Consider the following 47,717-nt stretch of genomic DNA (forward strand, 5'->3'; position numbering starts at 1 on the left):
ACCGTTTTGTATAAGCAACGAAAGGTTTCAATCGCTGGAATAATGATGTCGGCTCGATCTTTGGAAAGGCCCTCTACTTTTTGTAACTGCTCAAAAGATAAGGAAGTAAGATACTCACTAATTCGAATAATGTCTGATTCATCCATTTGGTATTGATGTAATCCAGCCATTGGGTATTCTTTCTGGTTTTGATCAATTTGTGCAAGGTTTCTTGCACTGCCACCTATTCCAATAATAGGAACGTGTTTATCAACAATCCAGCTGAGGCTCTCGAATCGTTCTAATAAGAACTGACGTAAGTAATTTAAGTTTTCATCTAAGGAACGATCACTTTTTAAATAGGAACGCAAAGTTAATGTTCCAAACGAAAAGCTGTAGGCATGTACTAATTTACGATTCTTAAAATAAGTAATTTCTGTACTACCCCCACCAATATCGATCGTAATTCCTTCGGTTAATGAAGTGGAATTAACGACTGCTAAGTATCCGTAAAAGGCTTCTTCATCGCCTGATAAGATACGCATTTCCCAGTCCAATTCGTTTTTGACTAATTGTTTTAGCTCGCGTTGGTTATTCGCTTGTCGGATCGTTGCCGTAGCTACACAAATGAAGTTTTTTAATGGATATGATGCTAAAATCTCAGAAAAATTGTGTAAGGTCTTCAATAAAATTTCTGTTCCTTCTTCAGTTAAGTTGTTTTCTGAATCGAGATGATTTCGTAGTCGGGCTACTGCTTTCACATTTTCCTTCTCATGAAATCGACCTGTTTTTTCTTGAAGATAAATAACAAGTCGCATCGTATTGGACCCAATGTCAATCACCGCATAATAATTTTTATTCATCGTTACACCTACCTAGAGATCTTAATTTTGTTATCATGAAGCAAAGGTCCGTAAACTCTCCCAAGTAAAAAATGATGTAGTTTCAAAGGGGTACCGAACGCTAGCGCACAGGATGGTTCAAGACACAGTCAATCGTGGAATCCCTGGAAACCTCCACTAATGGAGTTAATGGAGTTACACTTTTTACGAAGTTATTCAGAATCATCAAATCATAAGCGTTGCAACTCCTTGCAGACGTGTTTTCCTGGTTCCATGTAGGAAAAGTCTACACTCTAGTCCTGTTCTCAAAACTTGCCGTCTTGACTTGCTTGCCTCAAATTTTCCGAATTTCTGAACACGTACTATAGGTAGTATACCACCAGTGATGTTTTTTCAATCTTGATCTCTCTTATCATTGACACTAATGTAGCAACGATCGTGAAGGAAAAGATTATATTATCTTATTCCTTAGATTGAAGGTTTAGAAGGGAATAGAACGATATTTTTCTGTTTGGATAAGTAATGCTTGATAAGCTTCGGCTTCTTGTTGATTATTTGTTTTTTTCAATAAATCAATTAATGCTCGAACGACAGAAAGGTTGGTAGGGTTAAGCTCTACTTCCCATTTGAAGCAGTTCATTGCTTGCTCCCATTGTTCAAATTGGAGATATAATTCACCTAACTTTCCCTGTTGATCGGGATCTTCTTGTAATTGCTGCATCGTTTGTAATTTTGCATCAAAAGAGAGTTGTTTATGATAATGGTGGAAGGGTTCAAGCCATTCTATTACCTCGGAAATGGACTTAGACATAAGAAAAGCTTTGATAAACGGTAAAACAATTGCTTCTGTTTCTTTCGTAGAACAGTTTTTTGTTAATTGCACCAGTTGATCTTTTGGATGGTTGAAGTAATGAGCTAACAAGTGTGGATTTGCATCGTGTAACTGGGTGATAAGCAATTGATGATCGAGTTCATCTAATTTAAAAGTATCTTCCAGTACGAATTGAATATAGAAGTCCGCTGTTGCCTTTGTTAGTAACTTATTTGCAAAAACAGGAACCTGGAGTAAAGCTGGGTTTTCTTTGATTAATTCTGTATAACAGTATAACTGCTCTTCGTTCGAGTATTTCTCTAAGCCTTGCTCTACTTCATGCCAATCTTTTTGATCGAAGTTTCGTTTGAGTTGATCATAATGAAGGATAAACGCATCGATAGTACGATCTTCTTCTTGGTAAAGTGAAAGTAAACGATCTCTGTATTCTGGCTTCTGAAAACAAACGCGCTCATAAGCAAACGAGTCCATATTTTGTAACTGATCTAGATTTTGATATTTCTCTTCATAGCGTTGAAAATCAAGATGTGAGCTCATATCTTTACTAAACCGATTATCTGGTCGATGGTTGGATAAAATTTGGATTGTTTGATATGCTTTTGACATTTTTCCATTTCTGCGCAGATCATAATAGGTTTGTTTTAATGTGTCTGTTGTCATTTCTTCCGGTAAGAATTGATCAAAATAGGTGAGGATTAAACTGGATTCTATTGGTGAATATTGTTGGGCTAACTTTTTGTTAAATAGATGGAATCGCACAAGGGGAAATGTCTTATTGCTAATTAATTCATGAAGGACTGGATGATTGTTAGATAGGCAAACTCCTCTAGTAAAGGCTTGTTGAAGATAGGTACCTTGCTGAAGGCTTTGTGAATTTGCACCGTTTATATAATTATCTTTATGAAAAATGAGATAGTAAATTTCATGCTCCGGACTTATGGCTTTAATAATTTTACTTTGGTGAAAAAGACATAACTGTTCGACTTGTAGTGATTTTACTTTTTTTCCTGTTTGAATAGTTAGCTCCACGTAGACCGCCTCCTTAGATTTATGTTAATCATAACATAGTTTTATTTAAATTTTTGTGAAAAATGGAAATATTCTTTTCAAGATAATTGTAATCTGGTATAATTACAAACGACTATTACCTGATACTAAAAATGTTCAGAAAGAAGGTCAAATAATGAGAAAAGAAGATCTAATTGCACCAGAAAGCTATAATATTGCCATGGAAGTAGAGCGATATGCCAATGACCCTGATCGACTTGCACTTGTATGGCAAGATGATCAGCATAACCAAAAAGAAATTACCTATCAAGAACTCATTCACCAAGCAAATCAAATGGGAAATATTTTTCTAGAAAATGGGCTGAAAAAAGGTGATAAGATTTTAGTCATGATGCCTAGAGTGGTGGAAACATATCAAGTTTACTTAGCGGCTTTAAAGACAGGAATCGTAATTATTCCTAGTTCAGAAATGCTGCGTACAAAAGACTTAGAATATCGTATTGAGCATGGGGAAGTAAGTGGTGTTGTTTGTTATCAGTATTTTACGGATCAATTTCAAGAAGTTAAACAGTTGCCAGGTTTAAAAAAGTTTGTAATCGGGGGTAACCAAGCGGACTGGATCAATGTGGATGCAGAGAAGAAACGCGCATCGATTGAATTACCTTTGGTGGAAACGTCAAGTGAAGATCTGGCATTTTTACCATACACATCAGGTACAACGGGTAATCCAAAGGGAGTAATGCATACCCATGGGTGGGGATATGCTCACCTTCGCACAGCTGCAGCAAACTGGTTAAATATTAAAGATGGTGACAAAGTATGGGCAACCGCAGCGCCCGGTTGGCAAAAGTGGGTTTGGAGTCCCTTACTTGCTGTTTTAGGTTCTGGTGCTACCGGATTTATTTATAATGGAAGGTTTGATGCATATACTTATTTGCAACTGCTTCAAGATCAAGAGATTAATGTTTTATGCTGTACACCAACAGAATATCGATTGATGGCAAAAGTTCGAGATTTATCGTGCTATCAATTACCGAAACTTCATAGTGCGGTTTCAGCCGGTGAACCATTAAACGGAGAAGTTATCGATACATTTCTTCACCATTTCAATGTTACTGTACGTGATGGCTATGGGCAGACGGAAAGTACGCTTCTTCTTGGTGTGTTAGAAGGAATGAAAGTTAAACCTGGGTCGATGGGAAAACCAACACCAGGAAATGAGGTAGTTCTAATTGATGAGAATTGTCACGAAGTTCCAGTGGGCACGGTAGGAGATATTGCCATTCCACTTGATACACCGGCTTTGTTTAAGGGTTACTATAAAGAACCAGAACGAACGAAACAGGCAGAACGAGGCAATTATTTTATCACTGGAGATCAAGCGAAACTAGATGAGGACGGTTATTTTTGGTTCGAAGGTAGAAGTGATGATATTATTGTCAGCTCCGGATATACGATCGGTCCATTTGAGGTGGAAGATGCACTCGTTAAACATCCAGCAGTTAAAGAGTGCGCTGTCGTCGCAAGCCCTGATGAGATACGCGGGAATATTGTTAAGGCATTTGTCGTGTTACAAGAAGATGTGGATGAAAATGATGATAATTTAGTGCAAGTCCTACAAGATCATGTCAAACAAACAACAGCACCGTATAAATATCCAAGGAAGATTGAGTTTATTCATACATTGCCAAAAACATCGTCAGGAAAAATTCGTCGTGTAGAATTAAGAGAGCGAGAGCATATATCCATTTAATATAGACTATCCGTTTTGTGAGAGATAACTTCTTACAAGGCGGATTTTTTTATTATATTACTGGAGAAGGGATTCGAATTACAATAAAATCCTAAAGAACGCGAGCAAATCGAAAAAGATGCGAACAAATCATGGAGAATGCGAATAAATCGGAAAAGATGCGAACAAATCATGGAGAATGCGAATAAATCAGAAAAGATGCGAACAAAACGCGGAGAATGCGAATAAATCGGAAAAGATGCGAACAAATCATGGAGAATGCGAATAAATCGGAAAAGATGCGAACAAATCATGGAGAATGCGAATAAATCGGAAAAGATGCGAACAAATCATGGAGAATGCGAATAAATCGGAAAAGATGCGAATAAATCATGGAGAATGCGAATAAATCAGAAAAGATGCGAACAAATCATGGAGAATGCGAATAAATCGGAAAAGATGCGAACAAATCATGGAGAATGCGAATAAATCAGAAAAGATGCGAACAAATCGCGGAGAATGCGAATAAATCGGAAAAGATGCGAACAAATCATGGAGAATGCGAATAAACCGGAAAAGATGCGAACAAATCATGGAGAATGCGAATAAATTGGAAAAGATGCGAACAAATCATGGAGAATGCGAATAAATCGGAAAAGATGCGAACAAATCATGGAGAATGCGAATAAATCAGAAAAGATGCGAACAAATCATGGAGAATGCGAATAAATCAGAAAAGATGCGAACAAAACGCGGAGAATGCGAACAAATCAGAAAAGATGCGAACAAATCATGGAGAATGCGAATAAATCAGAAAAGATGCGAACAAAGTGTGGAGAATGCGAATAAATTGGAAAAGATGCGAACAAATCATGGAGAATGCGAACAAATCTCAAAGAATGCACGCAAATCCGAAATCTCGTACAAACTACTAAGGTTCGAATGTAACAAAAAATCTTACCAAAGCCCTCCCATAAAAGCCTACTCAAATCTCATAGCAAGCCGAAGAGTGAAAAAAGCAAAAAACTTGAAAGTCAGAAAAGGTCAAAGTATAATATGATTAAGGTCAAAGATGGTCAATAAATAAAGGAGGAAACAATAATGAAATGTCAAAAATGTCAAAGCCGTACTGCTACAATAAATGCTACCCTTCGAATGAATCATCATACAGAACAGTTTCACCTCTGTGAAGTTTGCTTCTCTGAATTAAAACAACAAACATTGAATCCTTCAGGCTTTTTTGGCGGCCAAGGATCTGATGGTTTTCAAGAAATGTACTCGAACGAAGCGGGTCAACAATACAAACAAGACTCGACAAAAAGAAAGCAAGGTTTATTAGATCAATTAGGAAAAAATGTGAATGATGCAGCGAAAGCGGGTTTAATTGATCCTGTCATTGGTCGCGATCAAGAAGTTAATCGTGTAATAGAAACATTAAATCGCAGAAACAAAAATAATCCAGTGTTAATTGGAGAACCAGGTGTTGGTAAAACAGCCATTGCAGAAGGTCTCGCTTTAAAGATTACCGACAAAAATGTACCACAAAAATTAATGAATAAAGAAGTTTATTTACTCGATGTTGCTTCCTTAGTTGCAAACACAGGTATTCGCGGACAGTTTGAAGAAAGAATGAAACAACTGGTTCAAGAATTGCAAGAACGAAAAAATATTATCTTATTTGTTGATGAAATTCATTTATTAGTTGGAGCGGGCACAGCTGAAGGCTCACAAATGGATGCCGGAAACATTTTGAAACCAGCACTAGCTCGTGGGGAGCTACAAGTAATTGGAGCAACTACATTAAAAGAATATCGACAAATTGAAAAAGATGCAGCTCTGGAGCGACGTTTCCAACCAGTGATGGTTAAAGAGCCTTCGACAGATGAGGCTATTCAAATTTTAGAGGGAATTAAGGATCGTTATGAGAAGTTCCATCATGTTTCATACACAGATGAGGCTATAAAAGGTGCAGTTCTATTATCTCAACGTTATATTCAAGACCGTTTTTTACCAGACAAAGCGATTGATTTATTAGATCAAGCTGGCTCTCGATTGAATTTAACGCAGAATAATGTGGATCAAGATTCGCTAGAAGAGCAACTAGCAACAATCGCTAAAGAAAAAGAAGCGGCTGCAGAAAAGGAAGATTATGAACGTGCTGCAAACCTTAGACATCAAGAATTAATGCTTGAAAAACAATTAGCAGAACAAGATGAAAAAGTTGATGTAACAGTGACCATTCAAGATATTCAAGCTATTATTGAAGAAAAAACCGGCATTCCTGTACAGAAACTGCAAACGGACGAACAATCAAAAATGCAAGGATTAGCAGAGCGTCTAGCGAAAAAAGTAATTGGACAAGAGCATGCGGTTGAAAAAGTTGCAAAAGCAATTCGTCGTAGCCGAGCAGGATTAAAATCGGCTCATCGTCCGATTGGATCCTTCTTATTCGTTGGTCCAACAGGTGTAGGAAAGACAGAGTTAACCAAGGCATTAGCGGAAGAATTATTTGGAACAAAAGAGTCATTTATTCGTTTAGATATGAGTGAGTATATGGAGAAACATTCCGTTTCGAAAATAATTGGCTCCCCACCAGGATATGTTGGACATGAAGAGGCAGGTCAATTAACGGAGCGGATTCGTCGAAATCCATATAGTATCGTACTTTTAGATGAGATTGAAAAAGCACATCCAGATGTGCAACATATGTTTTTGCAAATCATGGAAGATGGACAGCTAACGGATAGTCATGGTAGAAAAGTTAGTTTTAAAGACGCAGTGATCATTATGACTAGTAACGCTGGAAGTCAGATCAAAACGACCCATGTTGGTTTTACCAAAGACCAAAATGAGGCGATTTCAACACTTGAGATGCTAGCAGATTATTTCAAACCAGAATTTCTAAATCGTTTTGACTCCATTATTACCTTCCATCAGTTACAAAAAGAAGATTTAATCAAAATTGTGGAGCTAATGTTAGAAGAGCTTAGGGGAAACTTAAAACATCAAGGTTACCAACTCTCAGTTACAACAGAAGCAAAACAATTTTTAGCAGAAAAAGGGTACGATCCAACATTTGGTGCAAGGCCATTACGCCGTGTGATCCAAGCGACAGTAGAAGACGGGATCACGGATTTGCTATTGGAAGAAGAAGAACTTGAATTAATTAAAGTAACCGTTGAACAAGATGAAATGATAGTGAAAAAAGGATAAAATATCTGAAAAGCGACACCTTAAGAGGTGTTGCTTATTTTTTGTAAGAAGAAATCGATTGAAAATGATTTGTTATCAAATAAATGTGGTAATGTTTGTAGAACCTAGAACTACAATACTTCGTAAACCGAGAATATATATGGTGATATGCATTATAAACGATAATTTCATGTAGGGATGTCTGACTACAATAAATGATTTAAAGTCAAATCTGCTATACTAAGTAATTAGATAGAAAAGAAAGGGAGGTCATATTGATGTCTGCAGAAACTCAAATTGCATGTCATACTGAATATGATGTATTAAAGAAGGTAATTGTCTCACCACCTACATACATGGAGATTAGCGAGGTTATTAATGAGACACAAAAGGTTTATCAAAGTGAAAATATCAATACAAAGATTGCCGAGGAACAACACGCTGACTTTGTAAAAACGATGCAAGACCATGGGGTAGAAGTTATTGAAATTGAACCGAAACCAAAGCTTAATGAACAGGTTTTCACTCGTGATATCGGTTTTACGATTGGTGATAAAGTTCGAATTGGAAAAATGGCAAGTAAAATTCGACTAGAAGAAATAAAGTATTTTAAAAACCTATTGGAGGAACACAACATCCCTTATCAAGACGAATTGATTGATTCGATTGAGGGTGGAGATGTGATAATAGATCAAAACATTATCTGGGTCGGGATCAGTCTAAGAACAACAAAGCATGCAGTAGCAAAATTACAAGAAATATTACCAGATTATCAAGTGATCGACCTGCCATTAGCCGAAGGGATTTTACATCTGGATTGTACGTTCAACGTAGTTTCTCCTGACTTAGCATTAGTTTATCGAGGTGGTTTATCAGAAACTGATATGGACAAAATTCAAAGCCACTATGAAGTAATTGAGGTAGGAGATGAAGAACAATTCACCTTAGGAACAAATGTGTTATCTATTGGTAATAAAAAATTGATCAGCTTGCCAGAAAATAAATGCGTGAATCAGACGTTAAGAGAAAAAGGGTTTGAAGTGATTGAAGTAGCTTTTAATGAAATTATTAAATCAGGTGGCTCGTTTCGCTGTTGCTCCATGCCAGTTGAAAGAAAATAAAATTCTCTAACTAATGAAAATCCGAACGAAAATTCAAACTTTGCATTCGTTCGGATTTTTGATTATCTCAGAGCAACCTTCCGCTTCAAAACAACAAGAAAGTCAAAGTTGTTTAAGTGAGAGTAACGGACGCTAGCACCCCGAATAGATGAACGAACAATCAGTGGGGAAAATACTTAAAAATCTCACTGATCAGGTTCACTTTATTAAGCTAATTCTTTCTTTTGAAAGGTAAAGAATGATAAAAACAGTAAACCAATACTGAGTACGATCGTCACAAAAGCTGTACCCCATAGCTCACTTGGTATACTCCCGCTCTTATGTAGCTCAAGAATATGACTGCTTAAGCTGTTCGGGAACCAAGTTAAGTGATGGGAGAAGATACTATTGATAATCGACATTCCAATTAAGGTACCCACACTGACTGCTGCAACGAGACCTGGATTTTTTAATAACGTACTATAAAAAATTGTTAGTGAAACAACAAATACAAGCCAAAAACTATAGAAAATCACGGTAAGTAACCAGTCAGTAAACGGAATGGTATCGAATAATAAATTAACATAATACCAACTAACAAGCATTCCAATGATAAAAGCGGTTAGAAATAGTTTGATTTTCGCTAACCATTTTGCTGTGATATAGATCGGGTATTTTACTGGCTTTACTAAGACAAGTTCCGCAATCCCACTTTTTCGTTCTCCAGCAATTGTTCCCATTGTTAGAAGGATGATGATTAACACACCAAACATACTAATTTCCGAAAGACTCATCATCAATACCTCTGGTGCTGGAAGCTCAGGTATTTCAAATACCGCACCTTCTGGTAATCCTCCGACAGAGTCTAGGATAATCGGCATATAGTAAGTAGTCAAAGGGTCCATAATGGAAAGGAAGATAAATACAACAGGAACCCAAATCCAGCTGAAATTACGCCAGTATTCAAGAAATTCTTTTCTCATAATCGTCATAAACTGCTTCATTTGTTTACCACCTCCATGAACATGTCCTCTAGTGTGGTTTTGCTGACAGAAAAATCTGTTAGTGCCCAGTTTTCTTGAGTAACTTTGGTTAAAATGGCTTGTCGTGCTTGCTCAGTATCATCAACAAGACATATAATTCCATCGCGGTTGGCAGTAACTTCACCAATACCAGGTAAGGCTTTTAATGCTTCTAACTGCTCTTCTTCAAATGTTTTGAATGCTAATTCAATTTTGGCAGATTGATATTTATCACGTAAAGAAGCTAAGGAACCTTGTTCCAAAATTTCTCCATGATGCATTACCAAAAGTGCATCACTAATTTCTTCGGCATCAGTTAAAATATGTGTCGAGAAAAGAACCGTTGTATCTTCTTTTAATTCCTCCATTAATGTTAACACTTCTCGCCGGCCAATCGGATCAAGAGAGGATACTGGTTCATCTAACATAATCATTTTTGGCTTATGAATCATTGCTTGAGCAATGCCAAGTCTCTGTTTCATTCCTCCCGAATATTTACCAACTTTTTGGTTTCCTACATTGGCAATACCTACGCGTTCTAAATAGTATTCAGCTCGTTCTGTTGCTTCTTGTTTCGTTAAGTGTGCCAATTGTCCAACATAAACGAGGAACTCTTTTCCTGTCATCCATGAATGAAAGACCGGATATTGCGGTAAGTAGCCAATATACGATCGAATATCAGCACCAGGTTCTGCTCCTTCAAAAGTAATGCTACCACCATTCGGTTTTAATAAACCGGATAACATACGCAATGTTGTTGTCTTTCCCGCACCATTTGCACCTAATAAAGCAACACAGTTTCCTTTCTCTAATGAAAAAGAAATATCTTTCACAACAGCTGTTCGATCAAATTTCTTTGTTAAGTTCTGCACATGAAACATCTTTTAATCTTGTCTCCTTCCGATAATGAAAAATAAAATAGGCCCAACTAAATTCGCAAGGATAATAATCAAAAGCCAAACCCATTTAGGGCCTTTTGTCTGATCGGTTTTAACCCATGCGATTAATGCAGCTATCATTAAAATGAATTGCAGAATGAAGAGTGGCAATAGAAGTTCCAGTAATTCTCCTACTTCAGCAAGTTCCAACTTATCACCTCCTTGTAATAAACACCAACTCTGTACACTATCCAGTTCAGGATTCTCATATGAGATTAGGAATCCTTTCTTTTCGGGATAAAGGCAGTAGCCATTGTCACTGTGCTTCGGTCTTCTCGACGTTCGAATTGATATTTCATGATTAATTGTTGATAATCTTCTAGAAATTTTTGTTTTTCTTGATCGTTTAGTTGAAGTTCTAGTAGATGATAACCAAAAGCATCTTCGTTATAATTAATGTCTTCTTTCAAATAATCTTCCATAAGTCGAAGTACGTTTGTATAGTATTTAATAAAGTATTGTAAATGTTCCTCATTACTAATACTTTTGGCTTCCTCTTCAGAAAGAAAACTTTTTTGTGGATCTAATGAATATGTCCTCTCCGTTACCCCACGAATTTTTTGCTCACTTTGAACAAAAATAATTTCATGTTTTTTGAGCACATTTAAATGCCGATACATTGTTGCTTGTGGAACATCTTTTATTTCCATCAGCAACTCTTGAACGGTTAATGATTGCCCCGCCAATGCTTGAATAATTTTCATTCGAACTGGATGAAGAAGTACATCCGCTTTTGATTGCACCATGTAAAAACCACCTAAATCATGTTGTTTATTATCAAAAATGATAATATAATTCAAGTAAACTACACTATCTATATTTTGTCAATAAGAAACTAATTTTATCTAAAAAATAAGCTAAAAAAAGATAAGAGTTATTTTAGGAATAAAAAATCAAATGAGTAGATTCGAAGATCAATCAACTGTTTCTATTTAACAAGTATTTAAAGCAGTTGAGCACCAGAATAGTCAGATGGATGTACTTGCAGATTACTTCTTGTTGCAAAGTAGGTAGAACAACTAATAAATTAAGATCAGTAAAAAACTTGATCAGAGAGTTAAATCGTTAACTGTTATAGAGACAGTTTTTTAATGTCTAGCAAACGTCCGCAAGCTCTATTCTCCAGACAAAATAAATTGAAGTTATCTAAGAGGAGAGAACATGTGGTATATAGTCAGGGCTTGAAGGGTATTTAGGTCTTCTTTTAGGCTAATAATCACTTGGAGAAACGAAATCTCAGACTGATCAAAATTTCACATGATCTCCATTGATTCGCTTCAATTGTAACTTTTCTATTTTTTCTTTGCTATTGATTTCGCAGGTATCTCATAAGCATTCAGTTCATTTTTCAGTACTTCTTTTAACCTCTCCTTAATATGATTAAGTTGGTAAGGTTAAATGTCCATGGAACGTCATAATTAAAAAAATGAAGTTCAAAACTTTCCATATGTCCGAAATCTTTTCAGAAAAATTGAAAAATAGTTATTTCCACTCATTTTTTAAATACAGCATCAATTACCTAATAATATATAAATGATCAGCGTGGATGTTTAAATAGATAACAATAGGAAGTTTGACAGAGAATAAAGCCGTTATTTTTAGTATTGTCGGTACTTACACTTAACTATTCTTGAAGTTAAAATTAAATCTCAAAGTGATTAGTGATTCTTTTTTACTAGAATATATCACGTGCGAAAACATGACGAAAAGCCTATTTTTCTTTTTTGGTCAGATGAAAATATTGACTTTTAATAAATAATCTTTATAATCTAAACTGCAATTCGGGGTGTATGCATTTTACATTTGCAATGAAATAGTTGGAACGCTTTTAGCGTTCAAATTTAAATTAGTTAGGAGGGATTCATAGTGATTAGTACATTTGAGTTAATTAAGAAGACGTTGCCTTTTATTTGGTTGAGAATTGGGATTTATGCAATCATGTCACTTCTTTCATTTATTTTAGTTATTGGTGTATCTTGGATAGGATGGCGTGTCATCGTTTCTTTTGGAGCAAATGCCTTTACCTTTACGGTGTTTATTTTCTTGTTAACCTTACTTGGTGGCTTTGGGATTATGAGGTGGATTGAACGTTATTTTATTTATCTTGTGAAGGCTGGTCATGTCTATGCAATGACTGAACTGATCGACAAAGGTGAACTGCCAGAAGGAAAAGGTCAAATTGCTTTTGCAAAAGATGAAGTTGTTCGAACGTTTGGTAAGACATCGGTCTTCTTTGGTGTCAATGTATTAGTTGATGGTGCGGTTAGGCAAATTCAAAGGTGGTTAATGAAAACAGCGAATTTTTTATCTTTTATCCCGAATATTCACCGTTTGATGGGGATAATCTCCAAAATATTAGGTACAGCTATTCGTTATGTTGATGAAGCGGTACTAAGTTATACGATGCGTTTTGGAGAAAATGGAAAAAGTGTGTGGAGAAATTCAGCTGATGGTGTTGTTTATTATGCGCAAAGCTGGAAAGGCATGCTTAAATCAGCTGTAATTATTGTTCTTTTAACATGGGGAACTTTCTGGGGAACATTTTTCATTACCGCTAATGTGATGTCTTTGATTGTCACGTTTGAAGGAGATTACGCGATTCTGAACATTCTACCAATACTTTTTGGTTTTTTTCTAGCATCAAATGTAAGAAAGGCGTTTATTGACCCGATAGCAACTGCAATTATGGTGAGGGAATTCCATAAAAATGTTGAGAATCAGGAGCTTAAAATGGATCTAGGTAAAAAACTATACAATGTGTCGAATAAATTCAGAGAGTTCTTCAAAAAAGACAAGGAAGAAGCAAATGTGGATGCAGCATCAGTTGATGAAGCGGAAGAACCAAGTGTTTAGATTAGATGGTGAAGAAAAATGTTACGTCGATTATTAAGATATATTGTAAGAATGGAAGCTTCCATATTTGTTAGTCGAAAAACAAGACCTTTTTTTCGTCGGATGGAAGACAGTGTAATAGAAAGTGATCAGAGGAAACTGAGGACCAAGTTAGTCAAAAACCATCCAAAGACATTGGAGAACACGGATAAGAGCTGTACAGGAAGTAGACAACAAGAATCAGCAGATCCTAACCAAGCAATTATTGAGCGATCGAAAAAATTACGAGAACAGAAGAGAGGAAGCGGGTCATGATTAACTTTATTTTTCGTATTTTACGTGTACAATCGTATATGAGTGGAAGAAGAATGTTATTATCTAAACTCGGATTAAACAATCATCGAAACCGGACCCGTACTTCTTACCATAAAAATGTAACACGTCGTAAAAAAGTAAGTAACCAAACTACTCCCGAATATAATCCTTATGATGAGAACCTTCAAGAAGAGAGTGTTTCACAGAGGGATACGGTATACAAGGAAGCGAAGCAATTAAATAATGCAACGGCTTCTACCAATCAAAATTCGGAGCGTGAATATGAGGATAATCCTTATGGATAAAAAGGGGGCAGAAATACAATGAAACAATTGCTATCACTATTGGTTTTGTTAGTTCTTCTAACTGGTTGCATCACAATTGGAGACGATGAAGAAGGTAGCGCAAATGAGCAAGACAATGATAATACAGAACATGTACAAGAGAATACGGATCGAGAAGAAACCGATCATAATGATGAAGAGGCAGACGAATTAGAGGAAGATGAGCGAGAAGAAGAAGTCGGGGAACCAACATTTGAAGATGAGTTGAGACTTTTTGATGTGGACACTATTTATTTGGAATTAGAAGAATATGGGTATGATTCTGATCAGCAAATCGCTTTTGAATATAATAACATCTTATTTGTAAAAGCAGATCTCGTGGCTGAAATAGCAGAAGTAGATATTGAATACGATAATAACTCTAATTATGCCGAATTCTTTGAGGGTTCTGGAAATGTTAGTTTTGATACAGAATATGATGAGCACGGTGGGATCTTAGAGTTAGGTGAAGCTTATTTGGATTGGATTGATCGTTATGTTACCCGTTCTACCGATCATCCAGATGAATATAATTTGATCGAATATGATGGGGATTTGTATGTGTCTTATCGACTATCCAGTTACTTTTTCAGCACACCACTTCGTTATAACAGACAGGAAAAAGCCTTAACAGTTAATGGAGCATTAGATACAGAGAATGTAACTTCCTATTGGTATGAACACAGAAATTCATCGATTTCTACGGATTCCGCTTATGTTACTCACCGCGGAGAGAACTATGAAGAAGTAATTTTATCTGTGGAGTTAAATTCAGCGAGAAGAGAGCTTATAATTCATGGCGATCATAAACTTGCTAAATTTGAAGGCGTCCTATATAGCGTAGGGCAAGCAGATAAGGATATAGATGTTAAAATACTGGTCACTGGTGTAGATGATGTAGAGCGTACACTCGATGAGTTTACATTGGAACCAGGTGAAGTGAAAGATCTAGAATTAGATTTGAGCGGCTATAATATAGTTAGGTTTGAAGGAAGAACAAGTGTAGGGGGAAGTCAAGGAGAGAATCGCCTAGCTATAGCAGGTGAAGTGCGTTAATCTTTATAGATTATAGTCTGATTTAGAACTTATCCTTATCATAAATCTAGATTCAATAGAATAGCTGAATTAAGGATACTTATTATTCTCCCTAAAAAACCTTTCCTTCTGAGAACATTCGCAAAACTATAGGAGAGGGGTGATGAAAATGATGAAAAAACGATTCCTCTTCTTATCATTAACTATTCTGTTTATAATAACAGCTTGTAGTAATCCAGTGGCAGATGAATTAGAGGTCTATATTAATGAAGAATTATCATCGTTAGCAGATTTAGAAGAAGAAGCAATTTACGAATATAACAGTGTTACAGGTGAAAATTTCACAGATGATGCCGATATGTTTTATCATATTCAAGATGTTGTTTTGCCATTGTATGAAGAATTTGTTAGTCAATTAGAAAGTATCACATTAGAGAGTTCAGAAATAAGAGATGTTCATGAAATATATGTGAAAGCAGCTAATACACAATCTAATGGATTGTTAAAAACCTTATTTGCCTTAGAGTATCAGGATCATGATATGATGCTAGAAGCAAATGATATGTTATCGGAAGGGAGAGCCGGAATTAGGGAATTTCACGGAGAATTAGAAGCGTTGCTAAATAATCATAATCTTGATTATGAAAAATAATACTGTTTGAGAATAGCACTCTACTACTAGTAGAGTGCTATTTCAATCGGATGCAGTAGAATAAAAAACTTTCGATAGTATTTAGAATAAGTAAGGAAGATCAACTGTAAAACAAATAACACGTACGGACATTTTTTATTGACCTTTACACAGACCAAATGATATGATTATCATGTGTATAGCGTTTACATTACATATTTAATACTGTTTTCTTTGAAATACAACCGAATGCGAAATTAAGTTTCTTTGATGATAAAGTAGTTGTACCGACAAGTGAACACATTTACAGGTATACAGAAAGCGCTTACTAACTTAATTTGGATGAAAAATGGTTTTCCTGAACAATATTCATAGATGGATTTAGAATTCTTAAAATAGGAGGAATATGAGATGAGTGTTAATGTGAAAAAATCAATTGAAAGTGGCAAAACTGTACTTGGTATTGAATTTGGTTCTACACGAATTAAATCGGTACTTATCGGAGAAGATAACGTACCGATCGCTTCTGGTAGCCATGACTGGGAGAACAGTTATGTAGATAATAGGTGGACGTATAGTTTAGAAGATATTTGGGGTGGATTACAAGATAGTTATCAAAAGATGGTTGACAACGTAAAAGAACAGTATGGTGTAACATTAAAGACAGTAGGATCGATTGGATTTAGTGCAATGATGCACGGTTATATGGTCTTTAATAAAGAAGAATTACTGGTTCCTTTCCGTACGTGGAGAAACAATTTACAGGAACAAGCTTCTACCGAACTTACAGCGTTGTTTAATTATAATATTCCTCAAAGATGGAGCATTGCTCACCTGTACCAAGCGATCTTGAATGGTGAAAATCATATTACTGATATTACTTTCCAAACTACATTAGCTGGTTATATCCACTGGAAATTGACTGGAGATAAAGTTCTCGGGGTTGGTGAAGCATCTGGTGTGTTCCCAATCGATTTAGATACAAAAGACTATAATAAAAAAATGATTGCACAGTTTAATGAAAAGGTTGCTTCAAAGCACTTACCTTGGTCTCTAGAGGATATTCTACCTAAAGTTCTAGTTGCAGGTGAAAATGCTGGAACGCTTACGAGAGAAGGAGCAAAACTTCTTGATCCTAGTGGGGAGTTAAGTCCCGGAATCCCACTTTGTCCTCCAGAAGGAGATGCCGGAACAGGGATGGTTGCTACAAATAGTGTGGCCAAACGTACTGGTAATGTTTCTGCTGGAACTTCAGCATTTGCTATGGTCGTTTTGGAAAAAGATTTATCGAAAGTACACCCGGAAATTGATCTAGTTACAACACCTACTGGTAACTTAGTTGCTATGGCACATTCAAACAACTGTACTTCAGACTTAAATGCCTGGGTTGGTATTTTTAAAGAATTTGCTAATGCAATGGGTATGAAAGTAGATATGAATAAAATGTATGGTACATTATTTAATGAAGCACTTAAGGGTGATCCGGATGCAGGTGGATTATTATCTTACGGTTACCTATCTGGTGAACACGTGACCCATTTTGAAGAAGGCCGTCCTTTGTTTGCACGTTCTTCCAATAGCCAGTTTAATTTAGCTAATTTCATGCGTACGCATTTATTTACTTCATTCGGTGCAATGAAAATTGGAATGGACATTTTAATTAAAGAGGAAAAAGTTCAACTAGATGAGATATTAGGTCATGGAGGTTTGTTTAAAACAGAAGGTGTAGGTCAAAGTATTTTAGCGGGCGCACTAAACACTCCAGTTTCTGTTATGGGAACTGCTGGGGAAGGTGGCGCATGGGGTATCGCGTTGCTTGCAGCTTATATGGTAAATAAAGAAGCTAACGAAACGTTAGATGACTTCTTAAACGACAAAGTGTTTGCAGATCAATCGGTGAAAACGATCGCACCAAACCCTGAAGATGTTAAAGGTTTTGAAGAATATATTAAGCGTTACAAAGATGGCCTTGCAATAGAAAGAGCTGCTGTCGATAATCTTAAATAATTTGATTGAGACGACAGGAGATTTGATTCTCCTGTCGTTTTTATGTGCAATAATTGTTTAGGAAATATTCTTTGCTTGTTGAACTTAATGATTACCCGGGAAATAATTTGTCAAAATAGTACACCGTAATGTATGTTTCTCGTTACTTGTTCAAAGGCAATTTGCTTGTCTCGATCCAGGACTAGTTATATAATGGATATCGATTATGAAAACAATGAATCTTCTCTATATAAGAAGTAGGTTCGGGCAAAAGGGGAGATCATTTATATGTTGTCACGCTTTTTTTCTTATTACAAACCCTACAAAGGGTTGTTTTTTCTTGATTTTGGATGTGCAGTACTTGTCGGTTTACTTGAATTGGCTTTTCCTTTAGCAGTCAATCAAGTGATTGACCGCCTATTGCCAGAAGAAAATTGGGCAATTATCTTTTGGGCATGTGTCGGTTTGTTACTTATTTATGCGTTAAATACGTTTCTACATTTTGTTGTGACGTATTGGGGACATATGCTCGGAATAAATATTGAAACAGACATGCGTCGCAAACTCTTTCAACATATGCAAAAACTATCATTTGGTTATTATGATAATAGTAAAACGGGTCATTCGATTTCCCGTTTAACAAAAGACTTAGAAGAGATTGGTGAGGTAGCTCATCATGGGCCTGAAGATGTATTTGTTGCGGTAATGACTCTAGTAGGATCGTTAATCATTATGTTAACGATTAATTGGCAATTAGCGTTAATTATTTTTGTCGTTGTTCCACTTATTGTGATTTTGGCTATTTATTTTAACAAGAAAATGACGATTACATTTCGAAGAATGTTTCGCGATGTAGCGGATATTAATGCTCGCGTGGAGGACAGTATTGGTGGAATACGTGTCGTAAAGGCATTTGCGAATGAAGATTATGAACAAAAACAATTTGCGAAAAATAACGCACAATATCGAAAAACAAAACTGTCTTCCTATAAAATCATGGCGCAGAATGTTACAGCGAATTATATGTTAATGCGTTTAATTACTTTATCAGCACTCATGTTTGGATCGTGGTTTGTGATTGGAGATACGTTATCACATGGAGAATTTGTTGCTTTTATTTTACTTACGAACATTTTAATTGGTCCAATCCAAAAGATTAATGCCGTTATTGAAAGCTATCCAAAAGGAATTGCTGGTTTTAAACGTTATTTAGAAGTATTGGATACCGAACCAGAGATAGCAGATGCGAAAGATGCAGTGGATTTAACCCTTTCAGGTGCTATTCACTATCATGATGTTACGTTCGGTTATAAAGGTTTGGAAAAGGTATTGAAGCAGATTAATTTATCAATATATCCAGGAGAAACCGTGGCATTTGTCGGTCCATCAGGAGCAGGAAAAACGACATTATGTAGCTTGTTACCACGTTTTTATGATGTGGATGATGGAGCAATTACGATCGATGGTGTGGACATCAAAGAAATTAAACAACAATCGTTGCGAAATCAAATCGGAATTGTTCAACAAGATGTGTTTCTTTTCTCGGGAACGATAAAAGAAAATATTTCTTATGGGAGATTGGATGCAAGTGATGAGGAGATTATTGCTGCAGCCCGCAAAGCTCGACTAGATGATTTTATCGAGAATCAACCTGATGGACTAGAGACAGTCATCGGGGAGCGAGGTGTGAAATTGTCTGGTGGCCAAAAACAGCGCTTATCTATCGCGCGAATGTTTTTGAAAAATCCACCTATTTTAATTCTTGATGAAGCGACTTCTGCATTAGACACCGAAACAGAAATTGCGATCCAACAAGCATTGGCTGATTTGTCAAAAGGACGAACAACTCTAGTCATTGCCCATCGACTAGCAACGATTAAGCATGCTGATCGCATTGTTGTAGTAACCCCTGATGGAATAACAGAACAAGGGAAGCATGAAGATTTAATCAAAAAAGATGGCGTGTATAGTCGTTTGCATCATGCACAATTTGGTTAATCGTTATGAGGAAATGATCACATACTAGCCAACACTATGAGATAACTTGAAAGATGTTGTATAAAACAAAAATGAAGCGTACTAAATCATTGATTTGGTATGCTTTTTTGTACTCTACCCCAATTTACGACGTGTTATACGTTACTAATAGCAGGAGATTATCAAACAGAGCTAGAAGTTATCTTTACAAAATATGTGTTTTTAATAGAATCGGGGGAATGTACATGGAACAGTCTACTTACTTGTTTGAAAAAACGGGCAATTGGATTAAACGTAATGCTAGACCACTAGAATCTGCCCTGTGGAGATACTATTTTGAGGAAGGTTCAAAACAGGAGGTCATTGTATTTTTGGAGGCGTTTCAAAATGAGGATGGAGGTTTCGGGAATGGATTGGAGCCAGATTTTTGGTTACCAAAATCCTCAGCAATTGCAACTTGGACAGCGGCTAAATTATTGTATGAATTGGATATACAAGCAAATGTGCCAATCGTTCAAAAATTAATCGCCTATCTTGTTAAGACATATGATGACCAAGCCGGTTTATGGCATACGATTGAGCCGGAAACGAACGATTTTCCTCATGCACCTTGGTGGAGTTGGAAAGAAGGTGTCCAGAAAAATTGGATGTATAATCCTAGTGCAGAACTAGCAGGATATCTCATTCATTGGTCTCAGAACAATCCGGGAGCAGAGCACATTGGCTGGCTTTGTATAGACAAGGCACTCTCTCGTGTAATGGAAGTGGATGAAATGGACTTTCATGAAGTGAATAATTATCAACAATTAGTAAAAGTGCTTAAAACTAATCAAACAAAACTTGAACAGAAAACTGGCTACGTATTTTCAGAAGTTCAGGGGCAGGTATTAAGATTAGTTGAGCAAGTTATTGAGTATGACCCATCCAAGTGGGGAGAAAGTTATCTCGCCTTACCACTCGATTTCATTGATTCAACTGATCATCCCTTATATAAAAAATGGAAAACAACTGTTGAAGAGAATATTGTTTATTACTTAGGTGTATTAGATGAAGAGGATATTTGGGATATTTCTTGGGACTGGGGGACATATCCAGAAGTGTTTTCCGTTGCTCGTACGTATTGGAAAGGAATTCTAGCCGTTCAAAGGTGTAAGCTATTTCGGGAATTCGGATTGTTAAAGAAAGATTAAATCCTTGGATTTTTACTAAACCTACGATTTGGACTTTCGTTCTTTAACAGATTGGAGGAAATCTTAAGACCAAGATCATGTCTGATTACTCATGTAGATTTAGCAACCTTACTAAGATAAACCGGGAAACCAACCATCAGACCCAGCTGTTATACTAAAAAATCTTTTGCATCTATTTAAAGATAAAACATCTAACCTAAAAATATCGCCATAAAGCTAATTACTTTTGTTATCTTATAAGAGAAATCAGGCAAACCACCGCCCGGTCCTTTAAGTTCTTTGTGCACAGCATAAAACGATGATAGAAAACGTACCGCTATGGAAATACATTACGCTCTCCATGTGCAAATATTTAGGATGAGGTAAGTAATCGCAGTTGAAGTGTGAGTCTTATGGACGGTTGCTCTGGGATAAAAATAATTTATGCTATTTCTTTGAAAAGAAAAACTCCATCTATATTGGGTGATGATGGAACGATAAGAATAAATATGCATGATTAAACTCGTGCTCCCCTCTACAGTTTTTGTCGAACCTTGTCGATAATATAGGTGAATAACAAAAAGGAGGGGAAGAGATGAAATTAAAAAGTAGTATCCAAAAGAAAATTTTAGTATTTATACCTATTGTAACTATAGGATTTATCACTTTAGCACTTCTTAGCTATTTTTTTGCAAGAAACGAGCTAGAAAACCAGATAGCTGAGAAGATGAATATATTATCAGATGAGGTAATTCAAGAGATTGATGGACAACTTATTCGTCACCAAAGGATTGGGGAGTCTTTAGGTGGCGTTGTCCAAGCAACTGGAACAGAGTTTGATCATAGTGATTATGCGCGATTATTTGAAGAATTACTTATGATCAATGAGGATACTTTTGGTTTAGGTGTTTGGTTTGAACCATTTGGTTATCATGAAGATATTGAATATTTTGGCCCATATAGTTACAAAGATGAACAATCGATTGTTTTTACCAATGAATATGAAAATAGTGATTATGATTATCCGAGTCATGATTGGTATCAAGATGGTGCTAATTCGGGAGATGTTACCTGGACAACACCTTATTTTGATGAGGGATTAGGAACGACACTAATTACTACAAGTATTCCGTTTTATCAGCCATCCGGAGAATTTGCAGGAATTATTTCTAGTGATATCGATATTGGAAACTTACAATCGATTGTAGCTTCCATCGATACTGGGACTAGTGGTACAGCCTTTTTACTAGGTCCAAATCGAGAATTTATTGTTGACCCTGATGGGGAGACAAACCTAGAACTAACTATACAAGAGGATGAAGAACTGTACCAATTAAATAATGCATTAGACCAGAATGCGACGGGTGTATTGCAAAATCAACTATCCATTGGGGATGCCCATATTTATTATCAGCACATTCCGAGAACAGATTGGTCACTAGGTCTAATCATTCCAGATCGAGATGCATTTGCATCGTTAAATCAATTGCTAATCCAGATGATTAGCTTGTTAGTGATCCTCGTTTTCGTATTTGTTATGGTTGCGCTTGTCATGGCGAGAAGGTTTACTAAACCTATACAATTATTACATGTTGAAGTTAGTAAAGTTGCTGCCGGGAATTTATCGGCTCAATTGCAGCCAACTACTACGGATGAGATTGGGGCATTAACAGAGAACTTTAACCTGATGGTAAATAACATCCGCGAACTTGTTGGCTCTGTGTATACGTCTATTCACACCGTATCTGATGCTACCGAGCAATTAAGTTCGGTTGCAGAAGAAACAACTGCATCAAGTGAAGAAATAAATCGTGCCATGAGTGAAGCGTCAAAAGGAGTGAGTGAGGCGGCTAATTATGCAGAAGAAACCAATCAACAAACAGTTGATTTATCTGCTCAATTATCGAACTTGGTAACACAAACGGATCAATTAAAATCCTATTCCACTAAAGTGCAAGAACTTAATTCACAAGGTGTAAACCAAATGGCGGAATTGAAAGATCGCTCAGAAGAATCAACCAAGCTTGTTTTAACTATAGAAGATGTTATTCAACAATTGTCTAACCGAATGACGGAAATAGGCACCATTGTAAAAACTATTCGTGATATTTCCGAGCAAACGAATTTGCTTGCGTTAAATGCTTCCATTGAAGCTGCTAGAGCTGGTGAACATGGGAAGGGGTTTGCTGTTGTGGCGGAAGAGGTTCGTAAATTAGCAGAAGAAACTTCTTCAGCGACAGAGAATATTAGTCAAACCATCTCTTTGGTACAAGAGACTTCAACAGAAGCCGTTGGACAGATCGCTGCTACAAAAGATATTGCTAATGCACAAAATAAAGCTGCCGTAGATTCATCGCAATTATTTTCAAGTATATCGTCAGAAAACGATCGAATGATTACAGCGATTAGCTCGATTGGAGAAGATATTACCAATATCGACGCTTATAAAGATAATGTAGTTTCATCCATTAGTAATATCGCTGCAATTTTACAACAAACTGCCGCATCAACAGAAGAAGTGAATGCTTCTACAGAAGAACAACTTTCTGCATTAAAAGTGATCACAGATTCAGCCGAAAACCTTCAAGAAGCTGGAGAAAAACTAGAAAAACAAATAAAACAATTTTCATTAGAAGATTAAATAGAAAAAGGATTGGTAGCTGATAACTACCAATCCTTTTTCTTATCTTTATTTAAACTGTTACAAGCGGGGTGACTAAACGTTGACAAAAGGTTTTAACTTTGGCTAAATCCTCTGATTGTGGCAAGAGTTCAACTTTTAAGGTCACCGCTAAATTGGTGTGAACATAGAGCATATCTCGAAATAAATCCACCGCTCCGCAGAAGTAAGGATAGAAACTATCTCCAGTACCAAATACTCCCGTAGTCACGTTTTGAAAGTCTCTCGTTTCAATGGTGAAAAATAGTTCGTCCATTTCAGGCGGTATATCTCCATTTCCCCATGTGTACGTTCCGATTACAATCGTATCATAGCAGGATAATTGTTGATAATCGAGTTCATTAATCGGAATAAGATCTACGTCGATTTTATTTTGTCTCATTTCAAGTTCAATTGCTTCTGCTAGTGTAACGGTATTTCCTGTTATAGAGCTATAAATAATTGCTGCTTTCATTGGTATCTACCTTTCTACAATTCGTCAAATCCGTTCGAGGAAGAGACTTTTGTATAGGTGCGAGATTTTTGTTCAAAGAAATCTGATTTTGTTTCATTCAGCATTTCATCACTAAAGACATGAATCCATGCCATTGGATTCGTCCGTTCCTCATAATAATTATCTAAGCCAATTTGTCGTAAACGTTTATTTGCTAGATATTCCACATAATGATGAAACTCATTCAAATCAATACCTTTTATGTCTTTTAGAATATAGTCGGCCCATTCTTTTTCTAATGATACAGCTTGGTCAATGGTTTGGTATGCGAACTGAATATTTTCATCGGTATTTAATTCAGGATTTTCAGTCAATAAAATACGAATGAATTGTGAGATAAAGTATGCATGTTGCATTTCATCTCGCTGAATATAGCTAATCATTGTGCTTGTTTTCAGCATTTTTTGTTGACGTGCAAGGTGATAGAAAAAGGCAAATCCTGCGTAAAAATAGATTCCCTCTAAATTAATCGAGTTAATCGCAAGCTCGAATAATCGCTGTGGCGTTGGATCTTGGTGAAAAGCATCATAACTTTCTAGAATGAGTTGATTTCTTTTTTGAACTACAGGATCATCTTTTGCTTGATCAAATCGCTCGTTTTGTTCTCGTAAAGGAACGAGTGAGCTTAAAATATATGAATATGATTCATTATGCACAGCTTCTTGTTGTGAAATTACGGCAAAAATTGCTTTAAAGCTTGAGTCGGTCACGTAATCCATAACATGTGTCATTGTTGGAGTTTGTAAACTATCAAGCGATGCTAGTTGTGTATTAATTCGTAAAAAAACATCGCGCTCGACATCTGTTAGTTGATCCCATTGTTTGATGTCATCTTGCATATTTATTTCTTGGGCTTTCCAAAAATTTGATAGTAATGTTTGATAGAGATCATACATTTGTGGGTAGGCAATGTCGTTCCAATTTAAAAGACCAGATGATTTTCCGTTAATAATCCCAGTTGACTTGTTTGGATACGTTGGATTTAATAATTTTATTTTCTTTAATGGTTCATTTGTTTGAGTCATTGATATCTTCCTCCTAAAAAATTACCTTAGCAAAAAGCCATGGATACGAGCAAATCGTAAAAGTCGCGAACAAATCCGGGAGAACGCGAGCAAATGAGAAAAGTCGCGGCCCCGCATCCCCTGAGTAACCACCCAGTCCCTTTTTGTTCAATCTAATTAGCTATGACATGCTTCACATTCTTCAATTTCAGTTTGCGAAGTACTTCTTACATAATAGGTTGTCTTTAATCCGTTCTCCCATGCTGCTACATGTAAGTTTAACAATTCTCTTGCCTTAATGTCATGACGAACATAAAGGTTAAAACTAATGCCTTGGTCCACGTGGCGTTGACGTTTGGCATTTTGCTTAATACTCCATACTTGATCGAGGTCGTGACGGGCACGGCGATAATAGTTATAAGTCACATGATCCAGGTCAGGTGCTGTTACTTTGAATTTGAAGTTCTTTTTCTCTTCTGCATACTCTACAGCGTATAATGGATCAATGCCATCTGTCGAACCGCCAATTTTAGCTGTCGAAGAGTTTGGTGCAACAGCCATTAGCCAACCGTTTCGAATTCCAGCGCTTGCAACATCTGCTTGTAACTGATTCCAACGATCACTCGTGTAATTTCGACGTTCAAAATAGCGACCAGTTTCCCATTCAGAGCCTTCAAATTGAGAATACGCTCCTTTTTCTTTTGCTAGTTCCATTGAAGCTTTGATCGTGTAATAAGCAATATCTTCATAAACTTTATCGGCATAAGCAACTGCTTCATCAGACTCCCAATGAATGCCTTCTAATGCTAATAGATGATGCCATCCGAATGTACCTAATCCAACTGCTCGATATTTTTTATTCGTCGCTTCAGCTTGTCCAACACTGATGGTGTTAAGATCAATGACGTTATCAAGCATACGAACTTGCACACGTACTAGACGATCCAAAACATTTGCACGAACTGCTTTTGGTAAATTAATAGAAGATAAATTACAAACAACAAACTCACCAGGTTTTCGAACGATGACAATATTTCCGTCTTCATCTTGATACTCTCGCACAATCGTCGTTGGTGACATGTTCTGAGCAATCTCCGTACATAGATTACTAGAGTAGATCGAAGTACGCCCAATACCACGTCCATGTTTATTCGGATTTTGACGATTTACTTCATCACGGTAGAACATATATGGTGTACCAGTTTCTAATTGGGCAACCATGATTCTGGCCATAACATCCATCGCACGATATGTTTTTCGTGGTAACAACGGATGGTTCACTGCTTCCCAGTATTTATTGGAAAAATATTTCTCGTCTGTTTCATCATAAAAATCTTCAAGACCAAGTGGATTGCCAGCTTCATCTTTCCAACCCATCACTTGTTTTACTTGATGTGGGCAAAAGGTGTGCCATTCGCCAATGCTTTTTCCGTTTTCATCAGTTACTTTTAATTGTTCCATGAACAAATCAGGAATTGATACACCTGTGAAAATATCATGCGCTTTTCTTCGCTCGTCACCATTGTTTGTCTTTAAATCCAGAAAGCCGTTCATGATATCTTTATGAAAAATATCTAAATAAATCGCAACAGCCCCTTGTCGCTGTCCTAGTTGATCAACACTAACTGCAGTATCATTTAATAGTTTAATCCAAGGAACAACACCAGAAGAATTGCCTTTAAATTTCTTAATATCTGAACCTAAAGCACGGACTTTTCCATAATAAACACCGATACCACCACCGTCTTTACTTAAACGTGCGATATCCCAGTTGTTTAAATAAATACCATCCAATGAATCATCAACCGTATCAATGAAACAAGAAGAAAGTTGTCCATAACTCTTCCCTGCATTGGAAAGTGTCGGTGTAGCTACTGTCATATATAAATTACTCAATGCCCAATAAGCTTCTTTTACTAATTCCAGACGTTGCTCAGGAGCTTCATTTTGCATTAACCTCATTGCAATAACCATAAATCGTTCTTGTGGTAGCTCATACAAATTTTTGTCGTGATCTCTTGCTAGATAACGATCAGCTAATAAAAATAGACCAATATAATTGAATAATTGATCGCGCTCTGAAACGATTTCAGCTTCTAATAAATCAATTTGTTCTTTCGTATAGTGATCGAACAAATCATTGCTGTAAATCCCTTTTTCTATTAAGACTTCTATTAAAGAGTAAAAACCTTGGTATTTCTGCAAGGGATCGTAACCACGATTTTTTGCTGCTTCTTGATAGAGTTCTTCTAAATAGAAATGGGCAGAAACAAACGTCCAATTCGGTTGATCCATAGATATACGATTTAACGCATAAAACAGTGCTTCCTCATTAAAAGCTTGTTCTGAGACTGTAGTTTCTCTAATTTTTTCTTGTAATACAGAAGTATCCACTTGATATTTTTCACCAAGTTCCTCTAGTTTCGTGGTGATTGAATTAATAGTAGTAAGCATAAATAAATCCTCCTAAAATATATATGGTTCCATATTCATTATGTAGGTCATGTTGGATAAAAACACTATATATTGTTGTTTGGTGTGTATAGTATAACTATATATAGTATTCTAAATGATGATAGTCTATTTGTAAATCAAAAGATATTTTTATGTATAAAAAGTTTAAAAACATTATCTCAAGGTTTAACGGAAAAACATATAGGAAATATCTACTATAATTAGAACTAATCATCGAAGTAGTTTTATCGATTTTTTGCTACATTTGAAACAGGTTTTGAAATGTTGAATCTAGAAATGAATGAAGTTCAATTGAGGTCTACAAACAGAGAAAAGGCTGTAAAGAAAGAAGTCAAAGAGCAATGCCATGAAGCGAACCAACAGAATGATATCAAACAGTAGATAGTGAAGTATTGAGCAAAATCTCAATAAAAAAGTTACTGAAAAGAAATAATGCCAGTATTATTTGGTGTATTGTGGGAAATGATAAACACCAAGCATTTCCAGATCCAAATGCTTGATGTTCGTTTAAAAATTTGCCAATTCTGCTTCAATGTATTGTCGAATATTCGTTAAGCAATCCTCTATTGTATTTCCTTTAATCCGTTTACCGTTCACTAAAGCAAATGGTCGTAATCGACACAATCCACAAAATGATAAGCAATCAGTAATTAAAACGGATACTTCCGGATATTCTGACTCCAATAAGTTTTCTATGTCTATCGTTTTCAGCAAATTACTCTCACAAATTTCTACAAGGATAATTCCAATACTGTCCACGCTCCTATCTGAATATGTTATACTAAAAATATAAGTATATAGCAAATATTATGTTATAGCGGTTCGCAGATAGATGAAATGGGAATCTTTTCACGCCTAATTATGAACAAAAAATAAACTTTGTAGACATTTAATTATAAAAATAAAGTTTGTTATTTACTTCACAAACTTTATTAGGTAATATAGACCTAAGGGTAGGTGTTGGAAATGGTGAAGGAGATGTCAACTCGTCAAGCGATTTTAGAACTTTTGAAAAAAAAGAAAGAACTTTCTGTTAGTGGCCTAAAAAAACACTTGGACATTACAGAAATGGCTGTAAGAAAACATTTAGTCAAATTGGAAGGTGAGCAATTAATTAGCTCGCGCACAGTTAGACAACCGATGGGTCGCCCGGTCATTTTTTACATGCTAACAGATAAAGGGGAAAAATTATTCCCGACAAACTATGACAAAGTAGCGGTTGAGATTCTACAAGACATTCAAGAAAGTATGGGCGATGAGGCGATCGATACTTTATTTGAAAATCGAGAAAAAAGAATGAGAAAGAAGTATCTTCGTCGTATTTTTGAAGATGATTCACTAGCAGAGAAAGTGCAACAACTGGTAGACGTACAAAATGAAAATGGTTATATGGCTGAATTTGGAGAAAACAACGAGCGTACTACTGGTGAAGAAGTAGAAGTCTGTTTTGAACAATTTAATTGTCCAATTGCTGCTATTGCTGATCGCTATGAAAAGCCATGCAATTGTGAATTAGAATTGTTTAAAGAAGTGCTAGGTACGGATGAGATAGAACGCGTAGCTTGCATCGCTAAAGGTGGGAAAAGTTGCAAGTATGTTATACGCGAAGGCAAATGATAGATTAATAGCCATTATTTTATTTTTTCATAAATAAGTAGACCCATATACGAAATTGTGTGGGTTTATTTTTGTAGGTAAAAAAATAATAAGAAGCTATATTTTGTAAGGGGCTACTGGTGACATGCGAATACTTGTCCTATCACGCTATAGCGTGACACTTTCCATAGGTAAAACGCCAGATGACCATTCATGTCATCTGGCGTTTTACCTATGGGAAAGCAACTGTTATACTAAAAATTCTTTTGTATGTATTGAAAGATAGAACACATAAAATGTTACTTTATCCAGAACAGTTGTCTGTATGACTTCCACTTCAAAAAATATCTTATTTAGAAACATGAAATCGAGTATTCAAATGATCCAACAGCCTTTAGGGCTAAAATCATTAGAGAATCCCTTAAAAAACACACGGATTGAGTTTTACTTTAGTATCATCATAACCGCTCTATTTCTGTGGTAGCAGTTTTTAATATACGTTGAACACTTTTCTGGCGCTTTACAGGTAAATCAATCATTTGTAAGATTTGTTCCTTAACAAGCGGATTTTTTATGAGATAATCAATAATTTTCATCATGTTTTCATCTGTTTCTAGCGTTGGATTATTTTTCGTTGAGTATAATTGTTGAAAATCACTTAATGTTTGCTCATCATTAGAATAGATTCCGAGTAATTGATCAAGCGACTGTTGAAAGAGCGAGCTTAGCTTCAACAGAGCAGGAAGATCCGGTAAAACATCTTCATTCTCCCACTTAGCAATCACCGATCGAGAAATATTTAATTCCTCTGCAAGTTTCTGTTGTGTCCAATTGTTTTGTTTTCGATAGTATTTTATATTCGTTGCTAATCGATTTGTGTTCATTTAATATCACTCTCTATCTAGTTATATGAGTAATCCTAACATGTTTTTAAATAGTTCGTGGAATTTGTTTGTTCTCCTAGTGAACATATAGTAAAATAATCCTTATAAGAACAAACAAAGGAGTGTTAAGATAATGATTGGCTGTTTCATTTTTTCCGCAAAGGAACACGCACTACATTCAGAAGTAATGGGGAATCTAAATGACAAGTTCACCTTGTTGGATATTGTTCACCAGTTAGATTGGCTTACCGTTTATGTGAAAATTGAAAGTAAAGTTCCGGTTTGGCAATTCGTGTTAGAATTAGAATTGCAAGATATGATTACTGCTTATGGTTTTGGTGAAGAAAAGCGCCAAGCGAAGAAAGACGCTTTGCGGGTACTACGCAAAAGATTAGAATATATAGATATCGGTTAATTTGTTCGTTAATGCATCCTTGTCTCAATAAAGCAATTTCGACTCTGCCTAGGAGAGAGAACTTAGCCTTCTCCAGTCATCAAACAACTACAAGAGAGAGGTGAATATTTTGCCACAGGTTACTAGGATTACCAAACAAAAAAGAAATAATCAACGCTACAATGTTTTCTTAAAACAAGGTGATAAAGAAATTTATGGCTTTAGTGTTGAAGAGAATACGTTAATAGAAGAGATGATTCGTAAAGGACAAGAACTAGATCAACCAACGATTGATGCCTTGCTTTCCAAAGACACGATTCACAAAGCTTATTCTTTAGCATTAATTTATTTAGGTCATCGCATGCGATCGGTCTTTGAAATGAAGCAATATTTGATGAAAAAAGAGATTGATCCAGAACACATTGAAGAAATTATTAATCGTTTGCTAAAAGAGAAATTATTAGATGATGAGGCATTTGCTCTTGCCTTTGTTCGGACAAAAGTAAATACTACAGTAAAAGGTCCATTACTGATTAAGAAAGAGCTACAAGAAAAAGGAGTTCATGAGAGTGTTGCAGAAACTGCTTTAGCTGATTTTAGCAGAGAGGATCAATTAGAAAAAATAAACAAATGGTTGGTTAAAGAAGCGAAAAAAACAAACCGACAATCACATCAACAAAAAATAATGAAACAAAAACAAGGGCTAATGCAAAAAGGTTTTTCGCATGCAGTCATAACAGAGGCATTGGAACAGTTCAAGCAAGTAAAAGACAATCAAGAAGAATGGGCTGCTGTTATTACCCAAGGGAAAAAGATTTTGCGAAAACAGTCAAAAAAGTGGCAAGGTTATGAGTTGAAACAAAAGGTAAAAGCCTCGCTGTATCAAAAAGGATTTGGAATCGAAGAAATTGATCGGTTTATTCAAGAATATCTCGAAGAATAGAATTATTTTTCTTGTAAATTAATCTTCCCGTAAGTATTAACAAAGGGAAAAAATGATCAATACTAAGAATAGGGATAAAATAATTTGAATAGATACGTGTAAGAGAATTTTCGGTTTTTCGAAACCAAGATGAGTGGGAGGTAAGCGTTCATTATGATTATACTGCAATATGCCAATATAATATTACGGTTTCTACTAGAAATATGCGGATTAATAGCCCTTGGTTATTGGGGGTTTCGGGTTGGTAATGGTTATACAATGAAGATACTGTTCGGCTTTGGAATACCAACATTCATTGCTATGGTATGGGGTTTTTTTGGCTCACCTAATGCAAAGATTCACTTATCAACGATCTCTCATATCCTGTTAGAAACAGTAATTTTTGGACTTCCCGCACTCGCACTATATGCTTCTGGCCATCGTCGTTTGACTTGGTATTTTGTGACTTGTGTAATCATAAATCGACTCTTACTTCTATTATGGAAACAGTGAGAACGTAAAAATACAATGGAGCACCACAATTTGTGGTGCTCCATTAATTTACATTCGTTTTTTGGTGTCTACCTTGATAATTTTCTGTGTTTGACTTGCCTCTGTCTCGCCATTCACTTGATGTGAAGCGTGTTTTGGTTTGGCACGTGGTGATTGAAATGGATTTTGATCTGTTTTCATCGTCATCATCCTTGTAATCGTGGTTGGTTGAACTTCATCAATTATCAAGTATTTTATTTGTGCACATTTTTCTGTGCACTCCTAGTATGACCCGAACACTGCTGAATTATGTGGAATTGCAGAAACTGTTCAATAAGTTTCTCAAACCCTAAGAACAGACGGCTTTTTCGTCTTTCGATACCTTAACGCGATGCTCGTCAAAAATACTTCTTGCCGGCTGACCTCTAATTACCACCGTTTGAAAACGCACTACGGGTACATATAGAATTTATCCCGGAGCAACCGTCCGTAAGACTCCCCCTTCAAAACAACGACAATATCAAGTTGTTTAAGTGGGAGTAACAAACGCTAGCACCTCGAATGGTTCAAGGGCCTTTAGGTCATCCTTTAGGGCTAACAATCAGTGGGGGAATAACTAAAAACCCCCACTGTTTGAAGTTTCACTTTATTGATACTTATCTTCAATCAGTAATTTATCCTGCAATTTTTGTTCAGAAAAAACCCATCCGGTATAAGAATTTAAGATCCTTTGCCGATCATCTATCTGAGCGACAGCAATAAATGGGTAGTGATCTTTCGAACGGTAGCGGAGGTCAATAAAACGAACCTCTGTATAATCATCGTACTCCTTTAATTCCCACCTGTACACCGGTGAAAAAGACAAAAATGCAGCGATATTTTTATCTTGCCTAGCTGTAGCCATTAATTTATTATTGGGTAATGGTTTACGATCAAATTGATCAACAATTTGAATGTTTCCATCAATCGCTCGCGCAACATAAAAACTATCTTTTGTTGTGATGGCCAACCGCCAGATGTTTTGTTTAATGGTAGGTGAAGTAACAATTCCTTCTACTTCCCCATAAAATATGCGTATTTTACGTTCCAATACTCTTTTTTGCCAGTAACGCTTAAGGTAATAAAATACCAAAAGAAAATAAATGATTAAAAAGGTTATTGCAGGATTAGCCCCTAACATCCAAAAAACAAAACCTACGACATGGGCTCCAAATATAATTGGATCAAAGGTATTAATAAACCCATGAGCTATCCATTTATTCGAGAATGGTCGCAAAGCTTGCGTACCATATGCATTGAATACATCAACAAATACATGGATGGAAACAGCTAATAACACCCACAACCATAAGTTTAGGAATGGTATGCCTGGAATGATTAGATAAAGTAGCATCGGAATAATGAGTGACCACAAAAGAACAAGCGGTAGAGAATGTGTAACTCCACGGTGATGGCGCAGATAAAGCGCATTGCTCCGTAATTTAAGAATGGTATCAAAATCAGGTGCGTGTGATCCAATAACTGTTCCAACAACTACAGCACCGAATAGTGCAGGGTTTTGCTGAACCGCGGGATCAAGCGTTGCAATTCCACCGAGTGCAACTCCCATTGCAATATGGGTTCCGGTATCCATCTTAGCCTGCCCCTTTCATGTTATAATGTTCTATTGGAACAACTGTTTTTCAAAAAAATCATAGTTGTTAAAGACACCTATAGTTATTAGTAGCCATTTTTGCCTAAGATTAAACTAGTTCCCACGTTATTATTATGTCCCATTCATTATTACATAGTACAAAGGGTGATATCAATTGAAGCATTTAGAAGTAAGTGAATTTTTACAAAATTTTAATAAAGAGCTTTTTGAATCCAATTTAATTGATTGGTTTCAGGATCAAAAACGAGATTTGCCATGGAGAATGGATCAAGATCCGTATAAAATTTGGGTGTCAGAAATTATGCTACAGCAAACACAAGTAGAAACAGTTATCCCTTATTTTGAACGTTTTATCAATAAATTCCCTACGCCTCAAGATTTGGCTAATGCTGATGAACAGGAGGTATTAAAAGCTTGGGAAGGTTTAGGATATTATTCTCGTGCAAGAAATTTACAATCAGCTGTAAAAGAAGTGTCCGAAAAATATGAAGGAAAAGTTCCAAAAACTCCTGAATTATTAAGTGAATTAAAAGGTGTAGGACCGTATACGCTAGGGGCAATTTTGAGTATAGCTTATGACATGCCTGAACCAGCAGTGGATGGAAATGTTATGCGTGTAATGAGTAGGGTATTGAGTATCGAGGATGACATCGCGAAACAAAAAACAAGGAAAATCTTTGAAGCGGTACTACGTGAAATCATCTCCTCAAAAGATCCTTCCAGTTTCAATCAAGGATTGATGGAATTAGGGGCATTGATTTGCAAACCCAAAAATCCGAACTGCTCGATATGTCCAGTTCAAAAACATTGCCGAGCTTATCATGCTGGTAAACAAACGCAATTACCGATCAAGTCAAAAGCAAAAAAACAAAAAACACACGCGTATTATGCTGTTGTTCTTATGAATAAAGATGGAGAGGTCTACATTGAAAAACGTCCCAATGAAGGTTTGTTGGCGAATTTGTGGCAATTTCCCATGATTAATAAAAGTGAGATAGACTTTGATTATTTATCTGCATGGCTAGAACAGACGTACCCGATAACTACTTTTGGATGTAAAAAGCTCAGCCCGGTCAAACACGTTTTTTCTCATGTGATTTGGGAATTAGAGGTCTATCAGTTTGTCGTGGACGTGAAGGAAGTGGAGGGAGTAGTAGGACGATTCGTTTCCGAACAAGATCTAACGGCATATCCTTTCCCGGTTTCACACCAGAAAATCATCTCACAGTTATCATTTTAAGAAAAAATCTAAAGGAACAAAAAAATAAAAAAATTTAGAATAAGGTTTAGGGATTTGGTTACATTAATGTTTGTGGAGGTGATATGAGATGGCAAAGAGAAACAACAACAACAATAACAACAACCAAAACAACAACAATAACAACAACAACAACCAAAACCCTAGCCAAACAAACGCGCAAGAAGTAAGACGTCAAAACCAACAAGCAGCACAAGGTCAAGGGCAGTACGGAGCTGAATTTGCTTCAGAAACAGACGCACAAGAAGTAAGACGTCAAAACCAACAATCTCAACAAAAAAAGCAATAAGTGTATCCTAAATAAGTAATATCGAAAAGGCTCTTGCTAAATAATGCAAGAGCCTTTTCACGTGGTTTCATCATGCATTTTTGTCTTTATTTTTGTTTTTTCATCATTTTGTTGATCATTTTTCACCGATGCTTTAAAATATTTTCATTTGTAGCAAATTAAAGTTATAATATGAATGAGTTCACAAAGAGAGGGAGATAGGATGGCTGGCCCACAACCAGGATTACCCATGCAAATCAAAAGTTATAAACATAATGGTCAGCTCCATCGCATCTGGCAAGAAACAACGGTACTGAAAGCAACAAGTAAGAGAGTGATTGGAGCGAATGACAAAACATTGGTGACGGAAAGTGATGGTCGTTCATGGATTACACGTGAACCTGCAATCTGTTTTTTCTACACAAAACATTGGTTCAATGTGATTAGTATGTTGCGTAATGACGGGATACATTATTATTGTAATATCAGTTCACCATTTGTTTACGAAGGGGATGCCGTTAAATATATTGATTATGATCTAGATGTAAAGGTCTTTCCAGATATGACGTATACATTATTGGATGAGGATGAATACGTCATTCACCGAAAAGAAATGAATTATCCGTGTGTGTTAGATTCTATTCTGAAGAATAACATCGATGAGTTAACGTATTGGATTCGACAGCGAAAAGGGCCTTTTTCACATGATCAAGTGGAGCAACTATACGAACTATTTTTGACGTATCGCTCGTAGCTATCAAAGATCGAACAGGAAAACCTTGTTATCTTAGCAAGGTTTTTCTTTATTAGCATAAGTGTTTTGTTGATCTGCCAAGAGTTACCAGCTTATCCCGAAGTAACCGTTCGTAAGACTCTCAATTCAAAACAACGAGAATATTAAGTTGATTAAGTGGGAGTAACGGACGCTAGTACCCCGAAGGCTTCAAGTGTCTTTAGATCATCCTTTAGGGCTAGCAATCAATGGGGAAAAACCTAAAACCTCACTAATTGAAGTTTCACTTTATCGCAATATTTTTCGGTGTGTCTTTAAATAGATGCAAAAGATTTTCTAGTATGAATAGTAGGGTCTGATGGTTGACAACCGTTCGCTTGTCACCATCAAACCCTTACAAAATTGTTTTTAATGTAATGGATGTGAGGTGAATCAATGGATAGTATAAAAAGATATTTAGGTTTTGTAAAGCCGTACAAAGGTAGAATTCTCTTAACCATTTTGATTGGTATTGTAAAATTTGGTATACCACTACTCATGCCACTGCTTATTCGGCATATTATTGATAATATTATTGGGGCAGACGATTTAACACAGACAGAACAACTTCAGGAATTATTTCTTTTAATCGGTTTTGCTTTTGTTATCTTTGCTGTGTTGCGTCCTCCGGTTGAATACTTACGTCAATATTTGGCGCAGTGGGTAGGAAATCGAGTTCTCTATGATATAAGAGAAAAACTATTTGGTCACATTCAAAAACTTAGTCTAAGGTATTATTCCCAATCAAAAACAGGGGAAGTTATTTCCCGTGTGATTCATGATGTGGAACAAACAAAGAATTTTGTTATGACGGGGTTGATGAACGTATGGCTTGATATGACGACAATCCTTATTGCCCTAGTCATCATGATTAATATGGACCTTTGTCTGACGATTATTGCTGTTGCTCTATTCCCTTTATATGCAGTGTCTGTGAAGATATTTTACGGACGATTACGTAGACTAACAAGAGAGCGATCCCAAGCATTGGCTCAAGTTCAAGGACATTTACATGAGCGAGTCCAAGGCATTTCTGTAACTAGAAGTTTTGCACTGGAAGACTATGAACAAGATCAATTTGATCATCATAATAAAAACTTCTTAAATCGAGCATTAGACCATACCGAATGGAATGCAAGGACATTTGCGGTAATGAATACGATCACCGATTTAGGCCCATTGCTTGTTATTGGCTTTGCTGGTTATTTTACGATATCAGCAGGTTTATCCATTGGTACGATGGTGGCATTTGTGAATTATATGGAACGGGTTTATGCTCCATTACGACGTTTAATGAATTCCTCTACAACACTTGTTCAATCCATTGCGTCGATGGATCGTGTCTATGAGTTTATTGATGAGGATTATGACATTAAAGATAAAGAGAACTCTTTATGGTTAGACAAAATAGATGGATCCGTCTCTTTCCGGGATGTTTCCTTTCGTTATGAAGAGGGAGAGGAAATGGTATTACAGAACATCAATTTAGATGTCAAGCAAGGAGAGACAATTGCATTAGTTGGAATGAGTGGTGGCGGGAAATCAACGATTATCAGTCTAATTCCACGCTTTTATGACGTGACATCTGGATCGATTGAAATTGACGGTACAGACATTCGAGATGTTCAAGCAAGGTCCATCAGAGATAAAATTGGCATGGTCCTACAAGACAATATTTTATTTAGTGAATCCATTGCGATGAATATCCGAATGGGAAACCCTGATGCAACAGATGAAGAAGTGATCGCCGCAGCAAAAGCGGCCAATGCCCACTCGTTTATCAGCGAACTTCCTAAAGGATATGATACGATGGTTGGTGAGCGTGGTGTGAAATTATCTGGTGGTCAAAAACAACGGATTGCCATTGCTCGTGTTTTCTTGAAGAACCCACCGATTCTTATTCTTGATGAAGCAACTTCTGCTTTGGATTTAGAAAGTGAACATTTAATCCAAGAAGCATTAGAGAAGTTGGCTTCCAATCGAACGACATTTATTGTCGCGCATCGCTTGTCTACGATCACCCATGCGGACCGTATTATTTTAATAGAAAATGGCCGTTTAGTAGAGCAAGGTACTCATAAAGAACTAATGCAACAAAAAGGTGGTTACTATCATTTATATCAAGTACAAAAGCTAGATGATCCAACCATTATAGAAAAATAAACAAGCAGGAACGATGTTAGCTAACATCGTTCCTGCTTGTTTTGATTGCAAAATCAATGACAAGTAAATCCCTTGACAAATGTCCTTTCACTAAGCACGCTTTACCTTTCTCTTTTTGGTAGTATTTCAAGTTTTTCATTGTTGTAGTATTTTTCGTAACTGTGTAGCAATGTTTGAAGATGAATGAGTTCATGATGATACTCACTTAATGCGGTAGCAACCGATAAAAAGATATAATGTTCCGACTCATTGGATTGATAAAGTTCAATTAAAGATCCAACTAAGTTAATAATCGCGGGTTCTGAAATATATTCAATCGGATCTTTGTTTTTTCGTTTGATTCGTCTCATGTAGCCTAATAAAAGTTGTTCATGTGCATGTATTAGTTGGTCAATTTCTTTCACAAGCAAACTCTGCAACTCGTCAGGAATTAACGCTGTCCGATTATCCACTCGTTGAATGGCCTTTAAAACGAAAAAACTTTTACGAGAAGTAAGAGTTAGTTGACGGAATACAACGAGCTTTCGCGTTTTTGGCAAACGATTCTTCTGAAGGTATACACGTTCTTGGGAAAACAACAAATAAATTTCATCCATACGGCGGACATCTTTTTGAATCTGATTTATTTCTTTCTTTAAGGATGGATCGTCAGACATATGTCTTGTGGTTACACGAAGCCATTGTAATATTTCACCAGTAGTTTGTTCGATATGCTGAAAAAGCGTCGTTTCGTATTTTGGTGGCAAAAACAACAAATTGACGATAAAAGCTGAAAAGATCCCGAGCATAAGAGAAGAAAAGCGTAATAATGCAAATTGATATACTTCCATTTGTGTTGTTTCCATTACAGATATAACAGCGATTAATGCGATAGATACAGTACTTCGCTCCATCTTAAGATAAAGACAAATTCCTATAATGACCGTAACAGTAAAACCAACAACAAACGGATCAGTTCCGAATGAATATGCCATCAATGTTGCTAAACTAACACCAATAATATTTGCTTGTAATTGATTGATAATTGTTTTAAACGATTGATAGATGGACGGCTGTACTGCAAATACAGCAGCAAATCCCGCAAACACATTCGAAGGAAAGTTGAGTAAGCTGGCTGCATAAAGAGCAAGCGCAACTGCAAGACCAGTTTTTAACATACGTGCGCCTAATTTCATAATTCGTGGCGTTGAGCGCCATCCCTCCTTAAAAGAACTTGAAAATCATAATCGTTTTTCCTAAAGCTGTCGGTGAGGCCTCTGTTTAAAAACCATTGGAAATGCCTCATTGTTTACAGTAGGGATAAAGTGAAACTTTAATCAGTGGAGATTTTTTAGTTATTCCCCCACTGATTGTTAATTGAACCATTCGGGGTGCTAGCGTCCGTTACTCCCACTTAAACAACTTGCTTTTCTTATTGTTTTGAAGTGGGAGTCTTACGGACGGTTGCTTCGGGATAAACTTATATTTATTCAGGAATACTTCAAGGACTTTCGATCATTCACCCGATCAACAATTGGTTGGAAGATCTGAAGGTCATATGAAGTTTTATTCTTTATTTCTAATCTTTATCCCTCTATTTCCGATCTCTTTTCCTTTTAAACAATTAGGATGCTATCCCCTGAAAACAAAAAGAACCTTTTCGTGTGTGATTCACGAAAAGGCCAAGTTCTTCATGCTTTGAAGGGAAGTCATACAAATTGACAAATAAAAAGCATGAGTTGAAAAATAAATTTCAACGTAAGCATAGCACATTTCCAAAATAGAATCAATTCTAAATTTAATAAATATTCAAAATTGTGTATAAAATAGAGAAAATAATGATTAGGTACTAATTCTTTGCCAATTAACGGATACTCATTTGTTTGAAAGAGTGATCAACTGCTTCCAAAGTTTTGTCAATATCATGCTCTGTATGGGCAATCGTTAAAAACCAAGCCTCATATTTCGAAGGCGCTAAATTAATACCTTGTCTTAACATGAGGTGAAAGAATTTTCCGAATTGAACGCTGTCAGTTTGTTCTGCTTGCGCATAGTTTTCAATCGTTTTATCTGTAAAATAAACGGTTAAGGCTCCTTTCAGACGGTTGACAGTTACAGAAATAGTATGTTTTTTTCCTAAAGCCAATATACCTTTTTCTAATTTATGTCCTAATTGATCTAGTTTTTCGTAGATGCCAGGTTGTTGAAGTATCTCTAAACAAGCAATTCCAGAAGACATCGATGCAGGATTCCCAGCCATTGTTCCAGCTTGATAAGCAGGGCCTAAAGGAGCAACTTGTTCCATAATTTCTACTTTCCCACCATAAGCACCGATCGGTAATCCCCCACCAATCACTTTTCCTAAAGCAGTTAGATCTGGTTCAACCCCAACTAGCTGTTGAGCGCTTCCATAAGTGAATCGGAAAGCCGTTATTACTTCATCATAGATCACTAATGCTCCGCTCTCATGAGTTAAGCGATTAACTTCTTCAAGAAAGCCTGGCTTTGGTTCGACGATTCCGAAATTACCGACAATCGGTTCTACTAAGACAGCGGCGATTTGATCTCCCCAGATTTTTAGCGCTTCTTCATACGCGTTGATATCATTAAATGGTACGGTAATAACTTCTTGAGCAGTTCCTTTTGTTACCCCGGCTGAGTCTGGGTTTCCTAGTGTAGAAGGACCAGAGCCTGCTTGAACAAGCACAATATCACTGTGGCCATGATAACAACCGGCAAACTTAATGATTTTCTCGCGACCTGTATACGCACGAGCAACTCGAATCGTTGTCATCACTGCTTCTGTTCCAGAATTAACGAAGCGCACTTTTTCTAAGGAAGGAATTGCTTCTTTTAACATTTTGGCAAAAGTATTTTCTAATGCAGTGGGCGTTCCAAATAATACGCCGTTTTCTGCGGATTTTGTAATTGCTGCCGTAATATGTGGGTGGGCATGTCCGGTAATGATCGGACCATAGGCACCTAAATAATCGATATATTTATTTCCGTCCACATCCCAAAAATAAGCACCCGCCCCTTTTTCCATATAAACAGGTGTGCCCCCACCTACTCCTTTATATGCGCGAGATGGTGAGTTTACCCCTCCGACAATATGGTCTAGTGCCTCATTATGTAATGCAATTGATTTTGTGAATTCCATCGTTTTCCCTCCATTATATATCTTTGTAAATAGTATAGCATTGCCGAGAAAAAATAGAAAAGTTTGCTATTGGTTTCTTAATCCTGGAGCAATCGTCCGTAAGACTCCCACTTCAAAACAACGAGAATAAAATATTTGGTTATCACTTTCAGGTAGTCTCGTATAATAGTAATGGACGAGTTTTGGTTAGAACGGAGGGAAAAACATTATTGCATTCATTTCGATTTTTTTAATTTTGGCGTTATTAGGGATGAGTTTACGTTCATTTATCTTTGAACAAGCTCACAAGCGGAGTTATTTTTCCTATGAATTATTTTATTCCCTTGTCGTTGTGTACTTTACCGTTATTGTAGCATTTGGGATGCTTTATTTTATTCTTTCCTTACATGAAGTTATTTTGGTTCAGTCAAATACGGAAACGCGAGCGCAACAGTCTTTTCTCTCTCTATTGATCGATTGTTTGTACTTTAGTGGGGTAACTTTAATGACAGTAGGTTATGGAGACATAATTCCTGTTGGATGGGGGAGGTTACTAGCATTAACACAAGCAATGATCGGTTATTTATTACCAACAGCGTTTTTTTTGAAAATCATTTTAAAAGAATCTTATCTGAATGGAGTGAAAAAAGAAGCAGATGATTTGTGAATCGATACTCCTTTCGGTAATCTAAGACTATACAAGTATGTGGGAGGAATGTTCGAATGACAACAAAAATTGGACAAAAAGTACCAACTTTTCCTGTTCTGACGAGTGAGGGAAAAGAGGTATCATTGGCAGATTTTCAAGGAAAAGCTATTGTACTTTATTTTTACCCGAAAGATAATACACCTGGTTGCACAACGCAAGCTTGTTCGTTCCGTGATGATTATGAAAGTTTTGCAGATCTTAATGCTGAAATTATTGGTGTTAGTCCTGATTCTGCGACGAGCCATCAAAACTTTAAACAAAAGCACGATCTTCCTTTTACGTTGATTGTAGATGAAGATCACCAATTAGCGGAGGCATTTGGAGCTTGGATATTAAAGAAAAAACCCGATCGTGAGTATTATGGCAATGAACGAGCTACCTTTATCATAGATAAAGACGGTATTATCCGGGAAGAGTATCGTAAGGTTAAAGTGGATGGTCATACCGAAGAGGCCCTTCAGTTTATTCGAGAACATCTACAATAAGGGAGTTTGTCTTGTGCTTTATCCCGGGATAACCGTCCGTAAGGTTCCCGCGTCAAAACAATTGAGAATATCAAGTTGTTTGCGTGGGAGTAACTTGCGGTTCAGGTCATCTTTTAGGAGTAATGATTAGTTGGGGAAAACTAAAGTCCCTACTGATTGAAGTTTCACTTTTAGCTTAGAACAATTATAATAGAAATAGAGCGCAGTAAAGTGGGGTATTATTATGTTAGTATTGTCAACAACGACATTAACACCAGAATTGCAAAGCAAGTTAACAGAAGCTTATCAAGATCTTACTTTTCAATTCACGGAAAATATTGAACAAGCACAACCATATTTATCGGAAGCAAGCATAATTATTACGTATGGTGAAGATTTAACAGATAAGCATATCGAACGCGCGACTCAGTTGAAGTGGATTATGGTTATCTCAGCCGGAATGGATCAAATGCCATTTGAAGCGATCAAAAAAAGAGGGATACAGGTTACGAATGCTCGCGGGATACACCGAATTCCAATGGCTGAGTATGCAATCGCCATGTTTCTTCAATTGTACCGAAAGCATGAGGTGTTTTTAGATAAACAAAAAGCTCGTGTTTGGGACCAGTCGGTGGCCACAGAAGAAATCTCCTACCGGACAATGACGATTATCGGAGCTGGAGCAATTGGTGAGGAACTTGCTAGGATAGCCAAAGCATTTCATATCAAGACAATTGGTGTTTCGAATCGAGGGCGAGAGAAGCCTTATTTTGATCAGATATATCAGACGAAAGATACATTGATAGCAATAGAAGAAGCTGATTTTGTTGTATCGATTTTACCTAGCACTTCTGAGACGAAAGGTTTTTATCAGGCGGAACATTTCGAGACAATGAAGTCCTCAGCAATCTTTCTTAATATGGGTCGAGGTGATGCGGTAGAAGCAGAAACAATAATCGAGGCGCTTGATCAAGAGCAAATTTCACATGCAGTACTTGATGTGTTTGAACAAGAACCATTACCAGAAGACCATCCATTGTGGCGACATGAAAAAGTAACCTTAACGCCGCATATCTCTGGAAAATCATCAAATTATCTTCCAAGAGCAATGGCTATATTTGAAGAGAATTTAGTTTCCTTTCTAAATGAAGGGCAGTTTACGGTTAATGTAATTGATCCGAATAGGGGGTATTAAATTTATGAGCATTTATACACGTACTGGTGATGCAGGTGAAACGGGGTTAATTTCAGGTGTTCGTGTAGCGAAGAATGACCAGCGTGTCGAGGCGCTTGGAACTTGTGATGAAGCAAATGCGGCAATAGGAGTGGCGATCAGTCATATTGATCAAGGATTAACATGGTCATTATCAGAACGGAAAAAATTTCTTGTTTGTATGGAGCGTATACAAAAGTCTTTATTCCACATTGGAGCAGAGCTTGCTTCTCCTGGTGAAGGCATGTCGACTTGTTCTGTGACAGAAACGCACGTATTAGATATCGAAAAAGATATTGACAAATGGGAAGAAGAATTACCAGAGCTTACGAAATTTATATTACCATCAGGACACCCAACGGCAGCATCCCTGCACCTAGCAAGGACGATTGTTCGTAGAGCAGAACGTGTAGTGGTAGGGATGAAAGGCGAAGTAACAGAATCGATTCTTCCTTGTTTAAATCGTTTATCGGATTTATTGTTTGTTGCTGCTCGATATGTCAATCAATTTTGCAGCCATCAAGAAAAAACATTTGAAGCAAATGAATAAAGAAATCAGAACTTAAGTTTACCTTTACGTTCCCTTGCTTAAAAGTTTTTCTAGGTTTGTAGTACTTTTATTGACAAAATGTTTATTTAACGGTTACACTAATTATAAGCATTATAATGTAAGAATTGAAGTTAACCAATAACTAAACTTAGTTTATATGAAGAATTAATGAAGGCTTTGTCGGTAATAGTAAGACAACTAGAGTAACTTCTATTGGAAAGTGAGGTGGATGGCATGAGTGAAGACAAGTTACAAGAAGCGATAGGAAGATTGAAACACGCCTCCGTTCGGATAACCCCCCAACGTCATGCGGTGTTAGATTTCCTGATTAATGCCAAGTCACACCCAACAGCTGATGATATTTATAAGGCATTAGAAGGAAAGTTTCCAAACATGAGTGTAGCAACTGTATATAATAATTTACGTGTTTTTCGAGAAATTGGATTGGTTCGTGAATTGACATACGGAGATGCTTCTAGCCGTTTTGATTATAATACATCAAAACACTATCATGTTATTTGTGAATCATGTGGAAAAATTGTTGATTTTGATTATCCAAGCTTGGACGAAGTAGAGTCCTTGGCTGAAAAAGTTACAGGATTTGAAGTAAGCCATCACCGGATGGAGATTTACGGTACATGTCCTGACTGTAAAACAACGCATTAAATAGAACGCCCTTTTCGAGCGAATACTCGAAGGGGTGTTTTTATTTATCCCGGAGTAACCGTCCGGAAGACGTACACTTCAAAACAACGAGAATATCAAGTTGTTTAAGCAGTAGTAAAGGCCGAATGGTTCTTTAGGTCATCCTTTAGAGTTAACAATCAGTGGGGAGAATACTAAAAACCTCTACTGATTGAAGTTTCACTTTATCTGTTTGTCAGGTGTTCTAAGATTGTTGTTGTGATAATATAAGTATTGTTTATATCGGAGCAATCGTTGGCAACGCTCCTGTTTCAAAAAAACTAGAAAGTTAAAGGTAATCCAGTGGGAGTGAAGAACGTTAGCAACCCGAAGGATTCGGGTAACAATTCATGGGAAAATGCCTAGTAATCCCAGCTAACTTTGTCTATAATAGCAATTTTAAAAAGGAATTTAGCATAGTTTGTCGAAAATGTATTATATACAAGAAGACTGTATAGGAGATGAGTTCGTGGAAGATTTATTACGACCAATTTACCAAGAGCGAGCAAGTGATTCGAACACCCTTGGTATCATAATGATGGAAAGAAAAGTGAGTATCAGTCCAATTACGGATAACTTTGATGTGATTTTGTTAGTTATTGTATCGTCAGCAAATGAGCCATGGTTTGTAAAGCATTATCAAATGCAAGAAAAAACAGCTGCGATGCATATCGTTGAAGAATCACAATTGAATTATTGGATGGATACAGGGTTCTATCGTCGTATTTTGGAATGGGTAACTAACGGCCAAGTCCTGTTTGATCGAAATGAATATGTGAGTAACTTAAGATTAAACGTAGAAGACTTTCCAGAGAAAAAACGTGAATTACGAATGGCAATTGAATTTGCAAAGTTAACGAGAAGTTATCGGGAAGCAAAGCAGTTGTTTGCAGGTGGACATACTTTGGATACTTATAATAAAGTATTGAGTTCGTTACATAGTTTAGGGAGATTAGCGATTATCGAAAAAGGATACCACCCTGAACTTGTCGTGTGGAGTCAGCTGAAACGAATTGATCCAGCGACCTATAAGTTATATGAAGAATTATTGACAAGTGATGAGGAAATGGAAAAGCGACTAGAACTTATGTTATTGGCAATTGACTTTGCGATTAGTGGTCGCACTAAGGTAGCCTCGAAACATTTATTAGACGTAATGCGTACCAAAAAAGAAACGTGGGCCTTTGGAGATTTGAAGATTCACCCTAGTGTAGAACCTTATCAATTGGATTTAAGCATGATGATGGATTATCTAATAGAAAAGAATTTTATTCGTGTGGAAAAATTGGAGACAAAAGGTAAAGGTGTTTGTCACCTTCAATATCAGGTGAATGAATAGAATAATATATTATAGAAGTTAAAAAGCCTTGAATGCGTTTTTCAGGGAGTTTGGTTTCTGTCATGATAATAAGCTATTGCAATGAATGCTATAAACTGAAACTTCAATCAGTCGGGGTTTTAATTTTTTCCCCACTGATTGTTAACCCTAACGGATGACCTAAAGACTTTGAGGGTTTCAAAGGAGCTAGCTTCTATTGTTTAGGTAAACAACTTTAATTTCCAAAAGCGTGGTCATACTCCACCGTCTTTAGACGGTATCCGCTTTTAGCCTTATCTTTTGATGTCCATACTTAAGGTACGAGGTGAAAAAAGTATGGATGGATATAAAAAGAACAGTCATGCAGTGTATGATATTAAGTATCATGTGGTCTGGGTAACCAAATATCGATACAAAGTATTGTACGGCCAAATTGCGATAAGTACGAAAGAGTTAATCAGACAAGGTTGTGAAGCAAAAGGAACCACCATTTTGCAAGGAAGTGTGGGAAAAGAACATATATATTTATTGTTATCATGTCCACCTAGCCTAGCCCCGAGTAAAATTTTGCAATATTTAAAAGAAAGGTCATCAAGACTGCTTCAAGATCAATTTCCAGAATTGAAAAAGAAATATTGGGGTCAACATTTATGGGCAAAAGGTTATTTTTGTGCCTCGGTTGGCAGGGTTGATGAAGAAACGATTAGAAATTATATCGCAAAGCAATCGAGTGAAGAAAAGAACGAAACATTTCGGATTGAAGAATGAGTTTAGTCCAATTAAAGGTTGCTTCAGCATCTGATCTTTAAGATGACTTCAGTCTTAACAACGACTTTAGTCGTCGACATTCATGTCCAAATCCACCTGCTTGAGCAGGTGGTCGTTTAAGTTTCTCTATATGTTGAAGTGAGAGTTTTACGGACGGTTGCTCTGGGATAAATTAAGATCTTCTATATATTATTTGGATTAAGGAAGAGAAAATAGCGATTTGTTAAGCTATTATTCTCTTCTTTTTTTCAGTAAATGATAAAATCCGTTTAGCTACGGATAACTTTTCGGAACAGATTTATAGCTGCGTTCAGCCCCGAACGCCAAAACTAGACAATTTCACGAAGCAACCTTTGATAAGTCATCAGCGGTTCGCAAGCAAAATGTGATTCCTTTATCTTGATTGATTTGCTCCAGTTGCTACGTTTTCGACCGACGCTCTGCGCTTTTGTGCTGTAAAGATTTGTTCGACGAAAAAAGGAAGAGTAATGGGATAAAGTGAAACTTCAATCAGTGTGGTTTTTTAGGTACGCCCCACTGATTGTTAGCCCTAAAGAATGACCTAAAGGCCTTTGAACTATTCGGGGTGCTAGCGTCCGTTACTCCCACTTAAACAACTTGATATTCTCGTTGTTTTGAAGTGAAAGTCTTACGGATGGTTGCTCCGGGAAAAAAAGTATTGACGTCTGATTTGAAATCATGTTATATTGGTTAACGTTGCTTGAGCGATTGAATTTATTGATTGACATGATATTGATGATTATGTTATATTAGTAAAGTCGCTTTAAAGCGAAGCCGTTACAAAAACTTTCAAAAAAAGTTGTTGACTTTAGTAATTGGCTGTTATATAATTTAAAAGCTGTCGCAAGCGAAGGCAGTAACATTTGATCTTTGAAAACTGAACAAAACAACCAGTATGTTAAGC

Annotated in this window: 43 protein-coding genes (1 of these 43 only partly in view); 28 read left to right on the plus strand and 15 right to left on the minus strand. The window is 36.5% G+C overall.

All coding sequences use genetic code 11. The features are described 5' to 3' along the window. A protein-coding gene (locus tag OWO01_RS06400) for a Ppx/GppA family phosphatase (RefSeq protein WP_268779607.1) crosses the window boundary here: on the minus strand, nucleotides 1-842 show its 5' portion. It extends 688 nt beyond the left edge of the window; the window shows 842 of its 1,530 coding nt (coding positions 1-842); its start codon is at nucleotides 840-842; its stop codon lies beyond the left edge, outside the window. Between the two features lie 460 nt (nucleotides 843-1,302). Then, nucleotides 1,303-2,682 carry a tetratricopeptide repeat protein gene (locus OWO01_RS06405; protein ID WP_268779608.1) on the minus strand — a complete coding sequence of 460 codons (1,380 nt, stop codon included), beginning with the start codon at nucleotides 2,680-2,682 and terminating at the stop codon, nucleotides 1,303-1,305. Between the two features lie 154 nt (nucleotides 2,683-2,836). Between OWO01_RS06405 and mbcS the strand changes: the two genes are divergently transcribed. From mbcS to OWO01_RS06425, 4 genes are all read left to right on the plus strand, one after another. Further along, entirely contained in the window at nucleotides 2,837-4,414 is a 1,578-nt protein-coding gene (gene mbcS, locus OWO01_RS06410; protein WP_268779609.1) for an acyl-CoA synthetase MbcS, read from the plus strand. Nucleotides 4,415-5,072: 658 nt separating this feature from the next. Further along, entirely contained in the window at nucleotides 5,073-5,453 is a 381-nt protein-coding gene (locus OWO01_RS06415) for a hypothetical protein (RefSeq protein ID WP_268779610.1), read from the plus strand. A 41-nt stretch (nucleotides 5,454-5,494) separates the two neighbouring features. Next, nucleotides 5,495-7,606, plus strand: coding sequence for an ATP-dependent Clp protease ATP-binding subunit (locus tag OWO01_RS06420; protein WP_268779611.1), 2,112 nt, complete (start codon nucleotides 5,495-5,497; stop codon nucleotides 7,604-7,606). A 257-nt stretch (nucleotides 7,607-7,863) separates the two neighbouring features. Further along, a complete protein-coding gene (locus tag OWO01_RS06425) occupies nucleotides 7,864-8,706 on the plus strand; it encodes a dimethylarginine dimethylaminohydrolase family protein (RefSeq protein WP_268779612.1) in 843 nt (280 codons plus the stop codon). A 206-nt stretch (nucleotides 8,707-8,912) separates the two neighbouring features. On the opposite strand, the gene OWO01_RS06430 is transcribed toward OWO01_RS06425, so the two are convergent. The 4 genes from OWO01_RS06430 to OWO01_RS06445 form a co-directional block, all read right to left on the minus strand. Next, entirely contained in the window at nucleotides 8,913-9,689 is a 777-nt protein-coding gene (locus OWO01_RS06430; RefSeq protein WP_268779613.1) for an ABC transporter permease, read from the minus strand. After that, the gene (locus OWO01_RS06435) at nucleotides 9,686-10,588 is read right to left on the minus strand and encodes an ABC transporter ATP-binding protein (protein WP_268779614.1); all 903 of its coding nucleotides are present in this window, start codon (nucleotides 10,586-10,588) and stop codon (nucleotides 9,686-9,688) included. Before OWO01_RS06435 ends, OWO01_RS06430 begins: the two co-directional genes overlap by 4 nt. A gap of 3 nt (nucleotides 10,589-10,591) precedes the next feature. Further along, entirely contained in the window at nucleotides 10,592-10,795 is a 204-nt protein-coding gene (locus OWO01_RS06440; RefSeq protein WP_268779615.1) for a PLD nuclease N-terminal domain-containing protein, read from the minus strand. Nucleotides 10,796-10,860: 65 nt separating this feature from the next. Further along, nucleotides 10,861-11,391, minus strand: a complete 531-nt coding sequence (locus tag OWO01_RS06445) for a helix-turn-helix domain-containing protein (protein WP_268779616.1) — start codon at nucleotides 11,389-11,391, stop codon at nucleotides 10,861-10,863. A gap of 1,120 nt (nucleotides 11,392-12,511) precedes the next feature. Between OWO01_RS06445 and OWO01_RS06450 the strand changes: the two genes are divergently transcribed. From OWO01_RS06450 to OWO01_RS06490, 9 genes are all read left to right on the plus strand, one after another. Further along, complete coding sequence (locus tag OWO01_RS06450; protein WP_268779617.1) at nucleotides 12,512-13,498, plus strand: hypothetical protein; 987 nt, start codon at nucleotides 12,512-12,514, stop codon at nucleotides 13,496-13,498. A gap of 18 nt (nucleotides 13,499-13,516) precedes the next feature. Further along, complete coding sequence (locus OWO01_RS06455; RefSeq protein WP_268779618.1) at nucleotides 13,517-13,792, plus strand: hypothetical protein; 276 nt, start codon at nucleotides 13,517-13,519, stop codon at nucleotides 13,790-13,792. Beyond that, entirely contained in the window at nucleotides 13,789-14,097 is a 309-nt protein-coding gene (locus OWO01_RS06460) for a hypothetical protein (RefSeq protein WP_268779619.1), read from the plus strand. Before OWO01_RS06455 ends, OWO01_RS06460 begins: the two co-directional genes overlap by 4 nt. A gap of 18 nt (nucleotides 14,098-14,115) precedes the next feature. Beyond that, nucleotides 14,116-15,171, plus strand: coding sequence for a hypothetical protein (locus OWO01_RS06465; protein WP_268779620.1), 1,056 nt, complete (start codon nucleotides 14,116-14,118; stop codon nucleotides 15,169-15,171). 142 nt (nucleotides 15,172-15,313) lie between these two features. Further along, nucleotides 15,314-15,802, plus strand: coding sequence for a hypothetical protein (locus OWO01_RS06470; RefSeq protein WP_268779621.1), 489 nt, complete (start codon nucleotides 15,314-15,316; stop codon nucleotides 15,800-15,802). Nucleotides 15,803-16,192: 390 nt separating this feature from the next. Further along, a complete protein-coding gene (locus OWO01_RS06475; RefSeq protein ID WP_268779622.1) occupies nucleotides 16,193-17,788 on the plus strand; it encodes a xylulokinase in 1,596 nt (531 codons plus the stop codon). Nucleotides 17,789-18,055: 267 nt separating this feature from the next. After that, nucleotides 18,056-19,765 (plus strand): ABC transporter ATP-binding protein, encoded by a 1,710-nt coding sequence (locus OWO01_RS06480; RefSeq protein ID WP_268779623.1) that lies wholly within the window; start codon nucleotides 18,056-18,058, stop codon nucleotides 19,763-19,765. Between the two features lie 224 nt (nucleotides 19,766-19,989). Next, on the plus strand, nucleotides 19,990-20,934 hold the full coding sequence (locus tag OWO01_RS06485; protein WP_268779624.1) for a hypothetical protein: 945 nt from the start codon (nucleotides 19,990-19,992) through the stop codon (nucleotides 20,932-20,934). A 574-nt stretch (nucleotides 20,935-21,508) separates the two neighbouring features. After that, the gene (locus OWO01_RS06490; protein WP_268779625.1) at nucleotides 21,509-23,554 is read left to right on the plus strand and encodes a methyl-accepting chemotaxis protein; all 2,046 of its coding nucleotides are present in this window, start codon (nucleotides 21,509-21,511) and stop codon (nucleotides 23,552-23,554) included. A gap of 52 nt (nucleotides 23,555-23,606) precedes the next feature. On the opposite strand, the gene OWO01_RS06495 is transcribed toward OWO01_RS06490, so the two are convergent. From OWO01_RS06495 to OWO01_RS06510, 4 genes are all read right to left on the minus strand, one after another. Continuing rightward, nucleotides 23,607-24,047: a flavodoxin domain-containing protein gene (locus OWO01_RS06495; RefSeq protein ID WP_268779626.1), complete on the minus strand. Its 441-nt coding sequence runs from the start codon at nucleotides 24,045-24,047 to the stop codon at nucleotides 23,607-23,609. Between the two features lie 14 nt (nucleotides 24,048-24,061). After that, nucleotides 24,062-25,111 (minus strand): ribonucleotide-diphosphate reductase subunit beta, encoded by a 1,050-nt coding sequence (locus OWO01_RS06500; RefSeq protein ID WP_268779627.1) that lies wholly within the window; start codon nucleotides 25,109-25,111, stop codon nucleotides 24,062-24,064. A 156-nt stretch (nucleotides 25,112-25,267) separates the two neighbouring features. Further along, complete coding sequence (locus OWO01_RS06505) at nucleotides 25,268-27,544, minus strand: ribonucleoside-diphosphate reductase subunit alpha (RefSeq protein ID WP_268779628.1); 2,277 nt, start codon at nucleotides 27,542-27,544, stop codon at nucleotides 25,268-25,270. A 528-nt stretch (nucleotides 27,545-28,072) separates the two neighbouring features. After that, nucleotides 28,073-28,315, minus strand: coding sequence for a YuzB family protein (locus OWO01_RS06510; RefSeq protein ID WP_268779651.1), 243 nt, complete (start codon nucleotides 28,313-28,315; stop codon nucleotides 28,073-28,075). A gap of 216 nt (nucleotides 28,316-28,531) precedes the next feature. On the opposite strand from OWO01_RS06510, the gene OWO01_RS06515 reads away from it, so the two are divergent. Next, nucleotides 28,532-29,182 (plus strand): helix-turn-helix transcriptional regulator, encoded by a 651-nt coding sequence (locus tag OWO01_RS06515; protein WP_268779629.1) that lies wholly within the window; start codon nucleotides 28,532-28,534, stop codon nucleotides 29,180-29,182. Between the two features lie 437 nt (nucleotides 29,183-29,619). Here OWO01_RS06515 and OWO01_RS06520 read toward each other — a convergent pair whose 3' ends face one another. Next, nucleotides 29,620-30,045, minus strand: coding sequence for a helix-turn-helix domain-containing protein (locus OWO01_RS06520; protein WP_268779630.1), 426 nt, complete (start codon nucleotides 30,043-30,045; stop codon nucleotides 29,620-29,622). A gap of 133 nt (nucleotides 30,046-30,178) precedes the next feature. Between OWO01_RS06520 and OWO01_RS06525 the strand changes: the two genes are divergently transcribed. From OWO01_RS06525 to OWO01_RS06535, 3 genes are all read left to right on the plus strand, one after another. After that, nucleotides 30,179-30,460, plus strand: a complete 282-nt coding sequence (locus tag OWO01_RS06525) for a dsRNA-binding motif domain-containing protein (RefSeq protein ID WP_268779631.1) — start codon at nucleotides 30,179-30,181, stop codon at nucleotides 30,458-30,460. A gap of 100 nt (nucleotides 30,461-30,560) precedes the next feature. Beyond that, complete coding sequence (recX, locus tag OWO01_RS06530; protein WP_268779632.1) at nucleotides 30,561-31,382, plus strand: recombination regulator RecX; 822 nt, start codon at nucleotides 30,561-30,563, stop codon at nucleotides 31,380-31,382. A gap of 153 nt (nucleotides 31,383-31,535) precedes the next feature. Further along, on the plus strand, nucleotides 31,536-31,874 hold the full coding sequence (locus OWO01_RS06535; RefSeq protein WP_268779633.1) for a YrdB family protein: 339 nt from the start codon (nucleotides 31,536-31,538) through the stop codon (nucleotides 31,872-31,874). Nucleotides 31,875-31,922: 48 nt separating this feature from the next. On the opposite strand, the gene OWO01_RS06540 is transcribed toward OWO01_RS06535, so the two are convergent. Then, nucleotides 31,923-32,054 (minus strand): YpzG family protein, encoded by a 132-nt coding sequence (locus tag OWO01_RS06540; protein ID WP_268779634.1) that lies wholly within the window; start codon nucleotides 32,052-32,054, stop codon nucleotides 31,923-31,925. A gap of 445 nt (nucleotides 32,055-32,499) precedes the next feature. Next, nucleotides 32,500-33,486 (minus strand): metal-dependent hydrolase, encoded by a 987-nt coding sequence (locus tag OWO01_RS06545; protein ID WP_268779635.1) that lies wholly within the window; start codon nucleotides 33,484-33,486, stop codon nucleotides 32,500-32,502. Nucleotides 33,487-33,661: 175 nt separating this feature from the next. Between OWO01_RS06545 and mutY the strand changes: the two genes are divergently transcribed. The 4 genes from mutY (at nucleotide 33,662) to OWO01_RS06565 (ending at nucleotide 37,968) form a co-directional block, all read left to right on the plus strand. After that, nucleotides 33,662-34,747: an A/G-specific adenine glycosylase gene (gene mutY / locus OWO01_RS06550; RefSeq protein ID WP_268779636.1), complete on the plus strand. Its 1,086-nt coding sequence runs from the start codon at nucleotides 33,662-33,664 to the stop codon at nucleotides 34,745-34,747. A gap of 88 nt (nucleotides 34,748-34,835) precedes the next feature. Then, nucleotides 34,836-35,054, plus strand: coding sequence for a gamma-type small acid-soluble spore protein (locus OWO01_RS06555; protein ID WP_268779637.1), 219 nt, complete (start codon nucleotides 34,836-34,838; stop codon nucleotides 35,052-35,054). 202 nt (nucleotides 35,055-35,256) lie between these two features. Beyond that, a complete protein-coding gene (gene ntdP / locus OWO01_RS06560) occupies nucleotides 35,257-35,787 on the plus strand; it encodes a nucleoside tri-diphosphate phosphatase (RefSeq protein WP_268779638.1) in 531 nt (176 codons plus the stop codon). A gap of 414 nt (nucleotides 35,788-36,201) precedes the next feature. Beyond that, nucleotides 36,202-37,968, plus strand: coding sequence for an ABC transporter ATP-binding protein (locus OWO01_RS06565; RefSeq protein WP_268779639.1), 1,767 nt, complete (start codon nucleotides 36,202-36,204; stop codon nucleotides 37,966-37,968). Nucleotides 37,969-38,069: 101 nt separating this feature from the next. Here the strand turns inward: OWO01_RS06565 and OWO01_RS06570 are convergent, their stop codons facing one another. Beyond that, nucleotides 38,070-39,143, minus strand: coding sequence for an FUSC family protein (locus OWO01_RS06570; RefSeq protein WP_268779640.1), 1,074 nt, complete (start codon nucleotides 39,141-39,143; stop codon nucleotides 38,070-38,072). 668 nt (nucleotides 39,144-39,811) lie between these two features. Beyond that, a complete protein-coding gene (locus tag OWO01_RS06575; protein WP_268779641.1) occupies nucleotides 39,812-41,107 on the minus strand; it encodes a glutamate-1-semialdehyde 2,1-aminomutase in 1,296 nt (431 codons plus the stop codon). A gap of 250 nt (nucleotides 41,108-41,357) precedes the next feature. On the opposite strand from OWO01_RS06575, the gene OWO01_RS06580 reads away from it, so the two are divergent. The 7 genes from OWO01_RS06580 to tnpA all read left to right on the plus strand — a co-directional run bounded on the left by OWO01_RS06580 (nucleotide 41,358) and on the right by tnpA (nucleotide 46,792). Continuing rightward, nucleotides 41,358-41,753 carry a potassium channel family protein gene (locus tag OWO01_RS06580; protein WP_268779642.1) on the plus strand — a complete coding sequence of 132 codons (396 nt, stop codon included), beginning with the start codon at nucleotides 41,358-41,360 and terminating at the stop codon, nucleotides 41,751-41,753. Between the two features lie 56 nt (nucleotides 41,754-41,809). Next, nucleotides 41,810-42,280 carry a thioredoxin-dependent thiol peroxidase gene (gene bcp, locus OWO01_RS06585; protein WP_268779643.1) on the plus strand — a complete coding sequence of 157 codons (471 nt, stop codon included), beginning with the start codon at nucleotides 41,810-41,812 and terminating at the stop codon, nucleotides 42,278-42,280. A gap of 223 nt (nucleotides 42,281-42,503) precedes the next feature. Continuing rightward, entirely contained in the window at nucleotides 42,504-43,454 is a 951-nt protein-coding gene (locus tag OWO01_RS06590; protein WP_268779644.1) for a D-2-hydroxyacid dehydrogenase, read from the plus strand. 4 nt (nucleotides 43,455-43,458) lie between these two features. After that, on the plus strand, nucleotides 43,459-44,022 hold the full coding sequence (locus OWO01_RS06595; protein WP_268779645.1) for a cob(I)yrinic acid a,c-diamide adenosyltransferase: 564 nt from the start codon (nucleotides 43,459-43,461) through the stop codon (nucleotides 44,020-44,022). Between the two features lie 234 nt (nucleotides 44,023-44,256). Further along, nucleotides 44,257-44,688: a peroxide-responsive transcriptional repressor PerR gene (gene perR, locus OWO01_RS06600; protein WP_268779646.1), complete on the plus strand. Its 432-nt coding sequence runs from the start codon at nucleotides 44,257-44,259 to the stop codon at nucleotides 44,686-44,688. 487 nt (nucleotides 44,689-45,175) lie between these two features. Next, on the plus strand, nucleotides 45,176-46,045 hold the full coding sequence (locus tag OWO01_RS06605) for a nucleotidyltransferase-like protein (RefSeq protein ID WP_268779647.1): 870 nt from the start codon (nucleotides 45,176-45,178) through the stop codon (nucleotides 46,043-46,045). Between the two features lie 315 nt (nucleotides 46,046-46,360). Further along, nucleotides 46,361-46,792 (plus strand): IS200/IS605 family transposase, encoded by a 432-nt coding sequence (gene tnpA / locus OWO01_RS06610; protein WP_268779648.1) that lies wholly within the window; start codon nucleotides 46,361-46,363, stop codon nucleotides 46,790-46,792. Nucleotides 46,793-47,717 lie beyond the last annotated feature (925 nt).

Origin of the sequence: Natronobacillus azotifigens, from assembly GCF_026805325.1 — a bacterium.
In the GTDB taxonomy this organism is placed as follows: Bacteria; Bacillota; Bacilli; order Bacillales; family Amphibacillaceae; genus Natronobacillus; species Natronobacillus azotifigens.

Excerpts from the sequence above, each read along its gene's own strand:
- mbcS (WP_268779609.1), top strand. The coding sequence starts at position 2,837 with ATGAGAAAAGAAGATCTAATTGCACCAGAAAGCTATAATATTGCCATG.
- OWO01_RS06415 (WP_268779610.1), top strand. The coding sequence starts at position 5,073 with ATGCGAATAAATCAGAAAAGATGCGAACAAATCATGGAGAATGCGAAT.
- OWO01_RS06420 (WP_268779611.1), top strand. The coding sequence starts at position 5,495 with ATGAAATGTCAAAAATGTCAAAGCCGTACTGCTACAATAAATGCTACC.
- OWO01_RS06425 (WP_268779612.1), top strand. The coding sequence starts at position 7,864 with ATGTCTGCAGAAACTCAAATTGCATGTCATACTGAATATGATGTATTA.
- OWO01_RS06430 (WP_268779613.1), bottom strand. The coding sequence starts at position 9,689 with ATGAAGCAGTTTATGACGATTATGAGAAAAGAATTTCTTGAATACTGG.
- OWO01_RS06435 (WP_268779614.1), bottom strand. The coding sequence starts at position 10,588 with ATGTTTCATGTGCAGAACTTAACAAAGAAATTTGATCGAACAGCTGTT.
- OWO01_RS06445 (WP_268779616.1), bottom strand. The coding sequence starts at position 11,391 with ATGGTGCAATCAAAAGCGGATGTACTTCTTCATCCAGTTCGAATGAAA.
- OWO01_RS06455 (WP_268779618.1), top strand. The coding sequence starts at position 13,517 with ATGTTACGTCGATTATTAAGATATATTGTAAGAATGGAAGCTTCCATA.
- OWO01_RS06460 (WP_268779619.1), top strand. The coding sequence starts at position 13,789 with ATGATTAACTTTATTTTTCGTATTTTACGTGTACAATCGTATATGAGT.
- OWO01_RS06465 (WP_268779620.1), top strand. The coding sequence starts at position 14,116 with ATGAAACAATTGCTATCACTATTGGTTTTGTTAGTTCTTCTAACTGGT.
- OWO01_RS06470 (WP_268779621.1), top strand. The coding sequence starts at position 15,314 with ATGAAAATGATGAAAAAACGATTCCTCTTCTTATCATTAACTATTCTG.
- OWO01_RS06475 (WP_268779622.1), top strand. The coding sequence starts at position 16,193 with ATGAGTGTTAATGTGAAAAAATCAATTGAAAGTGGCAAAACTGTACTT.
- OWO01_RS06480 (WP_268779623.1), top strand. The coding sequence starts at position 18,056 with ATGTTGTCACGCTTTTTTTCTTATTACAAACCCTACAAAGGGTTGTTT.
- OWO01_RS06485 (WP_268779624.1), top strand. The coding sequence starts at position 19,990 with ATGGAACAGTCTACTTACTTGTTTGAAAAAACGGGCAATTGGATTAAA.
- OWO01_RS06490 (WP_268779625.1), top strand. The coding sequence starts at position 21,509 with ATGAAATTAAAAAGTAGTATCCAAAAGAAAATTTTAGTATTTATACCT.
- OWO01_RS06495 (WP_268779626.1), bottom strand. The coding sequence starts at position 24,047 with ATGAAAGCAGCAATTATTTATAGCTCTATAACAGGAAATACCGTTACA.
- OWO01_RS06500 (WP_268779627.1), bottom strand. The coding sequence starts at position 25,111 with ATGACTCAAACAAATGAACCATTAAAGAAAATAAAATTATTAAATCCA.
- OWO01_RS06505 (WP_268779628.1), bottom strand. The coding sequence starts at position 27,544 with ATGCTTACTACTATTAATTCAATCACCACGAAACTAGAGGAACTTGGT.
- OWO01_RS06515 (WP_268779629.1), top strand. The coding sequence starts at position 28,532 with ATGGTGAAGGAGATGTCAACTCGTCAAGCGATTTTAGAACTTTTGAAA.
- OWO01_RS06520 (WP_268779630.1), bottom strand. The coding sequence starts at position 30,045 with ATGAACACAAATCGATTAGCAACGAATATAAAATACTATCGAAAACAA.
- OWO01_RS06525 (WP_268779631.1), top strand. The coding sequence starts at position 30,179 with ATGATTGGCTGTTTCATTTTTTCCGCAAAGGAACACGCACTACATTCA.
- OWO01_RS06535 (WP_268779633.1), top strand. The coding sequence starts at position 31,536 with ATGATTATACTGCAATATGCCAATATAATATTACGGTTTCTACTAGAA.
- OWO01_RS06540 (WP_268779634.1), bottom strand. The coding sequence starts at position 32,054 with ATGAAAACAGATCAAAATCCATTTCAATCACCACGTGCCAAACCAAAA.
- OWO01_RS06545 (WP_268779635.1), bottom strand. The coding sequence starts at position 33,486 with ATGGATACCGGAACCCATATTGCAATGGGAGTTGCACTCGGTGGAATT.
- OWO01_RS06555 (WP_268779637.1), top strand. The coding sequence starts at position 34,836 with ATGGCAAAGAGAAACAACAACAACAATAACAACAACCAAAACAACAAC.
- ntdP (WP_268779638.1), top strand. The coding sequence starts at position 35,257 with ATGGCTGGCCCACAACCAGGATTACCCATGCAAATCAAAAGTTATAAA.
- OWO01_RS06565 (WP_268779639.1), top strand. The coding sequence starts at position 36,202 with ATGGATAGTATAAAAAGATATTTAGGTTTTGTAAAGCCGTACAAAGGT.
- OWO01_RS06570 (WP_268779640.1), bottom strand. The coding sequence starts at position 39,143 with ATGAAATTAGGCGCACGTATGTTAAAAACTGGTCTTGCAGTTGCGCTT.
- OWO01_RS06575 (WP_268779641.1), bottom strand. The coding sequence starts at position 41,107 with ATGGAATTCACAAAATCAATTGCATTACATAATGAGGCACTAGACCAT.
- OWO01_RS06580 (WP_268779642.1), top strand. The coding sequence starts at position 41,358 with ATGAGTTTACGTTCATTTATCTTTGAACAAGCTCACAAGCGGAGTTAT.
- bcp (WP_268779643.1), top strand. The coding sequence starts at position 41,810 with ATGACAACAAAAATTGGACAAAAAGTACCAACTTTTCCTGTTCTGACG.
- OWO01_RS06590 (WP_268779644.1), top strand. The coding sequence starts at position 42,504 with ATGTTAGTATTGTCAACAACGACATTAACACCAGAATTGCAAAGCAAG.
- OWO01_RS06595 (WP_268779645.1), top strand. The coding sequence starts at position 43,459 with ATGAGCATTTATACACGTACTGGTGATGCAGGTGAAACGGGGTTAATT.
- perR (WP_268779646.1), top strand. The coding sequence starts at position 44,257 with ATGAGTGAAGACAAGTTACAAGAAGCGATAGGAAGATTGAAACACGCC.
- tnpA (WP_268779648.1), top strand. The coding sequence starts at position 46,361 with ATGGATGGATATAAAAAGAACAGTCATGCAGTGTATGATATTAAGTAT.